This window comes from Vogesella mureinivorans, assembly GCF_007644035.1.
In the GTDB taxonomy this organism is placed as follows: domain Bacteria; phylum Pseudomonadota; class Gammaproteobacteria; order Burkholderiales; family Chromobacteriaceae; genus Vogesella; species Vogesella mureinivorans.
Genome location: NZ_VMTV02000909.1, coordinates 1 through 56921, shown reverse-complemented (window position 1 = coordinate 56921; position 56921 = coordinate 1). Strand labels below are relative to the sequence as shown.

Sequence of the window (56921 nt, the reverse complement as noted above, 5' to 3'; positions counted from 1 at the left end):
CACGCCGGAAATCGTTGCGTTGGCCGCACACAGCCAGCCGGACATCATCCTCACCGTCGACAACGGCATAGCCAGCGTGGCAGGCGTAGAAGCAGCCAAAACACTAGGCATAGAGGTGCTGATTACCGACCACCACTTGCCCGGCGACACCTTGCCCGACGCACTCATCGTGAATCCCAACCAGGCAGGCTGTGATTTCCCCTCCAAAAATCTGGCCGGTGTCGGGGTCATGTTTTACGTGCTGATGGCCCTGCGTGCCGAGCTGCGCCAGCGCGGCCACTTTGCGGCCAACCCTGAACCCAACCTGGGCGAGCTGCTCGACATCGTCGCCCTGGGCACGGTGGCCGACGTTGTCCGGCTGGATAGAAACAACCGTATCCTGGTCGATAACGGGCTGCGCAGAATGCGGGCAGGGCGCATGGCCCCCGGCATTGCCGCGCTGTTTCGCGTCGCCGGGCGCGCAGCGCACAAAGCCAACACCTTTGATTTGGGCTTCACGCTGGGCCCCAGGCTCAACGCGGCAGGGCGCCTGGACGATATGAGCCTGGGCATTGCCTGCCTGCTGGCCAGCAGCGAAGACGAAGCCATGCGCCTGGCGCAAGAGCTGGACCGCCTCAATCGCGAACGCCGCCAGATAGAGCACGGCATGCAAGACGAAGCCCTGGCAGCACTCACTGCCATCGATGCCGACAAACGTTACACACTGGCGCTCTATCGTGACGACTGGCATCAGGGCGTAGTGGGTATCGTAGCCTCCCGTCTGAAAGAAAAATACCACCGGCCAACCATTGTTTTTGCCCCGGGTGACGAGGGCGAAATCAAAGGGTCAGGGCGCTCCATACCCGGTTTCCACCTGCGTGACGCACTGGACCTGGTGTACAAACGCCATCCGGGCATGATCCTGAAATTTGGTGGCCACGCCATGGCAGCAGGGCTAACCATCGCCGAACAGGCGTTATCGACATTTCAGCAGGCATTCGAAGATGTAGCGCAAGGCTTGATGGATGAAAGCGCCTTGACACGCACCCTGGAAACCGATGGCAGCCTCAGCGCCAGGGAGCTGAACCTGCCAACGGCTGAAACGTTGGCCGCAGAAGTATGGGGCCAAGGCTTTGCGCCGCCCACATTCCAGGACAGGTTTCAGGTCATCAGCCAGCGCATGGTGGGCGACAAGCATCTGAAGCTGCGCCTGGCCAAAGACGGTGTGCAATGCGACGGCATGATTTTCAACCGCACCGACTGGCTGCCAGATGAAATCCATGCCGTCTACCAGCTAGCGGCCAACGAATGGCAAGGTCGCAAAGAACTGCAGATTTACCTGCAGCACGTTGCGCCATAGATTTGAGCGTGAGTGTGACGCTACGTGGTGGTGCAAGTGCCTCGCCACGTAGCCGTTGCGGTACGTTGGATTAACAAATGATAGGAAATCGATGTAGAGGAGTGGCGTGCAGTACCGTTTTTGCTCCTAAATTTGACATAATAAACATTTGTCATTTGCTCGCCAGCGACGGTGTAGGCCTGTGCCGTGCTAGGCGCTGCCATCGTCGTTGCCCCCAGTGCTGCCGCTATCGCTAGGCCGCTGAGGGTTTTTCGAAAATCCCGCCAAAATTCTTGTTTTTCCTCGCTTTTTGCCCTTTCTTCTTCGCATGCCGCCATGATTTTCATGGGGTCAATCCCTAGATATCGGCCAACCATGATGCATGCAAAGTTGTCCATACGGCTTACGCATTTTCTGTAGTTGCTTAGGGCTTGAGGCGTCATTTTTAGCCTTTCGGCCTTCTTCTTGTCCGTCTCGTCTCCCATTCGCTCTAGTGCTTCTTCTAGGTAGCTGATTGAAGTTCTCATAAATTCACCTTGAGTAATACAAGCGCTTGTAGTTAGGATTGCCGCTACAAGGTCTTGTAATCTGCATGACCAGATGATTCTAGCAGGGGCAACAGCATGGCACGCAAGCCTAATCAGCAAAAGCAAACACTGCCGCCTTTCGATGAGGTGCGCGGCGCTCGTGACCGTTCCGAGTTCTTCATGAACTTCAATGCCGTTGAACTTGCATCGCTCGTTGTTGACGGTGCGCCCCTTCCTGAGCAGCTCGAACTCGTCAAGCAGCGGTTTGCAAGGGCGCGTGACGCTTTCTTGGTAGCGGATGCTGCTTATGAAGACTGGTGGGTTTGCTATCGCTCCCTGTCTTTTCCGGTTTCTGAGGGCTCTTGATGCATATCGAACTCGCGGCAGTGGTTGGGCTTCTTGCCTTGTCGCCGCTTCTCGGTCGTGCTGTTGCCGTCTTTCTCCACCGTCTTTTTGCCGCCTGACGTCGGCTTTTTATTCGGAGTACATCACATGATCGTTATCGAAGTTGAAGACAAACCCGTCACAGAAAAGGCATGGCAACGTGATGGCCGTTCCGGTGTAAGCCGTAGCCAAACCGCCTATGCCGCCACCTACGATCAGGAAACCGGCAAGCTGAAACGCTACCCCGTTGAAACCCGCATCCGCCTTGCTGCCGATCAGGTGCCGTACGCGCCGGGTATGTATGTCCTTTCCCCGGTGTCTGTCTACGTTGGCGAGTATGACGCCATGACGCTTGCCCCTAAGCTGGTTTCGGTCGAAGAGTTCATGGCCACGATTGCCCCGGCCATGGCCGCTCTTAAAAAGGCGCCCTAATCATGTTCGCCCCGAACCTGCCCGAGCTCATCCCGTCACAATTCCCCGGCTATAAGCGCGTGGCGTTTGACGATTTGACCCTGTCGGAAAAGCACCACCTCCGCAAGCTCGGGGCGCAACACATGCCGGAATACACCGTCGAGCAGCTGTCTATCTACCGCTGCCCGGAAGGTATTACTTTCCTGTCGCCCCTGACTGCTGAAAAAGGTCTGGTGCGATGAACCCGCTACGCACCGTTACCCCATTGTTTGCGCCTGTTAAGGGTCGCCACGCTCCTGCGCTGGCTGATCAACAGTGGGCAATGCGCCGTATCAAGTCGGCTGACCTGTCCCCGGATATGTCGTCCGTCCTGCTTCGTGCATGGTCACGCAAACATGGTAGCGGTGCTGGCCGTTCTTGGATTGATGCCAATGACTGGCTTAAACGATTCGTCCATGGCGGAACTGTGGCCGGGCTGCCCCGTGATATTTGCACAGCAGCTAGAAAACGCCATGTGTACCTTGATCACGACGAAATCAGCGCGGCCGCAGAAAAACTTGCTGATGCTGTCATGCGTAGCAGCTGGCCCTATCACCCAGCGCCTGAGGTCGATGAGCTGGCAGCTGCCGCGCTACTTCCTTTGCCGCCCTCCGACATCTCAAGGGCAATCGACAAGGAAACCGGCGAGTGCGACCGGGACAAAATCGTTGCCATCAGAAAAGCCGCAAGGCTCCGCGGATGCGACCCGATCTATTGGAAGCGTCAGATTAGGGCGGTACACGGTAGCGCTTTCGAGCGTCTCGCTGTCAATGCCGGACTCGTCAGCCGCAATAGAGCTTTGTACGTCTCCGATAGAACCCATGCCGTAGTACAGGCGCGGCGCCGCCGTTCCGCTGACATTCTGGCCAACCTCGTTGCCACCAATGAACAGGGCGACCAATTCACCCTGCAGGAACTGGCCGACAAGTCCCCGGCCAACCCGGTGATAAAACGCGCTGAACTCATGGTTCGGGCGCGTGGCCTTGAAGAGTATGCAAAAGAACAGGGCTGCTCCGCTGTTTTCGTGACGCTCACAGCCCCCGGCCACATGCACCCACGCCTGAGCAAAGGCGGCGGGGAAAACCCAAATTACACGGGCGAGGATGGCCGCCAGGTTCATGAGTACCTGAACACCGTATGGCGTCGCACCCGTGCACAGTGGGCGCGTGATGGCGTCCAGTTCTTCGGCGTCCGCACTGTTGAGCCGCATCACGATGGTACGCCGCATTGGCACATGCTCTTGTTCGTCCAGCCCGGCCAGATAAAGACCGCGCTCCGCACCTTCCGCGCTTACTCCCTGCAGGACAGCCCGAACGAAAAGGGCGCTTGGCTGCGTCGCTTTACCTTCAAGCGCATTGACCCGGCTAAAGGCTCCGCTGTTGGCTACCTCGCAAAGTACATCAGTAAAAACATTGATGGCGGCTGCGCTGATGGCTCCAGTCTGACCGGCGTAGACCATGAGTCTGGCAAATCCTCACTGGTGGAATCTGCCGCCCGTGTTGGTTCGTGGGCTTCTACAAATCGCGCCCGGCAATTCCAGTTCTTCGGCACTGCCTCTGTCACTGTCTGGCGTGAGCTTCGCCGCCTGACTGCAGATCAGGTTCAAGAGGGCTTGCGGGATCTCTTTGCAGCTGCTGACGCCTCTGATTGGGCGCAATTCATGCGCCTGTCGCTTACCGCTGACGTGCTGCCATACCGCGAAGAACGCACAAACCGCTATGAAGAGCCGGTAAAGGTGGTACGCGGTATCACCTTCAATGGCGAAGCCATCATTACCCGTGTTCACCAGTGGCACATCGAGAGCGCAAATAGCGCGGGGCGTGCCGACAAGCGGCTTGCCGCTGGCGGCGCGTCCGCGCCTTGGACTCGTGTCAATAACTGTACGGCTCCGATTACTTACACCGGCAGGATGCCGGAAGTAATCCCCCCGGATACACCCATTACACCCATTCCCCCGTTAACTATACCTGCTGGTCGGATACATCCCGATTGGCACGCTTTCATAATGGGGAATGCATAAATGCCGCAATGCGTAGAGTTTAAAACGCCAACATATGGCGGTGATCCTATAGATCAGCCTGTTTTGGTTGCTTCATCTGCTGACCTGGCTAATTGCCCTGGCTATGTCCTGGTGACGCAACAAGAATATAGCAGCATGAATACTACGTTTTTCGTGCCGCTTTCTATTACTGACGGTGCATCTATTGCCCTAGGTATAGCTGCCCTTTGGGGCTTGGCCTTTGCATATCGCAATATTGGCCGTTTTATTTCTCCATCCACAAATGAGGATTAATCCCATGAAATCGAAACTTCAACTGCTGAAACGCGTCGCTCTGGCTTCCGTAATTGGTGCTGCTGCTGCATCCGCTCACGCTGCTGCGCCTACTATCGACATCACCCCCGTGACTGATGCAATTCAGGCGGGTGGTGTCGCCATTGCCGCTATCGGCGCTGCAATGCTGGGCTTCTTCGCCATCAAGAAAATGTGGCGCATGGTTCGCCCGTAACCCTGTCACACAAATAAGGGGGAAGGGGGCTTATTGCCCCCTTTTTGCATATGGAAGGCTATATTGTTCTGTTTGCCCTGGTCGGGGCGTTTTGGATTCTATTTAGGTGACGCCATGAAAGCTCTGCGGGTTATTTTCCTGTCTTTATTCATGCTCTGGCAGTTGATATTTCCTGTTAGGGCTTATGCCTTCGCGCCTCTTATCGGCTTGGCCATGGGGGCTGGTGCCCGTTTTACGCTTACTCAAGCTGGCCGTTACCTTGCACCCATCATCGGGCTCACTATTGCTGGCCTCATATACCCTAGGCTTGATGGCAATACACAAACCCCAGTACCTGACTGGCCCACAAAGCCTGATGCTGACGGCAAGCCTGTATCTGTTCCTCCTCCTGTATCGCCCTCCTCAGATCAACTTATCTGTGAGGGTGGCAGGCCATGCTTGGAAGTTATTTATGAAGACTGGCCTTTTGCGCGTCCTGAGCATGGTGGCCGCGTTGAGGGTGCTTGTGCTTGGAATGCTGCTGGTGCTTTTGGCGGGTGCAAGTCTGTTATTGAAACCAAAAAGACTTGTCCATCTGGTTATGCTCTGAATGGTGACTCTTGTGCTTTGGCAACGCCTGCGGATGTTCAAAAGCCTGCGGGTCTTGAATGTGAAATTGTTTTCCGTGGTGGTTCATTCTCTGCTGATCCGTCAAACCCTGCTTGCAATGGTGTTACCAGTTTCGATCGCGGGGGTTGTACTTTTTCCATCTCTGGTGGGTCTATGTCGGCATCTTGTCAGGGTGGTTCTGAGTCTATTTCCATAGGTGGTGGCAATGTTACCTATAAGACGCCTTCAGGCACGGTAACTGGCACGCTTGAATCAAAAGGTGATGGTCAACCTCCTGTAATTAGCCTTCCACCTGGCGCGCTTGGTGCTCCCTCATCTACTGGCGGCACTGGCACTGGTACTGGCACTGGTACTGGTACTGGTACTGGTACTGGTACTGGTACTGGTACTGGTACTGGTACTGGTACTGGCACTGGCTCCGAAGAAGTCCCGCCCTTAGATCTCTCGTCCATTACTACGGCTATTTCTAGTGCCGTATCAGCCATAAAAGCGACTATATCTAATGCCGTTACATCTGTGGTTAATGCCGTTCAGGCTTCAGCCACGGCCATTTCTAGTGCGGTAGCTTCTGCCGTTTCTCCTCTGACTGGTGCTGTTGCCTCTATCAAGGATTTCTTATTCTCTACTGATATGCCAGATGTGGAAAAAAAGGCCATCAAGACTGAGGATGTAAAATTGACCCTGGATGCTAAAAATAAATATTTCACATCCAATTCGTGCCCTGAGCCAAAAAAGCTGCCTATCAATATAATGGGCACTGATACAGAGCTGGTATTTACTTACAAGCCGTTTTGTGACCTGTCCATAATGATTAACCCGTTCTTTGTCTTGCTCGGTTATTTCATGGCTGCCAGGACTATATTTAGGGGTGCGCAATAATGTGGAAAATACTAGGCGGTTTATTGCTTTACCTGGTCGAACCGATTATTGCCAAAGTGGCAGGGGCGTTTACATTTGGCTTGGTTTCTTATACTGGTATAAAGATAGTTTTCGAACAGCTAGATAGTATGCTTGTCGGTATGGCTGGCTCTATCGGTCATGATATATATTCGATTCTTTCCCTTATGGGATTTGGTGACGTCCTGGCTATCAATATGGCAGCTTTACTTATCCGCTCTTATCTTGACGGCGTTAATAGTACTGGCTCAATGATTCGCTCTCGTTTTGGTTCTAAGGATTAATCCATGCTTAATCTGATTACTGCTGTGCCTGGTAGTGGCAAGACCCTTTATGTTATCGACACTGTTAGAAAAGAAGCCCAGGTAGAAATTGAAGGTATTGGAAAGCGCCAGGTCTATTATCACGGCATTCCATTAACTGAGCTTGGCAAGGCCAAATTAGACTGGATAGAGCTGGAAGACCCTAAGCAATGGCATGACTTGCCAAAGGGCTCAATCATTGTGATTGATGAGTGTCAAAAGCATTTTGGGGTGCGTAGGTCTGGTTCTGAGGTGCCTAAATATATTGGTGACTTTGCCGTCCATCGTCACAAGGGTTTCGATGTCTGGCTGATAACCCAGGGGCCAAAGCTGCTTGATTCGTTCATTCGTGAGCTCGTCAATAAGCATCATCATTTGCGCCGAATTATGGGCGCTCCTGCGGCTGACTTGCTCAAGTGGGATTGCTGCGAGATCAGCCCGAACAGCACGGGCGCGGCGTCCAGGTCGGCTGACAAGAGGGTGTTTGCCTACCCAAAGGATGTATACCCGCTTTATAAGTCGGCTGAGGTGCATACACACCGCTTTCAGCTGCCGAAGGGCGTCCGTAATATGCTGCTGATTTTCCTGGTGCTGCCTGTCCTGGCTTTTATCGGCTACAAAGCATTGTCACGATTGGGCGGAACTGCGCCAACTGGTGAGGTCGCCGGTCAGGTTGCGCCTAAGGGTTCGGCTATGGCTCCTGAGGCTAAAACGGTGGCGCTTAAGTCGGCGTCTGACGTGGTGGCCGCGTATACGCCAGCCGTACCGGATAGGCCGGAAACGGCTCCTAGGTATCAGGAAATAGCTAGGCCCGTCACGTTTCCGCGCCTCCAGGGCTGTGTTGCATCGCGTACCAGGTGCACGTGTTACACACAACAGGCCACTGTCTTAGAAGTCCCTGAGGATGTTTGCCAGGGCGTGGCAAGCAAAGGCCGGTTTGATGAGTTTGCACAGCCTTCCCAGGAAAGGCAGGCGGCTGATTCAAGCCAGCAAGGGCAGGGCGGTGCTGCCTCTCCTGGTGGCGCGTCGGTGGTCACTATGGGCGATGCTACGGGCGGCATGCGTATGCCTGGTGGATCTTCGTCATCTAGGTTCTTGAAATCGGATGGATAGGCTAATAGCATGCTCGCATGAGCATCTATCTTTTCATCACACTGGCCTTTCTGGTCATCCTTGTTTTTGCCATGTCTCTAGGTCACGACAGGCGAAGCCGCTGGTTTTCTCGCCTTGGTGCGCGGGACAGGAAGGCGTTTGACCGCCTCGTGGCTGCTTGCGGTGGCAATGAGCAGTTAGCCAGGAAAATGCTTGCACATGAGCGATTGCTTGATGAGCGAGCCACTGAGCATCAAGCGATTATGCGTGCGGTAGGAACTATAGAGAACTACAGGCGGCGTGGCATAAAGTAGGGCGTCTTTCGGGTGTGACTGAGCTGGAGTCCATCACGCCCGGGCTGTCACACTTGCCGTGATTCACCAGGGCTAAATCATCGCCATATTGTCACAGCCGCTCCTCGTGTTTGTTTCTGGTTGTGACTAGTCGGCCGTGACTCATTCTGGACAAGTCACACCAGGTCGGTCACACTTGTTCTGTGACTTACCAGGAGTGAATCATGACGTTACCGTCACAGCTTCTACTTTCATTGTTTCCGGGGATTGACTTGCTTGGTCGTGGTTTTGAGGCTGAGGGTTTTTCTGTTGTTCGTGGTCCAGACCTTATTTACGGCAGCGATATACGCGATTTTCACGTCCCGCCTGGTCGCTTTGATGGCGTAATCGGTGGTAGCCCGTGCCCTGATTTTTCAAAAGCAAGGCGTACAGCACCTACTGGAAATGGCCTTGAGATGCTTGATGAGTTTCAGCGTGTTGTGCTGGAAGCTCGTCCCACTTGGTGGCTACTCGAAAACGTTGCCCAGGTGCCAGATTTGGTCATTGATGGCTATAGCCATCAACGTATTGACATCAATGCTTCTGAGTGTGGCTTGCCACAAAACAGGCTTCGCCATTTCCAGTTTGGTCACAGAGATGGACACGTCATCTCTGTAAGTCGCCAGCCTCGTATCGTTGACGTTGAGCCCTGTTGCACAGCGTCCGAAGGTTCAGACCAGAATCGCCGTGACTATCGGCGTTTTTGCCAGCTTCAAGGCTTACCCGGCGCGCTTGATTTGCCTGCTTTTACGTTGTCTGCCAGGTATCGTGCAGTTGGTAATGGCGTCCCGGTTCCTATGGCACGCCTTCTTGCCTCTGCCATTCTTCATTCGGTCCCTGCTGATTCTGTTCGCTTGTGTTCTTGTGGTTGCGGCAGGCCTGTTTATGGCAGGGCTTCGTTTGCTGAGCCTTCTTGTCGTAAGAGAGTGCAGCGAAGGCGTGAGCGATTAGATGTGATTGACCAGGTGTGACTGAGCTGGAACCTGTCACACCTGGTCAATCACTGTGACACATCCATCGCTAACAGCTGCCGGCTGGTCACGATTGGGGGCTGACCGTAAACGGCGGGGTAGGGTGCTCCTGCCGGGTCAAGGCCAGCAAAGCTGCCCGTAGGGTTTAGCCTTGATGCGGCCAACCTGCAAATAAGCTCACGGCTGTTTCGGGGGTTTGCAAAGCACACCCCCGGAACTGCCAAGCGGCGAGCGTGCCTTTAGGCATTAGTCAGGGAATAGGGAATTCAGCACCATGCCAAAGCGGGCTTGTTTGTGGCATTGGGCTTTGAAGTAGTCGCGTTCTATCAGTAGCTGTTCAATCAGGTCTGTCTGCTTGCTGTAGAGGTGGTATAGCTGGCGGTAGCGTGGCAGGCGTTCCAGCTCGGCAAAGTCGATGGACAGGCTTACGCCGGGGTCGATCACAAGGCGTTCGCCGATTGCTTCTGTGCCGTTCCATGGGCTGTCTGCCTCTATTGTGTTCCGGCGTTTCCACCGTTGCAGATATTTAACATAAATGCCCGGTACGGCTTCCTTGCCGTTTTTCCAGCGTTGTATCTGTGCAATCGTTACGCCCAGCTCTGCGGCTAGCTCGTTTTCGTGCATGGAAAAGTAAAAGAGCCTGACAAGTTCGTCAGGCTCTGTGTGTTTGTATCTGGTGTGTATTGGGAAGTCTCTACGCATAGGTAAAGCGGGTAGTGTATCGAAACTGCAACAGGCGAGAGAGTAGGTAAAAGCGGCGTTTCTGGCGTCTAAATTTGACATAATAAACATTATACGACGTAAATACTAAACCCCTTGGGGGGCTTTCGAGCCTTCAACTGGGCTCATTAACGTCGTCAGAATCACCAGACCGGCCACGGCCAATGTGCCGATTTTGCTTCAAAATCGATGCTGGCACGCATGGATTTTGGCAGCGATCAGGCTGAAACTATTGTCCCGCTTAGGTTGGCCACATGATGTGTAGCGGCATCATTATTTGACTGATTTTGTGGCCAATGTAGCCCTGAATGACGTGCTTGCCCGTCTGAAATCTGTGCAAAACTACGTTTAAAAGTCAAGTTACACCGCAGCATTGCAGTGCATTTTGAAATTGTACAAATTCAATTTGGGATGGTAATGCTCGAAGGAGCTGCTGAGCCATTGCACATGAGACATAACCTGGCCGTCAAAGGCCGCTGTGAGGGCATGCGTGCTAGCTGCGGCGTACATGACAAAGCCGGCCTAGGGCCGGCTTTGTGTTGGGGTGAGTAAAACTAAAGGTTCGTCTGACTAAACACTACTTCAAACTACTTCATTCCAAACACCACAAACAGGTATCAAAACAGGTTGGAGCGTTGCCGGCGGGAGGCCGGGTGCTGCGTGCGCACGGCAATGCGTGCTCGCTTCTGGACTAACGCTTTACGGCTAAAGAACGCAACAAATCCAACTGCAACAACGAGTAAAACCAGCGATTCCAAGATTTGCTCCCTCCTTTCTGTTACCTGAATTTTTTATAGATGACAGGTAATGGCAGTGCAAGAATTATTCTGCGGTTTCTGCTTCATTTTCTGCCGGGGTGTCGGCCAGCAGGTGGCCTGGCAGGCTTTTGCTGCTTTTGGCACCCAGCTTGCGCAGCTTTTCGGCGCGGCCTATCAGGTTGCCGCTGCCGCTGCTGAGCTGGCGCATGGCTTGCTGGTGGCTGTCTTGTAGCTGGCTGATCTGGCGGCCAACCTTTTCCAGTGACTCGGCCAGGCTGGCCAGCTTGTCGTACATAGCGCCGCCTTGGCGGGCGATTTCTTGTGCGTTCTGGTTCTGGTATTCGTAGCGCCAGATGCTGGCCACGGTACGTAGCGTAGCCAGCAGTGTGCTGGGGCCGACGATCATGATGCGGCGCTCGAAGGCTTCGTTGAACAGGCTCATGTCCTGCTGTACGGCCAACAGGTAGGCAGGCTCAACCGGGATGAACATGAACACAAAGTCCAGCGTATTGAGCTTGTACAGGTCCTGGTAGCGCTTGTCCGACAGCGTGCGGATATGCTGGCACAGTGCGGCGATGTGGGCTTTGAGCTCGGCCTCTTGTGTGGCGCGGTCCTCGCTGGCGGTGTAACGCACGTAGGCGTTGAGCGACACTTTAGAGTCGATGACCAGCTGTTTGCCTTCCGGCAAGTCGATGACGACGTCTGGCTGGTAGCGCCGCTGGCTGCCGTCTTCCTGCTCGACACGGTCGGACACCTGTACGCGGTACTCGCGGTTGCGCGTGAGGCCGGAGCTTTCCAGCACTTTTTCCAGCACCATTTCACCCCAGTTGCCCTGGGCTTTGTTGTTGCTGCCGGTTAAGGCATTGGTCAGGGCGATGGCGTCCTGGTTGAGCTGGGTATTGAGCTGCTGCAGCTTGCGTAGCTCGTGCTCCAGCGTCAGGCGCTCTTTGCTGTCTTTGTCGTAGGTATCTTGCACCAGTTTGCCAAAGGCTTGCAGCCGCTCGCCCATGGGTGCCAGCAGCTGGTCGAGGTTTTGCCGGTTTTGCTCGGTAAAGCGCTGGCTTTTTTCTTCCAGGATGTCGTTGGCCAGTACCTTGAATTGCTGGCTCAGGCTTTCACGCGCGTTGGCTAGCATGGCCAGTTTTTCTGCGGCCTGCAGGCGCTCTTGCTCCAGTAGGGTTTGCAGTTGCTGCTTGTCTACTTGCAGCTGGGCGCCCTCTTGCTGCATGGCGGCCAGCTGGGCGTGTAGTTGGCCGCGCTCTTGCAGCAGGCGTTCCATTTGCCTGCCCTGCTCTTCGCTGGCAGCCAGGCGCGCGCCCTGCTCTGCGGCCAACTGCTGCTGGCTTTGCAGCTGCGCTTCGCGTGCTTGCAGCCGGGTTTCCAGCTCGGGGATACGTTGCAGATGGCTGGCGAGGCTGGCGAGCTTTTGCTGGCTTTCGGTGTATTGGGCGTGCAGGGTTTGCAGGGCGTCTTGTGCCTGCTGTTCGCGCTGCTGCAGCGCTTGCCATTGCTGGTTCATGCTGTGCCACTGGCCCTGCAGCTGCGCCAGTTCCAGCTGCACCTCTGCCCTGCCCTGTTGGTAGGCCGCATCGCTTTTGCCGCGCAACAAGAGCCATGCCAGTGCACCGCTGCTGCCTGCCGCCAGAATGGCTGTAATGAGGATGTCTAGCATGTGTCATGGCCTGTGATTTTTGCTTTTTTGATTATGTACATTTTCAGGCGCCAGCGCCAGCCCGCCAGATACAAAAACGCCGGCACAAGGCCGGCGTTGATCAGTTTGCGCTATCTATCAGGGCTTAGTCGCGGTCACCGGCAAATGCCATCAGCAGATGCAGCAGGCTGGTGAACAGGTTGTAGATGCTGATGTAGATACCCAGCGCAGCGGAGATGTAGCTGGTTTCGCCGCCATCTACCACGTTCTTGACTTCCCACAGGATCATCAGCGAGCTGAAGATCACAAAGGCTGCGGAGATGGCCAGGGCCATGGCAGGCAGCTGCAGGAAGATGTTGGCAACGATGGCTACCATCAGTACCACGGCGCCGACCGTCAGGAATTTACCCATGCCGGACAGGTCACGCTTGGTGGTGGTGGCAATGCCCGCCATTACCGCAAACACGGCTGCGGTACCGCCGCCGGCAACCATGATCAGCTGCGCGCCGTTGGACAGCTTCAGTGCGACTTGCAGCAAAGGCCCCAGCATCAGACCCATGGCAAAGGTGAAGACCAGCATCAGCGGTACACCCAGCGCATTGTTGCGGTTGGCCTGTACGGCAAACATCAGGCCGTAGATCACAGCCATCATGGCCAGTACGCTCATGATGGGGCTGGCTGCCATGAAGGCAAAGTTCATATTGGCACCGACGGCAGCGCCAATCACGGTAGGCACCATGGACAGGGCCAGCAGGCCATAGGTATTACGTAGAACCTTATGGCTTGCGCCGCTGTAGGCGGTGGTTTTGTAAGCAGTGTGAAGGTTCGGTTGCATGGCGACGATTCTCCTCGCGCGTGTTATTCGGGACGGCAATGTCATGGACAACATATTGTTACACAAGTTTCTGCCGATGCCTATTTTGATCAGGATGCTTGCCAAAAAAAGCTGATTGGTCTATTATCCGTCTCCTCAAAGCAGTACTGATGTCGTGGCGAGAGTGGCGGAATTGGTAGACGCACTGGATTTAGGTTCCAGCGCCTCGCGGCGTGAGAGTTCGAGTCTCTCCTTTCGCACCACACAGCAGTACAGCATGCATAAGCGCCTGCACCGTAATGGTCTGGCGCTTTTTGCATTGGTATTGCCCTAGATGGTGGCAACGCCGCCCGTTTCAAGCGCAGCCATGGCAAACATGAGCGCCCTGCCTGCTGCCGATGGCTCATAAAAAAACGCCCCGACTCGTCGGGGCGTTTTGCTGTCAGCTTGCGGCCAACCTTAGCCGATCCAGCGGCGTGCGCTGGCAAACATGCGGAACCAGCCGCCGTTTTCGCCCCAGCTTTCCGGGTGCCAGCTGTTCTGCAGGGTACGGAACACGCGCTCCGGGTGCGGCATCATGATGGTGAAGCGGCCATCCGGCGTGGTGACACCGGTGATACCTGCCGGCGAACCGTTCGGGTTCATCGGGTAGGTTTCGGTGGCCTGGCCGTGGTAGTCCACATAACGCAGTGCGGTCAGCACCTGCGCTTGTGCGCCCGGGGCAAACACCGCGCGGCCTTCGCCGTGCGATACCACTACCGGCAGCTTGGAGCCGATCATGTCTTGCAGGAAGATGGATGGCGATTCGGTCACTTCCACCATCGCGAAGCGGGCTTCAAACTGCTCGGACGCGTTGCGCTTCAGCTTGGGCCAGTGCTGCGCGCCAGGGATGATGTCCGACAGGTTGGACATCATCTGGCAGCCGTTACACACGCCCAGGGCGAAGGTGTCGCTGCGGCCAAAGAAGGCTTCAAACTGCTCGCGCGCCTGGCCATTGAACAGAATGCTCTTCGCCCAGCCTTCGCCTGCACCCAGCACGTCGCCGTAGCTAAAGCCACCGCACGCTGCCAGGCCTTTGAAGTCGGCCAGCTGTACACGGCCGGCAATCACGTCGGACATGTGTACGTCCACCGCCTCGAAGCCAGCACGGGTAAAGGCTGCACCCATTTCGATCTGGCCGTTCACGCCCTGCTCGCGCAGGATGGCGATGCGCGGACGCGCGCCGGTGGCGATAAACGGAGCTGCCGGGTTGTCTTCGGTATTGAAGGTCAGCTCGGCAAACAGGCCACGCGAGGCGTCATCGGCAATCTGCGCGTACTCGCTGTCGGCACCTGCCGGGTTGTCACGCAGGCGCTGCAGGCGGTAGCTGGTTTCCGACCAGGCCTGCTGCAGGGCCACGCGGCTCTGGGCAAACAGCTCGTCTTCGCCATGCACCAGGCGCAGCACGCCATCGGTAGCCGGCATGCCGATCACCGATACGTTGGCCGCCAGGCCCATGATCTCGAAGCGCTTCAGCACGTTGTCGATTTCATCGGCGGCTACTTGCAGCACCGCACCCAGCTCTTCGTTGAACAGGACGGCGTTCACGTTGGCCGCATCGCCACCGGTCAGCATGGACAGCTCGACTTGCGCGCCCAGATGGCCGGCAAAGCACATCTCGGCCAGCGTGGCGAACAGGCCGCCGTCGGAGCGGTCGTGGTAGGCCAGCAGCTTGCCGTCTTCTACCAGCGATTGCAGCACGGTAAAGGCGGAAGCCAGCTTGTCGGCGCCGTCTACGTCCGGCGCCTGGCCGTTCATGTCGTTCCACACCTGGCCGAAGATGGAGCCGCCCAGGCGGTTTTTGCCTTCGCCCAGATCCAGCAGCAGCAAGGCGCTATCGGCAGCGCGCAGCTGCGGGGTTACGGTCTTGCGTACGTCGGCTACCGGGGCAAACGCCGAGATGATCAGCGACAGCGGTGCGGTCACGGCTTTTTTGTCGCCGCCCTCTTCCCAGACGGTTTTCATCGACAGCGAGTCTTTACCCACCGGGATGCTCACGTCGATGGCTACGCACAGGTCGGAGATGGCTTTGACGGTGGCGTACAGTTTGGCGTCTTCGCCCGGGTGGCCGGCAGCGGCCATCCAGTTGGCAGACAGCTTCACATTGCCCAGCTCGCCTACGTTGGCCGCAGCCAGGTTCAGCAGCGATTCGCCTACCGACACACGGCCGGCGGCCGGGGCGTCGAACAGTGCCGCCGGGGTGCGCTCGCCCATGGACATGGCTTCGCCCAGGGTGGTGTTGAAGCCCATGGCAGTGACTGCCACGTCGGCTACCGGCACCTGCCACGGGCCAACCATCTGGTCGCGCGCGGTCATGCCGCCTACGGTACGGTCGCCAATGGTAATCAGGAAGCTCTTGTCGGCCACGGTCGGGTTGCGCAGCACGCGGTAGGCCGACTCTTTCAGGTCGTACTGGGCGGCGTTCAGCGCAGCGGTGCTAACCGGCACGGTTTTCACGTCGCGGGTCATGCGTGGCGGTTTGCCCAGCAGCACTTCCAGCGGCATGTCTACCGGGCTGTTGTCGAAGTAGTCGTCGCGCACTTGCAGGTGGCCGTCGTCGGTGGCGACACCCATTACCGCAAACGGGCAACGCTCGCGCTCGCAGATCTCGGTAAAGGTGGCCAGGTCTTCCGGCATCACGGCCATCACGTAACGCTCTTGCGATTCGTTGGACCAGATCTGCATCGGGGTCATGCCTTTTTCTTCCAGATGCACTTTGCGCAGGTGGAAGATGGCACCACGGCCGGCGTCGTTGACCAGCTCGGGGAAGGCGTTGGACAAGCCGCCGGCGCCCACGTCGTGAATGGACACGATAGGGTTGGCCGCACCGCGCTGCCAGCAGCGGTCGATGACTTCCTGACAGCGGCGCTCGATTTCCGGGTTGCCGCGCTGTACCGAATCAAAGTCCAGGTTTTCGCTGTTGGCGCCGGTATCCATGGAGGATGCCGCGCCGCCGCCCAGGCCGATCAGCAAGCTTGGGCCGCCCAGCTGGATCAGCAAGGCGCCTTCAGGAATCTCGTTCTTGAAGATTTGCTGTTCCTGGATGTTGCCCAGGCCGCCGGCGATCATGATGGGCTTGTGGTAGCCACGGCGCTCGCCCTGGAAGGTGTCTTCGAAGGTGCGGAAGTAGCCTGCCAGGTTCGGGCGGCCGAATTCGTTGTTGAACGCGGCGCCGCCGATCGGGCCCTCGATCATGATGTCCAGCGCGGAGGCGATGCGGCCTGGCTTGCCGTACTGCTGCGCTTCCCACGGCTGCTGGAAGCCAGGGATGTTCAGGTTGGATACGGTAAAGCCGGACAGACCGGCTTTCGGGCGCGAGCCACGGCCGGTAGCGCCTTCGTCGCGGATTTCGCCGCCGTTACCGGTAGACGCGCCGGGGAACGGGGAAATCGCGGTGGGGTGGTTGTGGGTTTCCACCTTCATCAGGATGTGGGTCGGCTCTTCGCTGTAGGCATAGGTGTGGCTGCCTGGCTGCGGGTAGAAGCGCTCGATGGTGGCACCATCGATCACCGACGCGTTGTCCTTGTAGGCCACGCGGGTGCCCTGCGGATGGGCGTCGTGCGTGTCGCGAATCATGCGGAACAGCGACTTACCCTGCTCTACGCCGTCAATCACGAACTGCGCGTTGAAAATCTTGTGGCGGCAGTGCTCGGAGTTGGCCTGGGCAAACATCATCAGCTCCACATCGCTAGGATTGCGCTGCAGCTTGATGAAGTTTTCTACCAGGTAGTCCACCTCGTCCGGCGACAGGGCCAGGCCCATGTCGGCGTTGGCCGCATCCAGCGCAGCCTTGCCACCGCCCAGGATGTCCACGGTGGACAGCGGCTGAGGGTCGACATGCACGAACAGGCGGTCCGCGTCGGCCAGGCTGGCCAGCACGGTTTCCGTCATGCGATCGTGCAAGAGGCCCGCCAAACGCTGGCGAGCCTCTTCGGTAAACGGTGTGGTGGTCTGGATGTGATACGCAATGCCGCGCTCGATGCGCAGGACATTTTCCAGGCCACAGTGGCGCGCGATGTCAGTCGCTTTGGACGCCCACGGTGACAAGGTGCCCAAACGGGGCGTAACCAGGAAAAACTCACCTGTTGGTTCCTGTGCCAGCGGCGGTTCGCCATAGGTCAGCAGTTTTTCCAGCACGGCAACTTGTGCCTCGGATAGCGGCGACTCGCTTTCGGCGAAGTGCCAGTATTCGGCGGCGACAGTCAGGTCTGGTAGACCCGCTTCGCGCGCATTGGCCAAGAGTTTATCAAGTCGGAACTGGGACAGGGCGACGCCGCCCCGCAGCTTAAGAATGTGCGACATTGTATACCCGCAACAATGGAGACAAGGATCAGGAAAGCGCGTAATAATACACGTAATCCCCCGCTTTTATAAGGCCGCAGGTGGAATATTGCCAGACAATCATGCTGCCAACAGCCCGCTTTGCCCTATCTATACAAGGAGTTGCGATCCATGAAAAAAGTCGAAGCAGTCATCAAACCGTTCAAGCTGGATGAAGTGCGCGAGGCTTTATCTGACATTGGCATCAACGGCCTGACCGTTACCGAGGTAAAAGGCTTCGGCCGCCAGAAGGGCCACACCGAGCTGTACCGTGGTGCCGAGTACGTGGTGGACTTCCTGCCCAAGGTGAAAATCGAAGTGGTTATCGCCGACGATCTGGTAGACCGCGCTATCGAAGCCATCATCCAGACCGCGCGCACTGGCAAGATCGGCGATGGCAAGATCTTTGTCTACCCGGTAGAGCAAGTGGTGCGTATCCGCACCGGCGAAACCGGCGAAGACGCAGTGTAAGCACACACCGTCTGCCCGCCCTGCCCCAAAAAAAGACCGTCTGTGCGACGGTCTTTTTTTGCTTGTGCGGTAAAGCGCCAGGCTGCAGATGCAATGGCTTGCGTGGTGCCACCCAGCCTTGCCACATCCATTACAAGCTTGATCTGTGCTGCTTTGGCAGCCTGAAAGACCGTTTGTACAACGGTCTTTTTTCTTTCCGGCTTAGCCCCAGAACTTCCACCAGGGTTGGCCGCGGTATTCCCACGGCTGTGTCAGGTAGGCGCTTTGCGGGAAATTCAGCGCCAGAATGCGGCGGGTATCCGCCTGCAGCGTGCCCATGCCCAGCTTGCCGTAAGCCTGCACCATGATGGCCAGCGCTTCTTCGTTGTGGCCGGTATTGGCGTATGCCTGCATCACGGTCTGGGCGCGGTTGGCCGCAGCCAGCCAGGCTTCGCGTTTCATGTAGTAACGGGCCACGTGCATTTCGTGCCCACCCAGCGCGGCGGCCAGATGCTGCATTTTTTGCGTAGCGTCTTCGGCGTAGCGGCTGGCCGGGTAGCGGGTAATCAGCTCGCGAAAATCGTTAAACGACTCACGGGCGGCTTTCGGGTCGCGTTCGCTAATGTCCTGGCCGGTAGCGCGCGCCAGGAAACTGGTGTCGTCGTTAAAGTGCACCAGGCCTTTCAGGTAGTACATGTAGTCGGCACTGGCGTGCGCCGGGTACAGGCGCAGAAAGCGGTTGGCCGCAGCAATGGCCAGCTCCGGCTCGCTATCCTTGTAATGCGTATAGGCTTGGTCCATCAGCGCTTGCTGCGCGTGGCGGCCATAGGGAAAGCGCGCCTGCAAGGTTTCATAAAGCTTGAGGGCGCGGGTGTAGTTGCCGCCATTCAGCTCGTCGCGGGCTTCGCTGTAGATCTGGTCTACCGTCCAGCCACGGGTTTCGTCCTGCGGCTCCACCGAGGCACAACCTGCCATCAGTACGACGGCCAGCAAGGCTACAAAGCTTTTTTTCATGAGGTGTCCTTGTTTGACTGCGCACGATTATAACCAAAACTGCTGTTTGCGCACGCCCGGCGGCGGTTTCTTGCTGCCATCTGCGCCGTTGCCATGAAAAAACCGCCTGCCGGGCGGGCCGACAGGCGGTGTGGCTAGCCCAGGCCGGGCTTAGGTACCGATACGGCCACCGTCGTTCTTGGTGATCATCACCGTAGCCGAGCGGGGGCGCTTGCCGGCGCCGTAGCCGCTATTGGACGGCCACTGGCTGACATACTTGCTCGGGTCGCCCAGGTCGCTGACCGCCGTGCCTTCGCCCGGGTGCTGGATGTTGACGAACATCACCTTGCCATCCGGTGTTTCTGCCACGCCGGTTACCTCGCAGCCTTTCGGGCCGACCAGGAAGCGCTTCAGCGTATCGGTGGTGGGCTTCTTGCCGACATAGGTATCCACCAGCACGCTACCGTTGGCTACCGACACCTTGCCGCCGTCCCCTACGCGGCCTGGCAGTGCGGCCAGCATCTGGTCGTTGGTCATGTCGGTGTAGTTGCCATCGTCGGTCTGGATCCAGCAAATGCCGGTGCTTTCGGCAAACTGCAGGCCATCCGGGCTGGAGAAGTCGTTTGCGTCGATCAGGCCGGACAGGTTGATGCTGGCAATAGCACCGGCTTCGGAGCCAAACAGATAGACGTCCCACTTGAAGGTAGTGGCATTGGCATCGCCCTGCTCGGCCAGGCGCAGGATATGGCCGTTCACGTTGCCGCGCTGGGTGGTGGTGCCATTTTTGATATCGGTGTAGCTGCGCGGGTTGGCCGCATCCACCACTTTGCTGGCGTCGCTACCGCTGGTCACGCGGCCGCTGTTATTGGTCAGCGTAAAGTAGATGTCGCCGGTAGTCGGGTGGGTGGAGCTCCACTCCGGGCGGTCCATCTTGGTGGCGCCGGCGGCATCGGCCGCTACGCGGGCGTTCACCAGAATATCGGCCTGGTCGGCAAAGGTGTAGGCCGCGTAGCCGGCGATCCGCGGGTTGGCCATGGACAGCTCCAGCCAGGTGCCGCTGCCGTCGGCGTTGAACTTGGCCACGTACAGCTTGCCGTTATCCAGGTATTTGTCGCCGGTGGCCATCGGGTCAGCCGGTTTGGCATCGGCCGGGTCCCACACGGCGTCCGATACATACTTATAGATATATTCGAACTGCGAGTCGTCACCCATGTAGATCGCCAGCGGCTTGCCGGTTTTCAGCAGCGAGAAAGCGGCACCTTCGTGGGCAAAGCGGCCGGTGGATGTGCGCTTTTTCACCACGCTATTGCGGTCGTAGGGGTTGATTTCAGTCATATACCCCTGGCCGTTGATCTCGTTGCGGTAGTCGGCGGCGGCGGTGCTGGCCGCATTGGCGGTGATATCCCAGCGCACATAGCGGTCGTCGCTACCGGCGGTTTCCCAGCCGTAGCGGCTATTGGTACCCGCCGCGCGGCCATAGCGTGTCAGCGCGGCGATTTCTTTGGCGCTGCGGGCGGCGGCATCGCTACCGCGCTTGAAGTAGCCGGACCAGTTTTCTTCGCCGGTCAGCAGCGTGCCCCACGGGGTTTTGCCGGTGCCGCAGTTATTCAGCGTGCCGCGGGTGCGGGTGCCATCGGTCGAAAACTTGGTCACCATCAGGCTGCTGCCGCGTGCCGGGCCGGCCAGCTCGATGGTGGTGTCGGCGGTAACGCGGCGGTTAAACGGGCTGGCTTGCACGGTGGCAAAGCGGCCGTTACTGCCTTTGGCAACCTCCACTACCGATACGCCATGGCAGGCGATCTCGATATCTGCCTCGGCGGCCGGGCGTGGCAGCGCGGTGGGGCCGGCGGCAAACAAGGTGGTCTGATCGATGTACTCGTGGTTCATGGCCAGCAGGCCGCGGCTGGCGCCTGCCTGGTCAGCTTTGCCGGCGGCGTTCAGGCCAAAATACTGCATGCCGTCGTGGTGGTCGCCGGCCCGCTGGTCGTAGCCGGTGTCGGTGCCATCGTTCTTGAATGCGGCTACGCCGGCAAACAGCGGGTCACCTTTGGCGTAGATCACGCTGGCGGTATAGCCCTCTGGCACGATAAAGGCATCGGCCAGGCTCTTGGCTACCGGCTTGAAGCCCAGCAAGGTTTCGCTGGCGGCGGCCGGTGCGCTGCTGCCAGAGCCACCCAGGCCCAGACAGCCGGTGAGCCCCATGCTGCCAAACACGGCAGCACCGGCCGAGCCCAGCATAAAGCTGCGGCGGCCCATGCGCGCGGCCAGGATGTCCTGCATGGTGGGGTTGTTCGAGGTGTTGTTACCGATATCGTCCGGGTCGGCGCCGTTGGCCAGCGGGGTGAAGTTATTTTTGCTCATGGCACTTTTTAATAGGTAGTTGATTGGTTTGAAACAGCCGTTTAATGGTATTGGCTAATGATTACCCCACCATGAAGCGCCAGTTTCATACCAGTTACCTGTCATCTAGCCGCCACGCCAACAGGACAAGCAGGCCAGACTGCTTTAAAATCGCCCGATTTACCTCACGCCACAAAGCCATGAACGAACAAGACATTCTCGCCGACGAACTGCTGGACGACGATATTGCGGACAGCGAAGGGGAAAGCGGCGCCGGCGGCGAGGCGCAGCAACTTTCCGTACCTTACGAATTTTCCGGCGATCGCCTGGATGCGGCGCTCACCAAACTGCTGCCCGACTACTCGCGCAGCCGCATGACCCAATGGATCAAAGACGGCAAAGTGCTGCTGGACGGCAAGCACATGCCCGGCAAGACCAAGCTTTTGGGCGGCGAAGTCATCACCGTAGAGGTGATCCCGCAGCCCGAGGCGCTGGCCTACACTGCCGAGCCAGTAGATTTCCCCGTGGTGTACGAAGACGAACACATCATGGTGGTGAACAAGCCCGCCGGCATGGTGGTACACCCTGCCTCCGGCAACTGGACCGGCACCCTGCTGAACGGCCTGCTGCACCGCAACCCCGAGCTCACCCACATTCCGCGCGCCGGTATCGTGCACCGCCTGGACAAAGACACCTCCGGCCTGATGGTGGTGGCCAAGACCCTGCTGGCACAAACCGACCTGGTACAGCAGCTGCAGGCACGTACCGTCAAGCGCATCTACCGCTGCGTGGCCACCGGCGTGGTGCCCTACGATGGCAAGATCGAAACCCTGATCGGCCGCGACCCGCACAACCGCCTGAAAATGGCCGTGCTGCGCTTTGGCGGCAAACCCGCCATTACCCACCTGCGCGTGCTGGAACGCTACGAAGACTTCAGCTACGTAGAGTGCAAGCTGGAAACCGGCCGTACCCACCAGATTCGCGTACACATGCGCGAAGCCAAGCACCCGCTGGCCGGCGACGCCACCTACGGCAACCCGCGCCACCACGGTAGCGAAGCGGCCGACGCCGCCGTCAAGGCCCTGGCGCGCCAGGCGCTGCACGCCTACTCGCTGGCGCTGGTACACCCGGCCACCGGCAAGGAAATGGGCTGGAAAGCCCCGCTGCCGGACGACATGAAACAGCTGCTGGCCCTGCTGCGCGCCGAACGCGACGAGAAATTTGCCGCCGCCAACGCCAAAGCCGCGGCCAAGGCCGAAGCGCTGGACGAAGAAGACGAGGATGACTGGGACGACGACAACTACGACGTCGAAGTGCACTATGTTCGCTAAGCCCGTGCACACGCCCGCAGCAGACACCGGCTGGTTCACGCCAGACTGGCCCGCTGCGGCCAACGTGGGCAGCCTGGTCACCACCCGGCACGGTGGCGTCAGCCCCGCGCCCTACGCCAGCCTGAACCTGGGCGACCACGTGGGCGACGACGCGGCCAACGTCGCGGCCAACCGCGCCCTGCTGCGCGCCGCACTGCCTGCCGAGCCCGCCTGGCTGCAGCAGGTACACGGCATTGCCGTAGTGGACGCCGCCACGGTAGCGCCGGGTAGCGTACCGGTAGCCGACGCCAGCTTTAGCCGCACCCCCGGCGCCGTGTGCGCCGTGATGACCGCAGACTGCCTGCCCGTGCTGCTGGCCGACCGTGCCGGTACCGTGGTGGGCGCCGCCCACGCCGGCTGGCGCGGCCTGTGCGGTGGCGTGATCGAGGCTACCATCGCCGCCATGGGCGAGCCTGCGGCCAACCTCATCGCCTACCTGGGGCCGGCCATTGGCCCCGAGGCCTTCGAGGTCGGCGCCGAGGTACGCGCCGCCTTCATGGCGCACGACAGCCATGCCGCTGCCGCATTCGAGCCCATTGCCGATGGCAAATATCTGGCCGATATCTACCTGCTGGCGCGGCAAAGGTTGGCCGCAGCCGGCGTGACCGCCATTTACGGCGGCGACGCCTGCACGGTGATCGAGCGCGAGCGCTTCTTTTCCTACCGGCGCGACCAGGTAACCGGCCGCATGGCCAGCCTGATCTGGCTTAGCTAAACACAAGATATAGTGTTGCAGGGCGGTGAAAACCGCCCTTTTTGCTTTTTGGGCGTCGCAGCAGCGCAACAGCCGTCATAAAACCGCCGCTGTGGCAAAACTGCCGCAGCCGCAAACCCTTGTTGTAGCTAGCCCCGCCGCACGGCCCCGGCAGGCCGCAAAAATAAGTTTGCCGCGCAAAGCCAATACTGGCGCGGCTTTCAGCTTTTTGCCGTAGCTGTCAAGACTTGTCCCGCACACACTTCACCACTAGAATTTGCGTCACTTTCCGGTCAAAACAGCATATATTGTGTTTGTGCACAGCTGGCGCACAGCTTTTCAACAGAGTTGTCCACAGCCCGCCTGCCACCACCGCTGCGCGACCCCTTCCGCCCGCGTGCCGCATGCCAAAAACACATGCCCGCCGCCGCCGGAAGCATCGAATAACCTACCCATCACGAGGGCAATGACAATGCCACTGACCACTACCGACGCCAACACCGCCGCCGAACTGGGCCGCGCAGCCGCGCCACAAGCCGACTACAGCCAGTACAAGACCATTCGCCGCAATGGCGCCGTGGTGGCATTCGAGCCGGTAAAAATCTCTATCGCCATGACCAAAACCTTCCTGGCGGTAATGGGCTCGCAAAGCGTGAACTCCGCCAGCATCCGCGACAAAGTGGCACACCTTACCGAGTCGGTGGTCAGCGCCCTGATGCGTCGCAAACCGGAAGGCGGCGCCATCCACATCGAAGACATCCAGGACCAGGTAGAGCTGTCGCTGATGCGCGCCGGCGAGCACGACGTGGCCCGCGCCTACGTGTTGTACCGTGACCAGCGCTCGCAAGAACGCGCCGCCCGTGGCGAAGCCCTGCACCAGATCCAGATCAACGTGATCCGCAAAGATGGCCGCAAGCTGCCGCTGGATATCGCCCGCCTGCGCGCCACCATCGAATCCGCCTGCCAGGGCTTGGCCGCCACCGACGTGGACGCCATCCTGTCCGAAACGCTGAAGAACATCTACGACGGCGTACCGGAAGAAGAAGTCAACAAATCGTCCATCCTGGCTGCCCGCGCCCTGATCGAACAAGACCCGGCCTACGACTACGTGACCGCACGCCTGCTGCTGGGCAATATCCGCCTGGAAATCCTGGGCGAAGCCATCAGCCAGGAAGAAATGGGCCAGCACTACCCGCTGTACTTCCCTAGCTACGTGAAAAAAGGCATTGCCGCCGAGCTGCTGGACGAAAAGCTGGGCGAGTACGACCTGAAAAAACTGGGCGCCGCGCTGAAACCGGAACGCGACCTGCAGTTTGGCTACCTGGGCCTGCAAACCCTGTACGACCGCTACTTCCTGCACATCGAAGACACCCGCATCGAAATGCCGCAGGCTTTCTACATGCGTGTAGCCATGGGCCTGGCACTGAACGAAGTGAACCGCGAAGAAAGCGCCATCGCCTTCTACAACGTGCTGTCCAGCTTCGACTTCATGTCGTCCACCCCTACCCTGTTCAACGCCGGCACCCGTCGTAGCCAGCTGTCCAGCTGCTACCTCACCACCATCGCCGACGACCTGGACGGCATCTACGAAGGCATCAAGGAAAACGCCCTGCTGTCCAAGTTTGCCGGTGGCCTGGGTAACGACTGGACCCCAGTACGCGCCATGGGCAGCCACATCAAAGGCACCAACGGCAAATCGCAAGGCGTGGTGCCGTTCCTGAAAGTAGTCAACGACACCGCCGTGGCCGTGAACCAGGGTGGCAAGCGCAAAGGCGCCGTGTGTGCCTACCTGGAAACCTGGCACGCCGACATCGAAGAATTCCTGGAGCTGCGCAAGAACACCGGCGACGACCGCCGCCGCACCCACGACATGAACACCGCCAACTGGATCCCGGACCTGTTCATGAAGCGCGTGATGGAAGGTGGCGAGTGGAGCCTGTTCTCGCCTAGCGAAACGCCAGACCTGCACGACATCTACGGCCAGGCCTTCGAAAAAGCCTACACCGCCTACGAGCAAAAAGGCCGCAACGGCGAGCTGCGCGTATTCAAGCAGATCCCGGCCCTGAGCCTGTGGCGCAAAATGCTGACCATGCTGTTCGAAACCGGCCACCCATGGGTTACCTTCAAAGACCCGTGCAACATCCGTAGCCCGCAGCAACACATGGGCGTGGTACACAGCAGCAACCTGTGCACCGAAATCACCCTGAACACCAACGACGACGAAATCGCCGTGTGCAACCTGGGCTCTGTGAACCTGGCACGCCACCTGAAACAAGGCGCCAACGGCCCCGAGCTGGACACCGAGAAGCTGCAACGCACCGTACGCGTCGCCCTGCGCATGCTGGACAACGTGATCGACATCAACTTCTACCCGGTGAAAAAAGCACGCAACTCCAACCTGAAGCACCGCCCGGTAGGCATGGGCATCATGGGCTTCCAGGACTGCCTGCACCAGATGCGCGTACCGTACGCCAGCGACACCGCCGTCGAGTTTGCCGACATCTCCATGGAAGCCGTGGCCTACTACGCCTACCTGGCCAGCACCGAGCTGGCTGAAGAGCGCGGCCGCTACCCATCGTACAAAGGCAGCCTGTGGGACCGTGGCATCCTGCCGCACGACAGCATCAACCTGCTGGCAGCCGAGCGCGGCGGCTACCTGGAAATGGACCGCAGCGAACGCATGGACTGGAGCAGCCTGCGCAAGCGCATCGCCGAACACGGCATGCGTAACTCCAACGTGCTGGCCATTGCCCCTACCGCCACCATCGCCAACATCATTGGTGTGTCTGCCTCCATCGAGCCGACCTACCAGAACCTGTTCGTGAAATCCAACCTGTCCGGCGAATTCACCGTCACCAACGAATACCTGGTGCGCGACCTGAAAAAACTGGGCCTGTGGGACGAAGTGATGGTTGCCGACCTGAAATACTTCGACGGCAGCCTGGGCCGCATCGACCGCGTACCGGCCGAGCTGAAAGCCATCTACGCCACCGCGTTCGAAGTAGACCCAAGCTGGCTGGTAGAAGCCGCCAGCCGCCGCCAGAAATGGATCGACCAGGCACAATCGCTGAACCTGTACATGGCCGGCGCATCGGGCAAGAAACTGGACGAGCTGTACAAGCTGGCCTGGGTAAAAGGCCTGAAAACCACCTACTACCTGCGCACCCTGGGCGCCAGCTCCGCCGAGAAATCCACCGGCCGTGGCGGCGAACTGAACGCCGTACCGGTAGCAGGCGGCGCAGCCGCAGCACCCGCCCCGGCAGCCGTGGTAGACACCACCCCGGCCACCGATGCCAAGTTCTGCAGCATCGACAACCCGGACTGCGAAAGCTGCCAGTAATAACCCGCGGAGGCGAACATGCCGTCAAAAGCAGATCGCCTCGTGAGATTTATCTGGGTTACTACTCTTGCTACGCTTCTGATTTTTGGATTTGTCACTGGCAGTGTTTTGTTGATCACTAACCATTTTGACAAAAGCCGATTTGATGATTTTAGTGCTGAGCTTTCTACCTCGACTCAGGATGGGGTGAAGCTCAAATTGGCAGCAAAAGACAACCAGATAAAACGGTAAGTTACGAGGCATGGCGGGGTATGCCCCCGCCACTCTTCCCCAAGTTGCCCACCATACTTTGGAAAGAGTGCCAAGACTGTAGCCCGGATAAGGCGCCAGCCGCATCCGGGGAATCAGATAAAAAACAAGCCCACAGGTTGGCCGCATGCGGCCAACCCATCCTCAAGCCGGTTGCCCCCAGCCGGTTTCGGGATGCCACGCGGCCCTGCCGCCAGCCACACCGGAGACGCCATGAAACGCCTGCTTATCGCCTGCGCCGCCGCCCTGCTCACAGGCTGCGCTACGCTGGCCGACCAGCTGCAAGGCAGCCTGCAGCCAGCGCCAGACAGCGGCCACGCCATCCTGGCCATGACCGTGCGTACCTACGCCCCGGAAAACGCCACTGCCATGGTGTACTGGCACGGGCTGGACAACGGGCTAAAAGGCGTACTGCGTGCCAACTTTGGCCTGGACAGCATCTTTGGCCCCGCCGGTAGCGACCCCGTTATTGGCCGCCTGCAGCTGCTGGCCCTGCCACCAGGCCGCTACATGCTGGACAAAGCCACCGCGCGCTGGGCAGACGACGCCGCCGGCGACAACTTGGCCATCAACACCCAGCGCAGCGCCAGCTTTGCCCTGGGCCAAAGCTTTACCGTTACCGCCGGGCACAGCGTGTACCTGGGCGATATCCGCTTTAATCTGGACTACCGCCCGGACCTGAGCTACCTGGACTCGCACCCGCGCGACTACGCCCACATGCAGCGCGTGTGGCATATAAACGATAGCGACAGCGTGCAGCTACAGCTGCTGCCAGGCACACAGTAACAACAAGCCGTACAGCAAACAGGTTGGCCGCATGCGGCCAACCCATCCTCAAGCCGGTTGCCCCCAGCCGGTTTCGGGATGACGCGGCGCCCTCCCACCGGACGGCGCGCCAGAAACACGAACAAACCCATACAGAATCCGGAGCAAGAATAATGAGCCTGTCCTTCGACGACACCCCCGCTACCGCCACCCCAGCCGCCACCGCCGCCGGCCGTGTAAACGCCCTGGACAAACGCGTAATCAACGGCAAAACCGACGTGAACCAGCTGGTACCGTTCAAACACAAATGGGCATGGGAAAAATACCTGGCCCAGTGCGCCAACCACTGGATGCCGCAAGAAGTAAACATGCAGCGCGACATCGAACAGTGGAAAACCGGCCAGCTGTCCGAAGACGAAATGCGCATCGTCAAACGCAACCTGGGCTTCTTTGTTACCGCCGACAGCCTGGCCGCCAACAACATCGTCCTGGGCACCTACCGCCAGATCACCAGCCCGGAATGCCGCCAGTTCCTGCTGCGCCAGGCCTTTGACGAAGCCATCCATACCCACGCCTACCAGTACATCGTAGAAAGCCTGGGCCTGGACGAAGGCGAAGTGTTCAACGCCTACAACGAAATCAAATCCATCCGCGACAAAGACGAATTCCTGCTGCCGTTCATCAACGTGCTGTGCAACCCCGAATTCAAGACCGGCACCCTGGAAACCGACCAGACCCTGCTGAAATCGCTGATCGTGTTTGCCTGCATCATGGAAGGCCTGTTCTTCTACGTAGGCTTCGTGCAGATCCTGGCGCTGGGCCGCCAGAACAAGATGACCGGCGCCGCCGAGCAGTACCAGTACATCCTGCGCGACGAGTCCATGCACTGCAACTTCGGCATCGACCTGATCAACACCATCAAGCTGGAACAGCCGGAAATCTGGACCGACAGCTTCAAGGCCGACATCACCGAGCTGTTCAAACACGCCGTAGAGCTGGAATACGCCTACGCCGAAGACACCATGCCACGCGGCGTACTGGGCCTGAACGCCAGCATGTTCAAGGAATACCTGCGCTTCATCGCCAACCGCCGCATGCAGCAAATCGGCCTGGACCAGCTGTTCCCCGGCGTAAACAACCCGTTCCCGTGGATGAGCGAGATGATCGACCTGAAGAAAGAGAAAAACTTCTTCGAGACCCGCGTGACCGAGTACCAGACTGGCGGCGCGTTGAGCTGGGATTAAAACAAAAGGGTGCTACGCACCCTTTTGTTTTTTCGAAACCTTACTGGCGTCATATTGGCTATGAGAAAAAACAACGAAACAATTTCCAAGCTTTTCCTTGCAAGACAAGAATTTATTTTAGTTGGATTGACGGGGCGAACTGGATCGGGCTGCACAACCGCCGCAAATATTCTTGAGTCCGACGCTAGTTTTCCTGACGTTTCGTCCGTTCGAACTGAGGGTGAGCCTTTTTACAAGGGAAATGACGCGAGGCGTTATTCCATACTAAAAAAATATGCACAGCAAAATTTCAAAAAATTTTATTCAATAAAAGTTAGCGATCTTATATCGGCATACTTTCTCTCCCGCGACCCGCCGGAGGTGGCAAAATTTATTGCCCAGTCACATCCTGGTGGCATAAATGAAAACATGATTCTGCAGTCACTATTGGGCGGCTCATTTTCCAAAATGAAGAAGGCTCCAAACTTTCAATCCGTCCTCGGAAAGATATTGAATCACGACGCACCAATAGCACTAACCGAGAGCGAGAAGAAAAAATTTCTTCAATTTCTTGGAATGGCCAGATCGTTTACTCAAAAATTCAAAAATGAACTAAACACCATTGATTCTGATCTTTATATTTACACCTACCAAGCAGCTGGAAACTCAATCCGCAGGCGCGGGTATATTGATGTAAATTACAAAGAGAGGGAATTCATCCCAGACAACATTTATCACTTACCCGAAACAATAAATAGAATAATAAAATTACTACGGAAAATAAAAGGTGATGTTTTTATAGTAATCGATGCCATCAGAAACCCCTACGAGGCCAGGTTTTTTAAGGATAGATATGCTGCATTCTATTTGATATCAGTCAACGCCCCAAACGATGACCGAAAAACATACCTGCAAAATGTTCACAAGTTTTCGGTAGAAAAATTTGACGAAATCGAGAAGAGAGAGTCTGGAAAAACAAAAATAAGCAATGCCGATTTTGTAAGTCAGAACGTAAAAAAATGTATTGAAATGGCTGATATTCACTTGTTTAATCCAAGAAACGAACTGGAGAACAACAACGTACTAAAAGCTCAGCTTGCATGGTATTTTGCGTTAATGCTCCATCCAGGGTTGGTGTCGCCACGAACAATAGAAAGGGTGATGCAGGTCGCTTATACAGCCAAATCCAATTCTGGCTGCATTTCCCGTCAAGTTGGCGCAGTGGTCACTGATGAGAATAACTCGATCAAAGCAATCGGATGGAATGATGTTGCAAAAGGTCAAGTGCCCTGCTCGTTAAGATCCCTCAAGGGTCTTCTAAACGACTTTGATGAAATCGCCTATAGCCGATACGAACGAAACTCCGAAGAATTTCGGACAAGAGCCAAAGATCAATATATTGCCATCACAACAGCAGACAAAAGCAGCGGAAGAAATCATGCATACTGCTTTAAGGATATAAAAAATAACATTGACTCCAAGGGAAATCAGGTACATACCCGTGCCCTTCATGCAGAAGAAAATGCATTCCTTCAGTTGACAAAGCATGGCGGCATGGGGGTAATTGGCGGCAAGCTGTACACAACTGCAAGTCCCTGCGAGCTTTGCGCTAAAAAAGCCTATCAACTCGGGATAAAAGAAATAGTTTATATTGACCCCTATCCAGGAATTGCCACAGATCACATCATATCTATTGGGGAAAATCCTCCTGGCTTAATTCAATTTATGGGAGCTGTCGGAAAAGGGTATCATCAACTGTACGAGCCAATACTTCCATACAAAGATGAGTTAGATTACTTGCTGAGTAACGACTAGTAATTAGCACGTAGATTGGGTTGCGCGTAGCGAAGCCCAACGTTCACCGCGAAGCCTTCAAAGGTTGGCTGCATCACCCTTACCCGGTATGCAGCCAACCTTTTGCCTCTACCCTCGCCCACTACTTGCTTGCCGCTGGTACACCCTTCCCCGGATGCGCCGTTGGCTTATCTGGGCTACCTGTGACACACCACAAAGGTTGGCCGCACACCCCCTACCCGACAGGCTCCAGCTCGTAGCCCGGATAAGGCGCAGCCGCATCCGGGGAACTACGCCACCGCTTCACCACAAAAGGTTGGCCGCATCACTCCTTACCCGGCATGCGGCCAACCTTTTTGCATCCACTCTCTCCAGCTGCCTGTTTACTGGCGCTACGCCCTTCCCCGGATGCGCCGTTGGCTTATCCGGGCTACCTGTTATGCACTGCAACCATTACCCATCCCACGTTTGGCCTGATTGACGTTTTTAATGCTATGCCCTGTTGCGGGATGCTGCTGGCAGCTCGTAGCTCGTAGCCCGGATAAGGCGCAGCCGCATCCGGGGAACGACGCCACCGCTTCACCACAAAAGGTTGGCCGCATCACCCCTTACCCAGTATGCGGCCAACCTTTTCGCATCCACCCTCGCCCGCTGCCTGTTTACTGGCGCTACGCCATTCCCCGGATGCGCCGTTGGCTTATCCGGGCTACCTGTTACGCACCGCAACCATTACCCACCCCACGTTTGGCCTGATTGCCGTTTTTAATGCCATGCCATGTTGCGGGATGCTGCTGGCAGGAGGTGTGCGATGGTGCAATATCGGCGAAACCGCGTGGCGGGTGGCAGCTACTTTTTTACCGTAACCCTGCAAGACAGGCGGCAGTGTTATCTGGTGGAGCATGTGGCGTGGCTGCGGGAGGCGTTTCGGGTGACGATGCGACGGCGGCCGTTTGTCATCGACGCCATTGTGGTGCTACCGGATCACTTGCACTGCATCTGGACGCTGCCATCAGGGGATGATGATTACCCGGCACGTTGGCAGGCCATCAAGGCGCACTTCGTCAAACGGCTGCACCGGCTGGGCATACGCGGCAAGGCCGGGCCGGATGGGGCGGCGGGCATCTGGCAGCGCCGCTATTGGGAGCACACATTGCGCGACGAAGCCGATTTTGCCCACCACGTAGCGTACATCCACGGCAATCCGGTGAAACACGGGCTGACCGCTACCGCACAAGACTGGCCGTTTTCCAGTATCCATAGCCGTCGCTGGCGGGAACAAAACCGTAGCCCGGATAAGGCGTAGCCGCATCCGGGGAATAACGCCCTGGCCGAGCCATAAAAAGGTTGGCCGCATCACGCTTTACCCGGCATGCGGCCAACCTTTTTGCATTCACCCTCGCCTACTACCTGTTTACTGGCGCTACGCCATGCCCCGGATGCGCCGTTGGCTTATCCGGGCTACGGATTACACACCGTAGCCGTGGGCTGATGCCGCCCGCCACCCCGCCAGCAGTTGACACGCCCCCGCCTAGCTGCCACCCTTCCACCCTCATTTTTTTCTGCCCCCTACCTGCCATGAACATTACAAAAGACACCGCCGTTACCCTGCGCATGAAAGTTACCGACAGCCAGGGCAATATCTACGACGACGGCAAGAAGCCGGTTTCTTACCTGCACGGCGATTACGACAACCTGTTTGCCAAGCTGGAAGAAGCGCTGGAAGGCCAGGAAGCCGGCTACCAGACCACGCTGGAGCTGAGCCCTGCCGACGCGTTTGGCGAGCGTGATGAAGCGCTGGTCACTACCATGGCCAAGGTGGATTTCCCGCCCGGCGTGAAGGTAGGCGGCCAGATTCAGCGCACCGGCCCGGACGGCGAGCCGCGCTACTATTTTGTGACCAAGATCAAAGGCCCTACCGTGCTGCTGGATGGTAACCACCCGCTGTGCGGCAAAACCCTGCGCTTTGCCATCAAGGTGGTAGACGTGCGCGCGGCCACCGCCGAAGAGATTGCCCACCAGCACGTACACGGCGAACACGGCCACCAGCACTGATCGCCCGCTGGCCGGTACGCACACAGCCCTCCCATGGCGGATGGCTGCGTGGATGACAAGCCCTGCTTGCCCGGCAAGCAGGGCTTGTTTTATTAACAGCACGGCCCAGGCCGCTACGTTGCCAGCAGCCAGGGGGCTCTGCTTTCCCTGCGCTACCGGGCTGGCGCCACGCCCGCTGCGCTGCCGCACAGGGCGCGGGGGCGGAAAGGTTGGCCGCATGATGCTTCCCTGCCCGGCTGCAGCGGCCTATCATCCACCCCCCGCTCTTGTTGCGAGTTGCCATGCCTTATTTATTGATTGTTACCGCCCTGTGGGCGTTTTCTTTTAGCCTGATCGGCCAGTACCTGGCCGGGCAGGTGGACAGTGATTTTGCCGTGCTGCTGCGCGTGCTGATTGCCGCCGCGCTGTTTTTGCCGTTTACCGTGTGGCGCGGCCTGCCTGCGCGGCTGATAGGCGGCTTCTGGCTGGCCGGGGCGCTGCAGTTTGGCGTGACTTACCTGTGCCTGTACCGCAGCTTTCACGTGCTGACCGTGCCGGAGGTGCTGCTGTTTACCGTGCTGACGCCGCTGTATGTCACACTGTTTGACGATGCGCTGGCGCGCCGCTTTAACCCGTGGGCGCTGCTGGCCGCCGCCGTGGCGGTGGGTGGCGGGGTGATCATCCGCTTTCAGCCACTGACTGGCGACTACCTGACCGGCTTCCTGCTGCTACAGCTGGCCAACTTTACCTTTGCCGCCGGCCAGGTGCTGTGCCGCCGCTTGCTGCAGCAGTACCCGGTAAGCCAGCCACTGCACCGCTACTTTGGCCATTTCTTTCTGGGCGCGCTGCTGCTGGCGCTGCCGTCTTTCCTGCTGTTTGGCGATATGCAGCGCCTGCCGCACACGGCCCTGCAGTGGGGCGTGCTGGCGTATATGGGGGTGTTTGCCACGGCGCTGGGCATGTACTGGTGGGTAAAAGGCAGCACGCAGGTCAGCGCCGGCACACTGGCCATCATGAACGAGCTGCACGTGCCGGCCGGCCTGCTGGTGAACGTGCTGATCTGGAACCGTGACGCCGACCTGCCCCGCCTGGCGCTGGGCGGCGCGGTGATCATGGCGTCGCTGTGGATCAACCGCTGGGGCCGCGCGCGGCTGGCCACGCAGGCTTAGGCAGGCTTGCGGCCAACCCTGTAGCCCGGCGCCCTGCCGGGCTTTTTGCTGCCTGGCAGGGCAGCGGTGCGTAGCAATATTAAATTCATCTAGACGTCTAGATATTGACACGCCACTGTCTTGCACCATGCTTAGCATGCTGCGTTCCACCACCAAAGGAACCACCATGCAAAACACCCTGAAAGGGCTGGCCGGCACGGCGCTGTGCCTGGCGCTAGCCAGCGCCCACGCCGCGCCCAAGGCCCTGCTGATCGGCATAGACGGCGCACAGCTGGAAAAAGTGCAGGCGCTGAACCTGCCCAACTTCAAGCGCCTGAACATGGCCAAAGGCTATACCGGCGGCGTGGCCGGCAGCGCCAGCGAGCAGGAAACCTACAGCGGCCCAAGCTGGGCCACCATCCTGACCGGCGTATGGCGTAACAAACACCAGATCAGCAGCAATAGCGACGGCCTGGCCAACCCGGCCTTCCCCAGCCTGTTCAAGCGCCTGCGCGATGCCTACCCGCAGGCCTACCTGGCCAGCGTCACGAACTGGGGCAATATCAACAAACAGTTCTTTGCCAATGATATCCGCCGCAATAACTACAACGCCGAAGGGCTCAGCGACGAGGCCGTGGTAGCCAAAACGGTAGAGCTGATCAACACCACGCCGGCCGATTTCATCTTTGTGCACCTGGACGACCCGGACCACGTGGGCCACGACAGCGGCTTTGGCGCGGCGTACGACAAGGCACTGCGCCAGGCCGATGCCCACCTGGGCCGGCTGCTGGACGCGGTCGCCACGCGCCAGGGCGCCAGCGGGGATAACTGGCTGGTACTGGCCACCACCGACCACGGCCGCGACCCGGTAAAAGGCCAAAACCACGGCGCGCAGACCCGTAGCGAAAAAACCGTGTTCATCGCCAGCAACCAGCCGATGAATGCCGAGTTCACCAGCCCGGCAAGCACCGTGGCCAACCCGGCCTTTGACGGCCTGTACGGCCACATCGCCCAGACCTGGATCGCCCCGACCGTGCTGCGCCACATGGGTATCGAGCCGCAGCGCAGCTGGCTGCTGGACGGCGCACCGCTACAGGGCAGCGTAGGCGTGCGCAAGCTGCTGCCTGCCAGCGGCGCGGCCAATGGCTTTAGCTGGGCCGCCAGCAGCGGGCAGGTAGAGATTTACCGCAACCAGCAGCTGCTGGCCACGGTGCCGGCCAGCCAGCAAAGCTATGTAGATACCAGCAGCCCGGCCGGGCTGCAGGACTACACCCTGCTGCTGGGTAGCGTGCCGGTCAGCCTGCGCATGGGCCGCCCCGGCCTGCGTACCGCGCTGGACTGGAGCGCCAGCCGCAGCTATTTCTTTCTGGATGACGGCAGCTATGTCCGTTACAACCAGACGGATGACAAGGCAGATAGTGGCTACCCCAAGCGCACCAATAACAGCAGCTGGCCCGGGCTGGGCAGCTACGCCGGCCAGCTAGCCGCCAGCTTTAGCAAAGACGCCAATACAGCCTATTTCTTTCTGGGCAATGGCCAGTACGTGCAGTACGACAAGGTGGCAGACAAAGCCCTGCCCGGCTACCCACAGCCGGTAAGCGAGCAAAGCTGGCCGGGGCTGGCGGCCTACGCCACCCAGATCAAGGCCACGCTGCGCCTGCCGGGTAACAAGGTGGCGTTCTTTCTGAAAGATGGCCGCTTTATCCGCTACGACCTGGCGGCCAACCGTGCCGATGGCGGCCCGCAAGCCATGGACAATGCCAGCTGGCCACAGCTGGGGGTGGACGCGCGCCGCATCACGGCGGCCTTGAAATGGGACGACAGCCGCGCCTATTTCTTTCTGGATGATGGCCGCTATATCCGCTACAACCTCACGCAAAACCGCGCCGAGGCCAACTTTCCCAAACCCATAAACAGCCAGACCTGGCCAGGCCTGCTGCCCTAAGCCGCCCCAGGGTGCAGGCTGCGTGAGCCTGCCATTCGCCGCCAGCCTGGCGGCCACCAGACACCCCCCGTTTGTGCTGCACACGGGGGGTATTTCATTGCTGCCCGGTTGGCGCAGGGCTGTGGCTTGGCTGCCGGGTGGTGTGCGGCCAAGCTGGCTTAGCCACGGCCCCAGCGCTGGCGCAGCAGGGCATCCATGGCAACCAGATGGGCCGGCGTATGCTGCAGTTTTCGGCGCGGCGCGGGCAGCGCGGCCTGGCTTTCATGCAGCCATTTGTAAAACGTGCCCCGCGAAATGCCGTGCTTGCTGCACAGCACCGACACATTTCGCACGGTTTTGTAGTCGTTCAGTACGTCCAGACGCTTTTTATCCGGGTAACACATCAAGCCTCCTCGGGCGGTGGGGGCGCTGGCGGGCAGTGACAAGCTGCGGTGCCAGCGTGCAGTGTTGCCACATGGTTTAAAGTGATGTTTGAACAGCTTATTCATCAAGCCATTTCAAAGCACAGGCTTTAATAAAAACCAATTGCTTTTCAAGCGCATGCATTGTAATAACGCCATTTTTTGGCCGGCTTGATGCAGGTCAAATGACAAGATCCTGCTTGCCCGGTGGTGCCGCCTGCCGAATGCCGGGCGCCTTACCGCCAGCGGTGCAATTGCCCACCCGGCCACCCCGGCCTTGCTGTACCCTGTGCGCCGTTGCCAACCCTGCGGCCAACGTGTCGCCGCCATACCGAAGCACCCATGCGTATTCAGGACTTACACCAGATGCTGGCCGCCATTGGCGCCCGCCCCTGCCACATTGGCCGTATCAACCGTGCCTGGCTAAAAGGCCTGCCGCTGGATAGCGGCACACGCCACCAGAAAAGCGAGCATTACTTCCCCCTGCCGGTGCGCGAGGGCCTGCCTGCCATTACCGCGCAGGTGGAGGCACTGGCGCGTATCCAGTCACAACACCCTGGCGCCGATGGCTCGCTGCGCTTGCTGGTGGCGCTGGCGGATGAACAAAGCGTGGAAAGCGTGCTATTGCCGCGTGACGGGCTGTGTGTGTCTAGCCAGGTAGGCTGTGCGGTGGGCTGTACCTTTTGCATGACCGGTAAAAGCGGCCTGCTACGCCAGCTGGGCAGCGCCGAAATCGTGGCGCAGGTGGTGCTGGCGCGGCGGCTGCGCCCGGTCAAAAAGGTGGTATTCATGGGCATGGGCGAGCCCGCGCACAACCTGGACAATGTGCTGGAGGCGATCCACTGGCTGGGTACCGACGGCAATATCGGCCACAAGAACCTGGTGCTGTCTACCGTGGGCGACCCGCGGGTGTTCGAGCGCCTGCCGCAGATGCAGGTCAAGCCCGCGCTGGCGCTGTCGCTACACACAAGCGATAGCGCCCTGCGCGCACGCCTGCTGCCGCGTGCCCCGCGCTACGACCCCGCCGAGCTGGTGGCGCTGGGCGACGCCTACGCCCGCCAGGTGGGCTACCCTATCCAGTACCAGTGGACACTGCTGGCTGGCATAAACGATAGCCAGCAGGAAATGGACGGCATTATCCGCCTGCTGAAAGGCCGCTTTGGCCTGCTGAACCTGATTCCGTACAACAGCGTAGAAGGCGACCACTACCAGCGCCCGCCCGCCGAGGCGGTGGCCGATATGCGCCGCTACCTGCACAGCCACGGTGTGCTGACCAAGGTGCGCGACTCCGCCGGGCAAGACGTGGATGGCGGCTGCGGCCAACTACGCGCCAGGGCGGCGGATATCATCGACCACAGCCGGCTGCTACGCCGCGCAGGCGCACCCAAGCAGGATTGATCCGGCAGACGGCGCTTCAAAAAAACCGACACAGCCCATCAGCTTTCTTCGCCATGCGGCGGGCGGCAATGCGTGACAATACGCCCCTGACCAAGGAGGCATCATGCTGATCAAACGCCCCGCCGCCGAGCGCGGCCATGCACACCACGGCTGGCTGGAAAGCCACCACAGCTTTTCTTTTGCCGGCTATCACGACCCGGCGCATATGGGCTGGGGCAATCTGCGCGTGCTCAATGACGACCGCGTGGCTGCCGGTGAAGGCTTTGGCCGCCACCCGCACCGCGATATGGAAATCATCAGCTACGTGCTGGCCGGCGCACTGGCGCACGAAGACAGCCTGGGCAACCGCAGCACCATCCTGCCTGGCGAAGTGCAGCGCATGAGCGCTGGCACCGGCGTGCTGCATAGCGAGTTCAACCACGACAGCCACGCCACCACGCACTTTTTGCAGATCTGGCTGTACCCGCACACAAGCGGCATGGCGCCCGGCTACGAGCAAAAGGCTATCCCGCCGGCCAGCAAACGCGGCCAACTCTGCCTGATCGCCAGCCCGCAGGGTGACGGGCACGCCGTGCAGCTACACGCGGATGCGCGGCTGTACGCCGGCCTGTTTGACGGGCAGGAGCAGGCCACGCTCACGCTAGACCCGCAGCGCAAAGCGTATGTGCACCTGATAAGCGGCACGCTGCAGGTCAATGGCGAAGCGCTGCACGGTGGCGATGCATTGAAAGTGGCGGGGGAAAGCCAGCTGCATTTCAGCCAGGGTCAGGCCGCCGAAGTGCTGGTGTTCGACCTGGGCAACTAGCCAGTGTGGTAAATATTGCTGCACATAAACAGCTTGTAGCCAGGTGCATTGACACCCCTGCTACAGGCTGGCCTGGTTTTGGTGGGCGGGCATGGTGTGGCGTGAAATACGCCTTGAAAATTTAAAACAAACGATTTATTGGCAATAATTTGTTTTAAATGGCAATTAATATCATGCCAGCCATGCCGTATGACTTGCCCTGAGCAAGCGCCCCGCGCCTGGCTGCCCCCTTGCCTGGCCGTATTGCCAGCCTGCCCCGCCTGGGTATATGCCTATTGATGCAGCCCATTGGAATATATAGCCATTCTACATTTCTATAGATTAGCGTTGCAAAGCCGTGGGCGCATATAATACAGCCGTGCCTGCCCGGCAAACGCCACGACCACCCCGAGCAGGCAGCTATTTCCCCGTGCTTCTATCGCAGTACGCCTGCGTGCGCAGCGTACGAAGCCGTTCTTAGCCAGGACATCATTTCTTTGCACAGCCCCACTCTCGTTGCCATCGCGGCCATTCTGACGGTGCTCATGACATTCATGCTGCTGGCAGCCTGGCGCTTGAACCCGCACATTCCGGGCCTGAAAGGCTGGACGCTGGCATATGGCTGCAGTCTGCTGGTCTGCCTTAACCTGCTGCTGCGTAATAGCGGCCATGAATGGCTGATGGTGATCATGACCCAGATGTCATCATTCTTGCTGGCCTGGTTTAACCTGGCTGCGGCACGGCGCTACCTTGGGCGGCGGTCGCTACCAGTGCTGGCAGGCGTGGCCTGCGCCGTGATCGTGCTGGCCTGTGCCTTGTACTTCACCCTGCTGCAGGTAAACCAGGGTGCCCGTTTCCTGCTGCAAAGCTATACCGCCGGCGTGCTGTTCGTGATGGCAGCCGGCCAGATGGCCACCGGTGGCGTGCGCGAGTACCCGGCCCGCTACCTGTTTGCCGCTATCAGCGGCAGCCATGGCCTGTTCTTGCTGCTACGCCCCTGGCTGTTCAGGCTGGGGGAGCACGGCATGTTTGATCGCCACGGCACGCTGGTGGTTTCCCACCTGGCGGTAGTGGAATCCATCATTGCCGTCGTAATGCTGGGGTTTAGCGTGGTGATGCTGGCCAACGAGCAGGTAACGCAGGCACTGAAACACATGGCCGACCGCGACTCGCTGACTGGTGCCTACAACCGCCGCGCTTTTATGGCCATGCTGGAAAAAGCCACGCTCTACGCACCCCGGCTGGGTTTCCCGGTATCGGTACTGCTGATCGACCTGGACCACTTCAAACGCATCAACGACACCTGGGGCCACCAGCGCGGCGATGATGCCCTGCGGCACGTGGTAGGCGTGGCGCAAGACTGCCTGCGCGAGGGCGATATTCTGGGCCGCCTGGGGGGCGAAGAGTTCGCCATTGCCCTGCCCAATGCCAACCAGCACGAAGCCGAGCAAATCGCCAGCCGGCTGCGCCAAGCCATTGCCGCCCAGCCGCTGCAATACACGGGCACCATCCTGCCGCTTACCACCAGCATTGGCGTGGCCGCCTGGCGGCCGCCAGAAAGCCCTGATGGCCTGCTGCACCGCGCTGACGAAGCCATGTATCAGGCCAAGCGCCAGGGGCGTAACTGCGTGGTGCTAGCCCCGCAGGCAGACTAGCGCTGCCGCTGCACAGTGTGTTCTGCCCTGTTTCGCCTGGCCGGGCTTTAATACAGCCCGGCACGCCCCATCTAAGAGCTATGCCGTGCGCACGCGGCCAACCTTACGCTGCCCCGCGCAGCCAGATACGGAGCGTTTCATGAGCGATACCACCCCGCAGTACACCCCGCCACGCATCTGGGAATGGAAGCAGGCCAATGGCGGCCAGTTTGCCAATATCAACCGCCCTATTGCCGGCGCTACGCATGATCAGCCCCTGCCGCGCGGCGAACACCCGCTGCAGCTGTATTCGCTGGCCACGCCCAACGGCGTGAAAGTCACCATCCTGCTGGAAGAGCTGCTGGCACTGGGTCACGCTGGTGCCGAGTACGATGCCTGGCTGATCCGCATCCAGGAAGGCGACCAGTTTGGCAGCGGCTTTGTGGGTGTGAACCCTAATAGCAAGATTCCGGCGCTGCTGGACTACAGCGGCGAGCAGCCGGTGCGCGTGTTCGAGTCCGGTTCCATCCTGTTGTACCTGGCCGAAAAGTTTGGCGCGCTGCTGCCGCAAGACACCGCAGGCCGCACCGAAACGCTGAACTGGCTGTTCTGGCAGATGGGCAGCGCACCCTATCTGGGCGGTGGCTTCGGTCATTTTTACCAGTACGCGCCGGTAAAAATCGAATACGCCATCGACCGCTTCAGCATGGAAGCCAAGCGCCAGCTGGACGTACTGAACCGCCGCCTGGCAGACAGCCCTTATCTGGGCGGCAGCAGCTACAGCATTGCCGACATCGCCGTGTGGCCGTGGTACGGCGCGCTGGTACTGGGCCAGCTGTACGGGGCGGCCGAGTTCTTGCAGGTAGACGACTACCCGCATGTACAACGCTGGGCACGCGAGATAGCCGAGCGCCCTGCCGTGCAGCGCGGCCGACGCGTTAACCGCACCTGGGGTGACGAGGCCGAGCAGCTGGCCGAGCGCCATAGCGCCGCCGACCTGGACCGCTAAGCGCCAAAAGGCCAAGGCCGCTGCAGATGCAGCGGCCTTGGCCTTTTTACACCGGCAACAACACGCTTAGTCGCGGAAGTTGTTGAACTGCAGCGGGAAGCCGTTTTCCATATCGCCGGCAATTTCCTTGCGCATCAGCGCAATCACGTCTTGCAGCATGTCGCGCTTGGCACCCGATACGCGTACCGCCTCGCCCTGGATGCTGGCCTGTACTTTCAGCTTGCTGTCCTTGATGAGCTTGACGATTTTTTTCGCCAGCTCGGTTTCCAGGCCCTCTTTCACGGTAATGGTTTTCTTGACCTTGTTACCGCTAACCTTCTCCAGCTTGCCGTATTCCATGCAGCGCACGTCTACGCCGCGCTTGGCCAGCTTGGCCACCAGAATGTCGTTTACCTGGTCCAGCTGAAACTCGCTGTCGGCAAACAGGGTCAGCGTCTTGTCGCCGGTTTCGATACGGGCATCGCTACCCTTGAAGTCATAGCGGGTGGACACTTCCTTGTTGGATTGGTCTACCGCGTTGCGTACTTCGATTTTGTCCACTTCGGACACAATGTCAAACGATGGCATATCGCCCTTCCTTTCGTGTTATGGCGCGTATTCTAGCCCAAGTTGGCCGCAGTCAGCAGACCATGGCTGGCCAGCCAGGCCAGGCCGGCCACATTCAACGCCACACTTAGCCAGTAGTAGCGACGAAACGCTGGTTTGGTGGATTTATGGTTAAACACATACTGCGCCAGTGCCGCCCCCGGCCAGCCACCCAGCAGCGCCAATGCGTGCAGCGTGCTTTCCGGCGTGCGCCACTGCTGGCGCTGGGCGGCGTGTTTGTCGCGGCCATAGGCCAGAAACAGCAGCACGCTCAGCAGGCCATACGCCAGCAGCACCCACATCGCCACCTGCCCCGCCAGCCACAGTGCGGCCAACATCAGCACCATCACCAGTGCGGGCCACGGCCGTGGGCGGCGATCCGGCTTGAGGCTGGCCAGCACGTGCAGGCCGGACAGTGCGGCGTAGTTGGCCCACACAGCCACCGGCTTGCCCTGCTCGTTATGGCCTGCCTTGTAATACACCTCGTCGCCGGCTGCCGGCCGCCTGGGCGATACCGGAAACGCCGACACGTGCACAAACAGCGACTGGCCGTCTGCTGTGCCGATAAACCCGAAGCCACGGCTATCGTCCCAGCGCAGCAGCGTGCCTTTATGGCGGGTGCTGGCGGCCTGCCTGGCGGTGGCTACCTGCGCCCATACCGCCTGCGGCCGGCCATCGCGCCCTGGCCCTGCGCGGTAGCGCACCGGGTCGCCCGCTGCCGGCAGCACGCCATCGGCAAACACGCTGGCGTGGGCAAACAGCCGGCTGCCGTCGGCCTGGCGGATAAAGCCGAAGCCGCGCGCCGCGTCCCAGCTGGCCAGCGCGCCTTCACTTGTGTTTTGCGGCGTGCTCATTTCAGCAGCATGAACTCCACCAGCACGTTCTTGAACACAAAGCCCACCACGCCGAAGCCCAGTACGACAAACAGCGCAATCATGCCGGTTTTGCCGGCATTGGATTTCTTGCCCAGGTCGTAAATGATGAAGCCCATGAAAATGATCAGGCCGGTCAGCAGGATACCCATGGACCAGTTGGTAAATTGTTCTTCGCTCATGATGTCTTTGCGCTAAAAGGTTGGCCGCCATTATAGAAGCGACAACAAAAAACCGCACCCCGTGGGGCGCGGTCTGGCTGTATCACTTCGTTGCAACAGCTTACTTGTTCATGCGGCCGGCAATGCGCATGCGCAGTGCGTTCAGCTTGATGAAGCCGCCAGCGTCGGCCTGGTTGTAAGCACCGCCGTCGTCGTCGAAGGTGGCGATGTTCATGTCGAACAGCGAGTTGGTTTTGGAGTCGCGGCTCACCACGATCACATTGCCCTTGTACAGCTTCAGGCGTACCCAGCCGTTCACGGTTTGCTGGGTGTAGTCGATCAGGGTTTGCAGCGCTTTGCGCTCCGGTGCCCACCAGTAGCCGTTGTAGATCAGGCTGGCGTAGCGTGGCATCAGGTCATCTTTCAGGTGGGCGACTTCGCGGTCCAGGGTAATGGACTCGATCGCGCGGTGCGCCTTCAGGATGATGGTGCCGCCCGGGGTTTCGTAGCAGCCGCGGGACTTCATGCCCACGTAACGGTTTTCCACCAGATCCAGGCGGCCAATACCGTGCTTGCCACCCAGCTCGTTCAGCTTGGCCAGCACGTCGTGGGCTGCCAGGCGTACGCCGTTCAGCGCGACGATGTCGCCTTTTTCGAACTCTACGTCCAGGTATTCTGCTTCATCCGGTGCCGCTTCTGGCGACACGGTCCAGCGCCACATGGCTTCTTCGGCCTCGGCGGACGGGTTTTCCAGATGGCGGCCTTCGAAGGAAATGTGCAGCAGGTTGGCGTCCATGGAGTATGGCGCGCCACCGTTCTTGTGCTTCATGTCCACCGGAATGCCGTTTTTCTCGGCGTAGGCCAGCAGTTTTTCGCGGGACAGCAGGTCCCACTCACGCCACGGGGCAATCACTTTTACATCCGGCTTCAGGCCGTAGTAGCCCAGCTCGAAGCGCACCTGGTCGTTACCCTTGCCGGTCGCGCCGTGCGATACCGCGTCGGCACCGGTCAGGTTAGCGATTTCGATCTGGCGTTTGGCGATCAGCGGGCGGGCAATGGAGGTGCCCAGCAGGTATTCGCCTTCGTAAATGGTGTTGGCGCGGAACATCGGGAACACGAAGTCGCGTACAAACTCTTCGCGCAGGTCATCAATGAAGATGTTTTCCTGCTTGATGCCGAACTGCAGCGCCTTCTGGCGTGCCGGCTCCAGCTCTTCGCCCTGGCCCAGGTCGGCGGTGAAGGTCACCACTTCGCATTGATAGGTGTCTTGCAACCACTTCAGGATCACCGAAGTATCCAGGCCACCGGAATAGGCCAATACCACTTTATTGATGTCTGCCATCGTCTTCTCTCTCAGTCTACAAGCCGGGTCAGTCGTGTACACGACCCAGCATCAGGTATTCAATCAGGGCTTTCTGGGCGTGCATGCGGTTTTCTGCTTCGTCCCATACTACGCTTTGCGGGCCGTCTATCACCTCGGCAGCCACTTCTTCGCCACGGTGGGCAGGCAGGCAGTGCATGAACAGCGCGTCCGGCTTGGCTTGCTTCATCAGCGCTTCGCTCACCATATAGCCTTCAAACGCGTCACGGCGTGCTTCTGCTTCGCCTTCGAAGCCCATGCTGGTAAACACGTCGGTGGTCACCAGGTCGGCGCCGGCCACGGCAGAGGCCGGGTTGTGGAAGGCTTCGAAACAGTCGCTATCGTAGTGTTGGCCGTCCAGTACCTGCAGCTCGTAGCCCACTGGCGTAGCGACTTTCAGCTTGAAGCCCAGCAGCTTGGCGGCCTGCAGCCAGGTGCGGGCCATATTGTTGCCATCGCCAATCCAGGCCACGGTCTTGCCCGCTATGCTGCCACGGTGCTCGATATAGGTCAGGATGTCGGCCAGAATCTGGCACGGGTGGTATTCGTTGGTCAGGCCGTTAATCACCGGCACGCGGGAAAACGCGGCCAACCTTTCCACCATGTTTTGCTCGAACGTGCGGATCATGATGATGTCCGCCATGCGCGACAACACGCGGGCGGTATCTTCTACCGGCTCGCCGCGGCCGATCTGTGAGCTCTTGCCGTCCAGGAACATGGCGTGGCCACCCAGCTGCGACATGCCGGCTTCAAACGATACGCGGGTACGCGTGGAGTTCTTTTCGAAGATCATGGTCATCACCCGGCCTACCAGGGGGCGGTACAGCTCGCCGGACACCTGTCGTCGCTTCAGTACCTGTGCTCGCTCGAAGATGTGCTGGTACTCCGCGGCGGAAAGGTCTGTGAACTGGAGAAAGTGTTTGGGCTGCTTCATATCGGGTTCCGAAAAAAATTAATGCCACGGCGCTGTGAAAACGTGGCGTTTTCATGCGCGGCGGCACATTACTACACGCAAACCATCTGTCATCGGGTTGATAAACGCAATTTTGTTCATGATGTATTCATGATTTACAAAATTGCGACATGGTTATATGTATACGAAATCCACATTGGTGACAAGCCCAAGCCGGTTTCAAGCCGCCACCATCCGGCAATAAAAACGCCGATACACTGCAAGATCAATCACTTGCGGCGTACCGGCATTTTTTCAGGCTTTTAGCGAAGCGGCACAGCTGTTTAACAAAACACTAAGCGCTGGCCATAAGGTCAGTTGAACCAGGCGCGGCTGGGCAAGCCTGCCAGCTCGTCAGCCCGCAGCACCCGCACGCAGAACTCGCCGCCCTCCTCGGCCAGGCCGTGCATTTCTATGCTCTTTTGCGTTTTCAGCAGCCGCGCCATATAGGCCACGATATTGGCCTCAATCACCTGCCCCGGCACCAGCACCGGTATACCCGGCGGGTACGGCACGATCTGGTCGCAACACACGCGGCCGGTCAGCGCGGCGTTGGGCAGGCCATCGTCGTCCAGCAGCGGCAGGCGCTCGCCCGCCTCGTAAAACGCGTCACGCGGCAGGCAGGCCAGGCGCGAGAAGCCGGGGATTTCCGGCATTTTGCCCAGCGCACGCGGCGGGCGCTGTTCTTTGGCCAAGCGCAGCAGCGCGTCAAACAGGCGCGACATCTTGCTGCGCGTGGTACCCACAGTCAGCAGCAGGGTGATGGTATTGAAGGTGGATTTTTCGATCTGGATATTGAAGCGCTCGAACAAGGCGCGCTGCAGCTCGTCGGCGGAGTAGCCGCTTTGCGAAATATCCACCGTCAGCTTGGTGGGGTCCAGCTGCACGCCGTCGTCGCGTACCGACTCCGGCAGCAGGTCGTCCAGCTCCAGCACGCGGAAGGCGCCGGTGGAGTTGATCTTCTGCCGCAGCTCCTGCGCCAGCTTCAGCGCACGGTCCAGCAGGCGGAAGCCTTCTGTCACCGCCTGTTTGCGCGCCACATCCAGGCTGGCAATCAGGTTGTATTGCGGGCTGGTGGAGGTGTGCATATTGAAGTTTTCGCGGAACAGGTGCTCGTCGAACGTGGGGTCGTTCACGTGGATCATGCTGGCTTGCGAAAAGGCCGACAGGATCTTGTGCGTGCTCTGGGTCACGTAATCCGCGCCGGATTCCAGCGCGGTGGGACGGAAGGCGTGGTGGAAGCGTGCGTGGCCGTACCAGGCCTCGTCCACAATCACCTTGATACCGGCGGCGTGCGCCGCCTCGATGATGGGCTTCAGGTCGTAGCGCAGGCCGTCGTAAGTGCAGCTGGTCAGAATCAGTACGCGGGCATCAGGGTTGGCCGCAATGGCGTCGAAGATGACCTGCTTGGGCACCGGGCCGAAAATACCGTACTGGCGATTCACCGACGAATCCAGGTACACCGGCTGCGCACCGGACAGAATCACGCCGTGGTGCACGGATTTATGGCAGTTGCGGTCCAGCAGCAGCTTGTCGCCCGGCGCCAGCAGGGTCTGGAAGATCACCTTGTTCGAGGTGGAGGTGCCGTTGGTGGCAAAGTAGGTTTTACGCGCGCCAAACGCTTTGGCGGCCAACGTTTGCGCCTCGGCAATCACGCCGGTGGGGTGCAGCAGCGAATCCAGCATCGGTACCGATACCGACAGGTCGGCGCGCAGCATTTCTTCGCCGACAAAATCGTAAAAATCGCCCACCCACGGGCTGCCTTTCAGCGAGTCGCCACCAGCGTGGCCAGGCGTATGCCACGAATCCTTGGCCATGCGTACGTATTGCTTGAGCTTGTCGTAAAACGGCGTGGCGGCTTTTTCGCCCATTTCGGCCGCCAGGATACGGAACCAGCCGTTGAAATCGCGCTCGTCACGGTAGAAGTAGCCGTCAATGGCGTGGCTGGCCAGCTCCTCCATCAGCACTTTTTCGTCGTCATCCTGCAGCAGGATGTACAAGGACAGCTCGGGGCGCAGCCGGTTGATCTGGTTGGCCAGCTGTACCGCCGGCTGGGTAGCGCCCTTCTCTTTCAGGCCCTTGTCTACCAGCACGATCTGCACTTCGCCGTCGCTGCCGGCACGCGCCAGCGCGTCGCTGCTGCGGCCAACCCCTTCAAAACACAGGCCAAACGGGTTGGCCATCTTGGCCGCTACGGCAGCCAGCTCGGCCAGTACATTAGCCTGCCAGGCGGCATCATCGCTTACCACCAATACTCTGCTCACCGGATTCATCGGTGCTCTCCTCTGGATACAGCGTGTTTTTATAATGTCTGTCGTACTGTTATGGCCGCGGCACGGTGCGGCTTTGTTTGACGCTATCGTAAGCACAGCTTGGCCACAATGTCATGCTGCAGGCGCAAAACTGCATGGTCGATGTCGCCTTGGCAGCAGGGGGGGCGCCAATCCGTTACAATGCCGCCCATGCTGACCGACATCGAAAAAAACCTGCTGCGCGACCACTATCGTGCCATTTCCGAAAACCTGCCCGGCTTCCGCCCGCGCGCGGCGCAGCGCCGCATGCTGGCCGAAATCGCCAACGCCTTTGGCCGCTGCAGCATGCCGCCCACAGACAGCGAGCAGGAGCCGGAAGACAATAGCGGTGACAGCATTGTGGTCGTCGAGGGCCCTACCGGTGTCGGCAAAAGCCTGGCCTATCTGCTGGCGGGGGGCGTAATGGCCAAATCGCGTGGCAAAAAACTGGTGGTGACCAGTGCCACCATTGCCCTGCAAGAACAGCTGGTCAACCGTGACCTGCCCTTTGTCATAGAAAAAAGCGGCCTGCCGCTGACCTTTGCGCTAGCCAAAGGCCGTGGCCGCTACCTGTGCCCTTACCGCCTGTACCAACTGACAGCCGACACCGCCCAGGGCGAGCTACTTGCCATGGACCCGAGCATGGCGCTGTGGGAACGCAAGCCCGAGCAAGCCGAGATCGACGCCCTGCGTGAGCTGGCCGACGCGTTTTACTACCGCCGCTGGAACGGCGACCGCGACACCTGGGCCGAAAACATCCAGGACGACCTGTGGCGCCGCGTCACCAACGACCGCCACGGCTGCCTGAAAGCCGGCTGCCCCAACCGCGCCGAATGCCCGTTCTACCTGGCGCGCGACACGCTGGAAAACGTCGACGTGGTGGTGGCCAACCACGACCTGATGCTGGCCGATGTGTCCATGGGCGGCGGCGTGATTCTGCCCGCACCGGAACAAAGCCTGTACTGCATCGACGAGGCGCACCACCTGGCCAAAAAAGCAGTCAACCAGTTTGCCGCCGAGCACAGCCTGGCACAGGCCATGGCCTGGCTGGAAAAAGTGCCGGCGCTGGCCACCCGCGTGCAAACACTGATCGACAAGCCCGAGCTGTGCGCCAACGCCATGGACGCCGCCGGCGCCTGCATGGAAAGCCTCACCGAATGGCTGTGGCTGCTGCAAGGCGTCACCGAGCTGGAAGCCAATAGCGACAACCTGGAGCCTAGCTGGCTGGTAGAAGACGGCGTGCTGCCGGAGCACATGAAGATCCCTGCGGCCAACATGGCGCTATCGGCCCGCGCACTGTACAAAAACCTTACCGGCATGGCCGACGCCATCGGCGCGCTGCGCAAGGACAAACAGCAAGACGCCGTGCTGCTGGACAAGCTGAACTCGGATGCCGGTTTCTTTGTGGGCAAGGTCGAGCCGCTGGTGGCCCTGTGGGACCTGTACGAGCGCGAGCCGGACGACAACGCCCCGCCCATCGCCAAATGGGTCACCCGCCGCGCCGACGGCAAGGGCGACTATATTTTCTCGGCCTCGCCGGTGAGCGCAGCCGGCAGCCTGGCGGCCAACCTGTGGCGGCGCGCCTCGGGTGCGCTGCTCACCTCGGCCACGCTGCGCTCGCTGGGCAATTTTGATTTGCTGCTGTCGCAAACCGGCCTGAAATGGCTGCCGGATGTGCAATGCGTGGCGCTGGACTCGCCGTTCAATTTTAGTGAACAAGGCGAGCTCTACCTGCCGCCGCTGCACGCCACACCCAAAGACCCGGCCGCCCACACCCGCGAAATCATCGAATGGCTGCCGCGCCTGATCGACCTGACCCAGCCGCTGGGCACGCTGGTGCTGTTTACCTCGCGCCGCCAGATGCAGGAAGTCGCCGAGGGCATCCCTGCCGAGCTGCGCCAGTGCGTGCAAATGCAAGGCGAGCTGCCCAAGGCCGTGCTACTGGCCAACCACTACGCCGCGCTAAAAGAACAGCGCCCCAGCGTGCTGTTTGGCCTGGACTCGTTCTCCGAAGGGCTGGATTTGCCGGGCGAAGCCTGCGTGCACGTGATTATTGCCAAGCTGCCGTTTGCCATGCCGGACGACCCGGTTGGCCGCACCCTGTCACGCTGGATAGAAAAGCGTGGTGGCAACCCGTTCATCGAGCTGACCGTGCCCGAGGCGTCCATCAAGCTGGTGCAGGCAGTAGGCCGGCTGATTCGCACCGAAAGCGACTACGGGCGGGTGACGATTCTGGACAACCGCATTGTGCGCCAGCAGTACGGCAAACGCCTGCTAGCGTCACTGCCAGCATTTCGCCGCCTGTAACATTAGGGAAAACCGCTTGCGCAATGATGTGGCTAAAACGTGATGCACAAGCGATTTTAGGCTAGAATTAGGGTCAACCCGAATGACCTGCTGAGCAATAGAATGCTCATTTGATAAAACAGGCTACGGGCTGAGACCACACCCACAAGAACAAGCGCCCGGTTAAAGCCATGATCTGCAACCCGTATGAAATCGTAATACAAGGCCTCACCTCTGAAGGCCGTACCTTCCGCCCCAGCGACTGGGCCGAGCGCCTGGCCGGCATTCTGGCGTCGTTCGGCGACGATCAAAAGCTGGCCTACCACCAGTTTGTGCGCCCCATGATGCTGGACAATGTCCGCTGCGTGGCGGTGGACAAAAAGCTGGAAAAAATCCAGCCGCCGGTTTACCGCTTCCTGATGGACTTTGCCAAAGACAACGATCTGCGCATCGTAGACTGCCGCACCCTGATCGACGAAGTTTACCCCAACCAGTTTCTGGCCTGATTTATCAGATTGGCTAAGGGCTAATCTGATAAATCACTGCCATGTGCGACGCATGCGAAGCGCTGGCTAGCCAACACACCGCCAGGACCCCTGCCGGCATAAACGGGCCGCAAGCTTTGCCTTGCTGCCCGTTTGTTCTGGATTTGCTACCATAGCAACTTAACCGATCAAGCGACCCCACCCAGCAATGTCCATTGTTATCAAAAACCAGCAAGACATCGAAAAAATGCGCATCGCCGGCCGCCTGGCTGCCGAAGTGCTGGACTACATCACCCCGTTCGTCAAACCGGGCGTGACCACCGAAGAGCTGGACAAGCTCTGCCATGACTACATGGTAAACGTGCAAGGCACCATCCCTGCCCCGCTGAATTACGCGCCGGATGGCACCAACCCGTACCCGAAATCCATCTGCACCTCGATCAACCACGTGATCTGCCATGGTATTCCCGATAACAAACCGCTGAAAAAAGGCGATATCGTGAACCTGGACATCACCGTGATCAAAGACGGTTATCACGGCGACAACAGCCGCATGTACTACGTAGGCGAAGTCAGCGAGTTTGCCCGCCGCCTGTGCAAGGTAACCTACGAGTGCATGTGGAAAGGCATTGAAAAAGTCAAACCGGGCGCCCGCCTGGGCGATATCGGCTACGCCATCCAGCGCCACGCCGAAGCCGCCGGCTACAGCGTGGTACAAGAGTTCTGCGGCCACGGCATTGGTACCAAGTTCCACGAAGAGCCACAGATACTGCACTACGGCCAACCCGGCACCGGGCTGGAAATCAAGGAAGGCATGATTTTCACCATCGAACCGATGATCAACCAGGGCAAGCGCCACCTGCGCCTGCTGGCCGACGGCTGGACCGTGGTCACAAAAGACCGCAGCCTGTCCGCGCAGTGGGAACACACCATTCTGGTGACGGCAACCGGCTACGAGATCCTGACCACCTCGGACGGCACGCCACCCAAGCCAGTGTGGAAGCAATAACATCCCGCCCTGCCATGAAAAACCCCGCTACAGGTAGCGGGGTTTTGTTTTGCGGCCAAGCTTGGCAGTAGCTTAGAAGTCGTCGTCGGCAAAATCGTCGTCATTCATCGGGTCGCCCATGCCGGCAGCCACCAGGTCTTCGCGTGTCAGCAAGAACACAAAGCCATCGCCACTCTGGGTTTCCATCCACATGAACGCCAGGCTGGGGTAGGCCGCTTCCAGCACATCGCGGTTATGGCCGATTTCTACCAGCAGCACGCCACCCGGGGTCAGCAAGCGCGCAGCGTTCTGCAGAATCACGTGGGTAGCATCCAGGCCATCTTCGCCCGAACCCAGCGCCAGCTCCGGCTCGTGCAGGTATTCCTGCGGCAGCGCTTCTACCGACGGCGCATCCACATACGGCGGGTTGGAGATGATCAGGTCGTACGGCTCTTCCAGGCCTTCTACCAGGTCGCTGTGAATCAGCTGGATACGCTCTTCCAGGCCGTAGTTCTGGATATTGATGCTGGCCACTTCCAGTGCGTCCAGCGAGATATCCACCGCATCGATCTCGGCATCCGGATAGTGGTGCGCCAGCTGGATCGCCAGGCAGCCGGAACCGGTGCACAGGTCCAGTGCGCGGTGGACGAGTTCGGGGTGCTCGATCCACGGCGCCAGTGGCTCGCCCATCAGCTCGTAGATGAAGCTGCGCGGCACAATCACGCGCTCGTCCACGTAGAAATTGAATTCGCCCTGCCAGGCTTCGTTGGTCAGGTAGGCTACCGGCACGCGCTCTTCGGCACGGCGCTGGATGCGGCCAACCACGTCTTGCACTTCCGATGGCAGCAAGCGTGCATCCAGATACGGCTCCAGCTGCTGGATAGGCAGCTTCAGCGTAGACAGGATCAGGTAGGCGGCTTCGTCGTAGGCATTGCTGGTGCCATGGCCGTAGGTCAGCTCGGCTTCGTTGAAACGCGACACGGCAAAGCGCAGCAGGTCGCGTACGGTATGGAAAGCACTGGCGGCTTCAGCGTACATCGGGTGTCCTTTCTGTTCGGCAGCGCGCTATGGGCGCTGCCCATGATAAAAGGTTGGCCGCAGCCAACCTTTTGGTCTTTCATGCATGCCCGGGGGCAATCGCGGCTAGGCCGCGATTATCGCCTAGAACGGCAGCGTTGCGCTGGTTTCCTGCGCCAGAACGCGGCGGAAATCGTTCTGGATGCGCGCCAGCGCGGCTTCGTTATCGGCCTCGAAACGCAGCACGATCACCGGCGTGGTGTTGGAGGCACGCATCAGGCCAAAGCCATCGGCGTATTCCACCCGCAGGCCATCGATGGTGATGATGTCCTGCGCGCCGTCAAACTGCGCGGTTTCCTGCAGCTTGGCGATCAGGCTGTGGTTTTCGCCCTCGGCCGTTTTCAGGTTCAGCTCGGGGGTGGACAGCGCGTTAGGCAGCGCATTCAGCACGGCGGACGGGTCGGCCACCTTGGACAAGATCTCCAGCAGACGCGCGCCGGTGTACAGGCCATCGTCAAAACCGTACCAGCGCTCTTTAAAGAACACGTGGCCAGACATTTCGCCTGCCATGCCGGCGTCCGGGTTGGCCTTGAGCGCGGCTTTCATGAAGCTGTGGCCGGTGCGGTTGATCATGGGCACGCCACCGGCGGCCTCGATAGCTGGCGCCAGCAAGCGGGTGCATTTCACGTCGTAGATGATCTTGGCGCCGGGCTGGCGGCTGAGTACGTCCTGGGCAAACAGCATCAGCTGGCGGTCTGGCCAGATGATGTTGCCGTCTTTGGTGACCACGCCCAGGCGGTCGCCGTCGCCATCAAACGCCAGGCCGATTTCCGCATCGGTTTCCTGCAGGGCGCGAATCACGTCTTGCAGGTTTTCCGGCTTGGCCGGGTCCGGGTGATGGTTGGGGAAGTGACCGTCTACCTCGCAGAACAGCTCATGCACCTCGCAACCCAGATCTTTAAACAGGCGCGGGGCAAAGTCGCCCGGCACGCCGTTGCCGCAATCCACAATCACCTTCATCGGGCGCGCCAGTTTGATGTCGCCAATGATGCGCTGATGGTAAGCCTCGGCGATATCGTGCGTACGGTAGGCGCCCTCGCCTTCGGCAAAATCGTTATTCACGATGCGCTGATAGAGGGTCTGGATCCAGTCGCCGGCCAGGGTATCGCCGTCCAGCATCATCTTGAAGCCGTTGTAGTCCGGCGGGTTGTGGCTACCGGTGACCATCACGCCAGAGAAGGTTTCCAGCTGGTACGCCGCGAAATACAGCATGGGCGTGGCCACGCGGCCCACGTCGATCACATCAACACCCGCGGCACGGATACCGTCGGACAGGCGGCCGGACAGCTCCGGGCCGGACAGGCGGCCATCGCGGCCAATGCAGATGGCGGACACATTGCGCAGGCGTGCTTCACTGCCAATGGCGCGGCCAATCAGGAAAGCAGCGTCGGCGGTGAGGGTGTCACCGACCACGCCACGAATGTCGTAAGCCTTGAAAATGGATTGGGCAATAGTCATGAAAGTAATGGCATCTATAGGGCAAGGTTGGCCGCAAGCACTGTGCTAGGGCTTGCGGATGGCATTAATCGATATTTTGACTCAGCTTCACCAGCGCGTCGAGCTTGGCACGCGCTGCGCCGTTATCAATCGCCGCCGCCGCAGCCTGCACGCCATCGGCCAGTGAGCCGGCCACACCCGCGGTATAGATGGCGGCGCCGGCATTCAGCAGCACGATATCGCGTGCGGGGCCGGGCTCGCCTGCCAGCACATCCAGCAAGAAGCCGCGGGAGGCATCGGCGGTTTCGGCGCGAATGGCCGACAGCGGCGCCGTCGACAGGCCAAAGTCTGCGGGGTTCAGCGTGTAGTCCATGATCACGCCGTCCTTCAGCTCGGCTACACGGGTGTCGCCAGACAGGGTGATCTCGTCCAGGCCATCGCAGCCATGCACAATCATCACGTGCTCGCTACCCAGCTCGCGCAGTACGCGCGCCTGGATGCCCACCAGGTCGGGGTGGAACACGCCCATGACCTGATTGGGCGCACCGGCCGGGTTAGTCAGCGGGCCCAGGATATTGAAGATGGTGCGCACCCCCAGCTCTTTGCGCACCGGCGCCACGTACTTCATGGCGGTGTGATGGTTGGGGGCGAACATGAAGCCCACGCCGATGTCGTCGATACAGCGCGCCACCTGCCCTGCATTCAGGTTCAGGTTCACACCCAGCGCCTCCAGCACGTCGGCACTGCCTGAGCTGGACGACACGGAGCGCCCGCCATGCTTGGCCACCCGCGCACCGGCAGCGGCACTGACAAAAGCCGCGGTGGTAGAAATATTGAAGGTGTGGCTCTTGTCGCCGCCGGTACCGCAGGTATCCACCAGGTGCTCGCACTGGCTTACGGGTACGCGGGTAGCAAACTCGCGCATCACCTGCGCAGCCGCGGCAATTTCCGACACGCTTTCCGTCTTGACGCGCAGGCCGATCAGGATGGCAGCGATCAGCGGCGCGGGCACTTCGCCGCGCATGATCTGGCGCATCAGGTCCAGCATTTCGTCGTGGAACAGCTCGTTCTGGTCGATCAGGCGATTCAGGGCGGCCTGCGGTGTAATCATGCCTTTATCTCCGGCAAAAGGGTCATTAACGACTCAGGCAAATTCTTTCAGGAAGTTTTGCAGCATCTGGTGGCCGTGCTCGGTCAGGATCGACTCGGGGTGGAACTGCACACCCTCGATCGGCAGCGTCTTGTGGCGCACGCCCATGATCTCGCCGTCTTCAGTCCATGCAGTGATTTCCAGGCAATCCGGCAGTGTCTCGCGCTCGATCACCAGCGAATGGTAACGGGTGCAGGTTACCGGATTAGGCAAATCACGGAACATGCCTACATTATGGTGCGACACCGGCGACACCTTGCCGTGCATTAGCTGCTTGGCGTGAATGATCTTGCCGCCAAAGGCCTGGCCAATACTCTGGTGCCCCAGGCACACACCCATGATGGGCAGCTTGCCGGCAAAGTGGTGGATGGCCGGCACCGAAATACCTGCCTCGTTCGGCGTGCACGGCCCGGGTGACAGCACCAGATACTGCGGATTCAGTGCCTCGATTTCTGCCAGCGTAATTTCGTCATTACGAAACACCTTTACCTCTTGCCCCAGCTCGCCAAAGTACTGCACCAGGTTGTAAGTAAAGGAATCGTAGTTATCAATCATGAGTAACATAATATAGCCCAAAGCCTTGATTTTATTAGGTTGCAGTCTGCGGAAGTTATGATGTTACTCACAATCTTACTCACGCCGCGTTTTGCAGGCATTTTGCGCGCCATGCATCGAAGTCTTCTTTTGGCCATCGAGAGGCCACGCCGATCTTAACCGGCTTAGGAAATTCGTCGCGCGCAATCATGCGATAAATGGTTGAGAAATGATAACCCGTCAGCTTGCAGATGTCTTTCAGTGTGTAGAGCTGTCCATCCATGATCTTCATCCCACAAAAAAGGCCACCATCAGGCGGCCAACTTCATTTCATTCTTCAGCCTGGCTTGGGCCAGACCCTCTTCAACTACCTGCGCAGCTTCATGCAGCACGGTCACCAGTTCGCCCCGCGTAAGAACCGGTATCACTGCGGCCAACATATCCAGCGCGTCGCTGATGTTCCTGTACTGGCCTGCCGTTCCCACAAAGCGACCGGTCTTGCCCTGGTGTATCCCGACTTCTTCCAGACTCTGCACGGCCAGCTTTCCCGTCATGCGGTAGGTGCCGCCCAGCTCTTGCGTGCCAGGCGAGGCCCCGCGCTCGATGAGCAGCTTGCCGGCCATATACGCCGCGACAGCGATCTCCGACAGCCGGACAAAACCGTTTACACACAGCTTGCCGGCCAATAACGCCGCGTAGTCCTCGCGAGGCTGGTCAAGCAGGTCTACGTCATCGGTGGGCGTCAACAGCGCCATGCCCAGGGCAAGCTTGATGCTGCCGAATTCGCGGCGATGCCGGTGCGGGTTGTACTTCTTTTGTCGTTTAGCGTTCGCCATGGTCGGCTCTATGAGAAAGGCCAGCGCTGGGCTGGCCTTGGGGTTCGCTCTCTTCATGGCCAAGGCAATAGCCCTTGGCGTCGTAGTTGTCGCAGCCGGCGCTGGGTATCACCTCCATACCCTTGGCCTTCATCACCGCCAGGCTGGCGCGGATTTCGTGCGCATTGCCGCTGAACAGGCGCTCCAGCTGCTTGTCGGTCTGCTGCTCGGCTGCGGCGATGGTCATGTGAATGTGGCGGGTGGTCACGCTGCACCGCCTTTCTGCGCGGCGGCGAGTCGTGCGCGGCGTTGCTCGATGAACTCAGCGCCAGCCTTCCAAGCTATCTGCTCCCACACATGCGGCGCGGCGCTGCGGGTCAGCTCACCCGTAGCGCGTTCCAGCAGGTGCCAAAGCTCCAGCTCCTCCAGCTGTGTTGCAGCTGCCGGCCCGTGCGCTTGATAGAAGCCACGATTGAACGCCAGCTGCATGTGCCGCAGGAACCAGTCGGCCAGCTCATCAGCGATGTGGGTGTGGTAGTTCATGCGCTCCAGCGCCTTCACGATGTCGCTGCGCTTGTACCAGGTCGGCGCTTTCGGCACGGCCACGGCTGGCGGCTGGGCGACGGCGGGCTGCGACGACATATTTGCCAGCAGGCACGATGCCTTTAG

The 56921-nt window shown here is 59.4% G+C and carries 53 protein-coding genes, 1 tRNA gene and 1 pseudogene (1 of these 55 running past the window's edge); 32 read left to right on the top strand and 23 right to left on the bottom strand.

Annotation, left to right across the window (positions count from 1 at the left end; all coding sequences use genetic code 11):
- Positions 1-1339, top strand: partial view of a single-stranded-DNA-specific exonuclease RecJ gene (gene recJ / locus FLQ44_RS20480; protein ID WP_147695835.1) — the 3' portion only. Its footprint begins 347 nt before the window's first position; 1339 of the gene's 1686 nt are visible here — the last part of the coding sequence; its start codon lies off the left edge, out of view; the stop codon is at positions 1337-1339.
- Between the two features lie 20 nt (positions 1340-1359).
- On the opposite strand, the gene FLQ44_RS20475 is transcribed toward recJ, so the two are convergent.
- On the bottom strand, positions 1360-1845 hold the full coding sequence (locus FLQ44_RS20475) for a DUF3693 domain-containing protein (protein ID WP_147695834.1): 486 nt from the start codon (positions 1843-1845) through the stop codon (positions 1360-1362).
- Positions 1846-1941: 96 nt separating this feature from the next.
- Between FLQ44_RS20475 and FLQ44_RS20470 the strand changes: the two genes are divergently transcribed.
- The 11 genes from FLQ44_RS20470 (at position 1942) to FLQ44_RS20420 (ending at position 9389) form a co-directional block, all read left to right on the top strand.
- Positions 1942-2211 (top strand): hypothetical protein, encoded by a 270-nt coding sequence (locus FLQ44_RS20470; protein ID WP_147695833.1) that lies wholly within the window; start codon positions 1942-1944, stop codon positions 2209-2211.
- A gap of 126 nt (positions 2212-2337) precedes the next feature.
- Positions 2338-2661: a single-stranded DNA-binding protein gene (locus tag FLQ44_RS20465; RefSeq protein ID WP_147695832.1), complete on the top strand. Its 324-nt coding sequence runs from the start codon at positions 2338-2340 to the stop codon at positions 2659-2661.
- Between the two features lie 2 nt (positions 2662-2663).
- Positions 2664-2882, top strand: a complete 219-nt coding sequence (locus FLQ44_RS20460) for a hypothetical protein (protein WP_147695831.1) — start codon at positions 2664-2666, stop codon at positions 2880-2882.
- Positions 2883-2998: 116 nt separating this feature from the next.
- Positions 2999-4699, top strand: coding sequence for a replication endonuclease (locus FLQ44_RS20455; protein WP_170253048.1), 1701 nt, complete (start codon positions 2999-3001; stop codon positions 4697-4699).
- Complete coding sequence (locus FLQ44_RS20450) at positions 4700-4972, top strand: hypothetical protein (RefSeq protein WP_147695829.1); 273 nt, start codon at positions 4700-4702, stop codon at positions 4970-4972.
- A 4-nt stretch (positions 4973-4976) separates the two neighbouring features.
- Positions 4977-5186 (top strand): major capsid protein, encoded by a 210-nt coding sequence (locus FLQ44_RS20445; RefSeq protein WP_147695828.1) that lies wholly within the window; start codon positions 4977-4979, stop codon positions 5184-5186.
- Between the two features lie 114 nt (positions 5187-5300).
- On the top strand, positions 5301-6674 hold the full coding sequence (locus FLQ44_RS20440; protein WP_147695827.1) for a virulence factor TspB C-terminal domain-related protein: 1374 nt from the start codon (positions 5301-5303) through the stop codon (positions 6672-6674).
- On the top strand, positions 6674-6976 hold the full coding sequence (locus tag FLQ44_RS20435; protein WP_147695826.1) for a DUF2523 family protein: 303 nt from the start codon (positions 6674-6676) through the stop codon (positions 6974-6976). The genes FLQ44_RS20440 and FLQ44_RS20435 overlap by 1 nt, the downstream gene beginning before the upstream one ends.
- Before the next feature lie 3 nt (positions 6977-6979).
- Positions 6980-8107 carry a zonular occludens toxin domain-containing protein gene (locus FLQ44_RS20430; protein ID WP_147695825.1) on the top strand — a complete coding sequence of 376 codons (1128 nt, stop codon included), beginning with the start codon at positions 6980-6982 and terminating at the stop codon, positions 8105-8107.
- Positions 8108-8124: 17 nt separating this feature from the next.
- Entirely contained in the window at positions 8125-8400 is a 276-nt protein-coding gene (locus tag FLQ44_RS20425) for a hypothetical protein (protein WP_147695824.1), read from the top strand.
- 203 nt (positions 8401-8603) lie between these two features.
- A complete protein-coding gene (locus FLQ44_RS20420) occupies positions 8604-9389 on the top strand; it encodes a DNA cytosine methyltransferase (protein ID WP_147695823.1) in 786 nt (261 codons plus the stop codon).
- A 246-nt stretch (positions 9390-9635) separates the two neighbouring features.
- On the opposite strand, the gene FLQ44_RS20415 is transcribed toward FLQ44_RS20420, so the two are convergent.
- The 4 genes from FLQ44_RS20415 to FLQ44_RS20405 all read right to left on the bottom strand — a co-directional run bounded on the left by FLQ44_RS20415 (position 9636) and on the right by FLQ44_RS20405 (position 13353).
- Positions 9636-9833, bottom strand: a complete 198-nt coding sequence (locus FLQ44_RS20415) for a hypothetical protein (RefSeq protein WP_147695822.1) — start codon at positions 9831-9833, stop codon at positions 9636-9638.
- An 893-nt stretch (positions 9834-10726) separates the two neighbouring features.
- Positions 10727-10867 carry a hypothetical protein gene (locus tag FLQ44_RS24190; RefSeq protein ID WP_206209029.1) on the bottom strand — a complete coding sequence of 47 codons (141 nt, stop codon included), beginning with the start codon at positions 10865-10867 and terminating at the stop codon, positions 10727-10729.
- A gap of 64 nt (positions 10868-10931) precedes the next feature.
- Positions 10932-12539, bottom strand: a complete 1608-nt coding sequence (locus FLQ44_RS20410) for a DNA recombination protein RmuC (RefSeq protein ID WP_147695821.1) — start codon at positions 12537-12539, stop codon at positions 10932-10934.
- 124 nt (positions 12540-12663) lie between these two features.
- On the bottom strand, positions 12664-13353 hold the full coding sequence (locus tag FLQ44_RS20405) for a Bax inhibitor-1/YccA family protein (protein WP_147695820.1): 690 nt from the start codon (positions 13351-13353) through the stop codon (positions 12664-12666).
- 157 nt (positions 13354-13510) lie between these two features.
- Between FLQ44_RS20405 and FLQ44_RS20400 the strand changes: the two genes are divergently transcribed.
- Positions 13511-13595 (top strand) — tRNA-Leu (locus FLQ44_RS20400).
- A gap of 196 nt (positions 13596-13791) precedes the next feature.
- On the opposite strand, the gene purL is transcribed toward FLQ44_RS20400, so the two are convergent.
- On the bottom strand, positions 13792-17673 hold the full coding sequence (gene purL / locus FLQ44_RS20395) for a phosphoribosylformylglycinamidine synthase (RefSeq protein WP_147695819.1): 3882 nt from the start codon (positions 17671-17673) through the stop codon (positions 13792-13794).
- A gap of 150 nt (positions 17674-17823) precedes the next feature.
- Between purL and FLQ44_RS20390 the strand changes: the two genes are divergently transcribed.
- Positions 17824-18162: a P-II family nitrogen regulator gene (locus tag FLQ44_RS20390; protein WP_017509599.1), complete on the top strand. Its 339-nt coding sequence runs from the start codon at positions 17824-17826 to the stop codon at positions 18160-18162.
- A gap of 201 nt (positions 18163-18363) precedes the next feature.
- Here the strand turns inward: FLQ44_RS20390 and FLQ44_RS20385 are convergent, their stop codons facing one another.
- Together FLQ44_RS20385 and FLQ44_RS20380 are read right to left on the bottom strand one after the other, a co-directional pair.
- Positions 18364-19155 carry an outer membrane protein assembly factor BamD gene (locus FLQ44_RS20385; RefSeq protein WP_147695818.1) on the bottom strand — a complete coding sequence of 264 codons (792 nt, stop codon included), beginning with the start codon at positions 19153-19155 and terminating at the stop codon, positions 18364-18366.
- Positions 19156-19305: 150 nt separating this feature from the next.
- Positions 19306-21495: a PhoX family protein gene (locus FLQ44_RS20380; RefSeq protein ID WP_147695817.1), complete on the bottom strand. Its 2190-nt coding sequence runs from the start codon at positions 21493-21495 to the stop codon at positions 19306-19308.
- Between the two features lie 179 nt (positions 21496-21674).
- Between FLQ44_RS20380 and rluD the strand changes: the two genes are divergently transcribed.
- The 11 genes from rluD (at position 21675) to FLQ44_RS20325 (ending at position 36033) form a co-directional block, all read left to right on the top strand.
- Positions 21675-22805, top strand: a complete 1131-nt coding sequence (gene rluD / locus FLQ44_RS20375) for a 23S rRNA pseudouridine(1911/1915/1917) synthase RluD (RefSeq protein ID WP_147695816.1) — start codon at positions 21675-21677, stop codon at positions 22803-22805.
- Positions 22795-23559, top strand: coding sequence for a peptidoglycan editing factor PgeF (pgeF, locus tag FLQ44_RS20370; RefSeq protein ID WP_147695815.1), 765 nt, complete (start codon positions 22795-22797; stop codon positions 23557-23559). The genes rluD and pgeF overlap by 11 nt, the downstream gene beginning before the upstream one ends.
- Positions 23560-24010: 451 nt before the next feature.
- A complete protein-coding gene (locus tag FLQ44_RS20365; protein WP_147695814.1) occupies positions 24011-26878 on the top strand; it encodes a ribonucleoside-diphosphate reductase subunit alpha in 2868 nt (955 codons plus the stop codon).
- Positions 26879-26896: 18 nt separating this feature from the next.
- Positions 26897-27109 carry a hypothetical protein gene (locus FLQ44_RS20360; protein ID WP_147695813.1) on the top strand — a complete coding sequence of 71 codons (213 nt, stop codon included), beginning with the start codon at positions 26897-26899 and terminating at the stop codon, positions 27107-27109.
- A gap of 231 nt (positions 27110-27340) precedes the next feature.
- Positions 27341-27913: a hypothetical protein gene (locus FLQ44_RS20355; protein ID WP_147695812.1), complete on the top strand. Its 573-nt coding sequence runs from the start codon at positions 27341-27343 to the stop codon at positions 27911-27913.
- A gap of 23 nt (positions 27914-27936) precedes the next feature.
- Positions 27937-29136, top strand: coding sequence for a ribonucleotide-diphosphate reductase subunit beta (locus FLQ44_RS20350; protein ID WP_276607897.1), 1200 nt, complete (start codon positions 27937-27939; stop codon positions 29134-29136).
- Between the two features lie 60 nt (positions 29137-29196).
- On the top strand, positions 29197-30930 hold the full coding sequence (locus FLQ44_RS20345) for an anti-phage dCTP deaminase (RefSeq protein WP_147695810.1): 1734 nt from the start codon (positions 29197-29199) through the stop codon (positions 30928-30930).
- Between the two features lie 787 nt (positions 30931-31717).
- On the top strand, positions 31718-32212 hold the full coding sequence (locus tag FLQ44_RS20340; RefSeq protein ID WP_170253047.1) for an REP-associated tyrosine transposase: 495 nt from the start codon (positions 31718-31720) through the stop codon (positions 32210-32212).
- Between the two features lie 272 nt (positions 32213-32484).
- Entirely contained in the window at positions 32485-32961 is a 477-nt protein-coding gene (locus FLQ44_RS20335; RefSeq protein ID WP_017509809.1) for an FKBP-type peptidyl-prolyl cis-trans isomerase, read from the top strand.
- Positions 32962-33242: 281 nt separating this feature from the next.
- The gene (locus tag FLQ44_RS20330; protein ID WP_147695808.1) at positions 33243-34109 is read left to right on the top strand and encodes a carboxylate/amino acid/amine transporter; all 867 of its coding nucleotides are present in this window, start codon (positions 33243-33245) and stop codon (positions 34107-34109) included.
- 166 nt (positions 34110-34275) lie between these two features.
- Entirely contained in the window at positions 34276-36033 is a 1758-nt protein-coding gene (locus FLQ44_RS20325) for an alkaline phosphatase family protein (protein WP_170253046.1), read from the top strand.
- Between the two features lie 158 nt (positions 36034-36191).
- Here FLQ44_RS20325 and FLQ44_RS20320 read toward each other — a convergent pair whose 3' ends face one another.
- Entirely contained in the window at positions 36192-36416 is a 225-nt protein-coding gene (locus tag FLQ44_RS20320; protein ID WP_170253045.1) for a helix-turn-helix domain-containing protein, read from the bottom strand.
- A 360-nt stretch (positions 36417-36776) separates the two neighbouring features.
- Between FLQ44_RS20320 and FLQ44_RS20315 the strand changes: the two genes are divergently transcribed.
- From FLQ44_RS20315 to yghU, 4 genes are all read left to right on the top strand, one after another.
- Complete coding sequence (locus tag FLQ44_RS20315) at positions 36777-37832, top strand: RNA methyltransferase (RefSeq protein ID WP_147695805.1); 1056 nt, start codon at positions 36777-36779, stop codon at positions 37830-37832.
- A 103-nt stretch (positions 37833-37935) separates the two neighbouring features.
- Positions 37936-38637: a pirin family protein gene (locus FLQ44_RS20310; protein WP_147695804.1), complete on the top strand. Its 702-nt coding sequence runs from the start codon at positions 37936-37938 to the stop codon at positions 38635-38637.
- 524 nt (positions 38638-39161) lie between these two features.
- Positions 39162-40271 (top strand): GGDEF domain-containing protein, encoded by a 1110-nt coding sequence (locus tag FLQ44_RS20305; RefSeq protein WP_147695803.1) that lies wholly within the window; start codon positions 39162-39164, stop codon positions 40269-40271.
- A gap of 139 nt (positions 40272-40410) precedes the next feature.
- A complete protein-coding gene (yghU, locus tag FLQ44_RS20300; protein ID WP_147695802.1) occupies positions 40411-41259 on the top strand; it encodes a glutathione-dependent disulfide-bond oxidoreductase in 849 nt (282 codons plus the stop codon).
- A gap of 66 nt (positions 41260-41325) precedes the next feature.
- Here yghU and FLQ44_RS20295 read toward each other — a convergent pair whose 3' ends face one another.
- The 6 genes from FLQ44_RS20295 to FLQ44_RS20270 all read right to left on the bottom strand — a co-directional run bounded on the left by FLQ44_RS20295 (position 41326) and on the right by FLQ44_RS20270 (position 47462).
- Positions 41326-41826 carry a YajQ family cyclic di-GMP-binding protein gene (locus tag FLQ44_RS20295; protein ID WP_147695801.1) on the bottom strand — a complete coding sequence of 167 codons (501 nt, stop codon included), beginning with the start codon at positions 41824-41826 and terminating at the stop codon, positions 41326-41328.
- Positions 41827-41858: 32 nt separating this feature from the next.
- The gene (locus FLQ44_RS20290; RefSeq protein ID WP_147695800.1) at positions 41859-42698 is read right to left on the bottom strand and encodes a DUF1294 domain-containing protein; all 840 of its coding nucleotides are present in this window, start codon (positions 42696-42698) and stop codon (positions 41859-41861) included.
- Complete coding sequence (locus tag FLQ44_RS20285) at positions 42695-42898, bottom strand: DUF2788 domain-containing protein (protein WP_147695799.1); 204 nt, start codon at positions 42896-42898, stop codon at positions 42695-42697. Before FLQ44_RS20285 ends, FLQ44_RS20290 begins: the two co-directional genes overlap by 4 nt.
- A 100-nt stretch (positions 42899-42998) precedes the next feature.
- Positions 42999-44219, bottom strand: a complete 1221-nt coding sequence (locus tag FLQ44_RS20280; protein ID WP_147695798.1) for an argininosuccinate synthase — start codon at positions 44217-44219, stop codon at positions 42999-43001.
- 28 nt (positions 44220-44247) lie between these two features.
- Complete coding sequence (gene argF / locus FLQ44_RS20275) at positions 44248-45171, bottom strand: ornithine carbamoyltransferase (RefSeq protein WP_147695797.1); 924 nt, start codon at positions 45169-45171, stop codon at positions 44248-44250.
- A gap of 332 nt (positions 45172-45503) precedes the next feature.
- Positions 45504-47462, bottom strand: a complete 1959-nt coding sequence (locus tag FLQ44_RS20270) for an aminotransferase class I/II-fold pyridoxal phosphate-dependent enzyme (protein WP_147695796.1) — start codon at positions 47460-47462, stop codon at positions 45504-45506.
- A 189-nt stretch (positions 47463-47651) separates the two neighbouring features.
- On the opposite strand from FLQ44_RS20270, the gene dinG reads away from it, so the two are divergent.
- From dinG to map, 3 genes and pseudogenes are all read left to right on the top strand, one after another.
- Positions 47652-49787, top strand: a complete 2136-nt coding sequence (gene dinG / locus FLQ44_RS20265) for an ATP-dependent DNA helicase DinG (RefSeq protein ID WP_147695795.1) — start codon at positions 47652-47654, stop codon at positions 49785-49787.
- Positions 49788-49957: 170 nt separating this feature from the next.
- Positions 49958-50245: pseudogene (locus tag FLQ44_RS20260) on the top strand (DUF3579 domain-containing protein); the annotation flags it as partial.
- Between the two features lie 214 nt (positions 50246-50459).
- Positions 50460-51260 (top strand): type I methionyl aminopeptidase, encoded by an 801-nt coding sequence (gene map, locus FLQ44_RS20255; protein WP_147688835.1) that lies wholly within the window; start codon positions 50460-50462, stop codon positions 51258-51260.
- Between the two features lie 72 nt (positions 51261-51332).
- Here the strand turns inward: map and prmB are convergent, their stop codons facing one another.
- From prmB to FLQ44_RS20215, 8 genes are all read right to left on the bottom strand, one after another.
- Positions 51333-52277, bottom strand: a complete 945-nt coding sequence (prmB, locus tag FLQ44_RS20250; protein WP_147695794.1) for a 50S ribosomal protein L3 N(5)-glutamine methyltransferase — start codon at positions 52275-52277, stop codon at positions 51333-51335.
- Positions 52278-52400: 123 nt separating this feature from the next.
- Positions 52401-53774: a phosphomannomutase/phosphoglucomutase gene (locus tag FLQ44_RS20245; protein WP_147695793.1), complete on the bottom strand. Its 1374-nt coding sequence runs from the start codon at positions 53772-53774 to the stop codon at positions 52401-52403.
- Between the two features lie 64 nt (positions 53775-53838).
- Positions 53839-54864 (bottom strand): anthranilate phosphoribosyltransferase, encoded by a 1026-nt coding sequence (gene trpD, locus FLQ44_RS20240; protein ID WP_147695792.1) that lies wholly within the window; start codon positions 54862-54864, stop codon positions 53839-53841.
- A 33-nt stretch (positions 54865-54897) separates the two neighbouring features.
- A complete protein-coding gene (gene pabA / locus FLQ44_RS20235; RefSeq protein WP_147695791.1) occupies positions 54898-55467 on the bottom strand; it encodes an aminodeoxychorismate/anthranilate synthase component II in 570 nt (189 codons plus the stop codon).
- A gap of 70 nt (positions 55468-55537) precedes the next feature.
- Positions 55538-55720 carry a helix-turn-helix transcriptional regulator gene (locus FLQ44_RS20230; protein WP_147688828.1) on the bottom strand — a complete coding sequence of 61 codons (183 nt, stop codon included), beginning with the start codon at positions 55718-55720 and terminating at the stop codon, positions 55538-55540.
- Positions 55721-55748: 28 nt separating this feature from the next.
- Positions 55749-56273: a hypothetical protein gene (locus tag FLQ44_RS20225; RefSeq protein WP_147695790.1), complete on the bottom strand. Its 525-nt coding sequence runs from the start codon at positions 56271-56273 to the stop codon at positions 55749-55751.
- Entirely contained in the window at positions 56260-56520 is a 261-nt protein-coding gene (locus FLQ44_RS20220; RefSeq protein WP_147695789.1) for a hypothetical protein, read from the bottom strand. Before FLQ44_RS20220 ends, FLQ44_RS20225 begins: the two co-directional genes overlap by 14 nt.
- Positions 56517-56921 (bottom strand): hypothetical protein (locus FLQ44_RS20215; RefSeq protein ID WP_206209028.1); only part of this gene is annotated, 405 nt, incomplete at its 5' end. The genes FLQ44_RS20220 and FLQ44_RS20215, both read right to left, overlap by 4 nt.

Excerpts from the sequence above, each read along its gene's own strand:
- FLQ44_RS20475 (WP_147695834.1), bottom strand. The coding sequence starts at position 1,845 with ATGAGAACTTCAATCAGCTACCTAGAAGAAGCACTAGAGCGAATGGGA.
- FLQ44_RS20470 (WP_147695833.1), top strand. The coding sequence starts at position 1,942 with ATGGCACGCAAGCCTAATCAGCAAAAGCAAACACTGCCGCCTTTCGAT.
- FLQ44_RS20465 (WP_147695832.1), top strand. The coding sequence starts at position 2,338 with ATGATCGTTATCGAAGTTGAAGACAAACCCGTCACAGAAAAGGCATGG.
- FLQ44_RS20460 (WP_147695831.1), top strand. The coding sequence starts at position 2,664 with ATGTTCGCCCCGAACCTGCCCGAGCTCATCCCGTCACAATTCCCCGGC.
- FLQ44_RS20455 (WP_170253048.1), top strand. The coding sequence starts at position 2,999 with ATGTCGTCCGTCCTGCTTCGTGCATGGTCACGCAAACATGGTAGCGGT.
- FLQ44_RS20450 (WP_147695829.1), top strand. The coding sequence starts at position 4,700 with ATGCCGCAATGCGTAGAGTTTAAAACGCCAACATATGGCGGTGATCCT.
- FLQ44_RS20445 (WP_147695828.1), top strand. The coding sequence starts at position 4,977 with ATGAAATCGAAACTTCAACTGCTGAAACGCGTCGCTCTGGCTTCCGTA.
- FLQ44_RS20440 (WP_147695827.1), top strand. The coding sequence starts at position 5,301 with ATGAAAGCTCTGCGGGTTATTTTCCTGTCTTTATTCATGCTCTGGCAG.
- FLQ44_RS20435 (WP_147695826.1), top strand. The coding sequence starts at position 6,674 with ATGTGGAAAATACTAGGCGGTTTATTGCTTTACCTGGTCGAACCGATT.
- FLQ44_RS20430 (WP_147695825.1), top strand. The coding sequence starts at position 6,980 with ATGCTTAATCTGATTACTGCTGTGCCTGGTAGTGGCAAGACCCTTTAT.
- FLQ44_RS20425 (WP_147695824.1), top strand. The coding sequence starts at position 8,125 with ATGAGCATCTATCTTTTCATCACACTGGCCTTTCTGGTCATCCTTGTT.
- FLQ44_RS20420 (WP_147695823.1), top strand. The coding sequence starts at position 8,604 with ATGACGTTACCGTCACAGCTTCTACTTTCATTGTTTCCGGGGATTGAC.
- FLQ44_RS20410 (WP_147695821.1), bottom strand. The coding sequence starts at position 12,539 with ATGCTAGACATCCTCATTACAGCCATTCTGGCGGCAGGCAGCAGCGGT.
- FLQ44_RS20405 (WP_147695820.1), bottom strand. The coding sequence starts at position 13,353 with ATGCAACCGAACCTTCACACTGCTTACAAAACCACCGCCTACAGCGGC.
- purL (WP_147695819.1), bottom strand. The coding sequence starts at position 17,673 with ATGTCGCACATTCTTAAGCTGCGGGGCGGCGTCGCCCTGTCCCAGTTC.
- FLQ44_RS20390 (WP_017509599.1), top strand. The coding sequence starts at position 17,824 with ATGAAAAAAGTCGAAGCAGTCATCAAACCGTTCAAGCTGGATGAAGTG.
- FLQ44_RS20385 (WP_147695818.1), bottom strand. The coding sequence starts at position 19,155 with ATGAAAAAAAGCTTTGTAGCCTTGCTGGCCGTCGTACTGATGGCAGGT.
- FLQ44_RS20380 (WP_147695817.1), bottom strand. The coding sequence starts at position 21,495 with ATGAGCAAAAATAACTTCACCCCGCTGGCCAACGGCGCCGACCCGGAC.
- rluD (WP_147695816.1), top strand. The coding sequence starts at position 21,675 with ATGAACGAACAAGACATTCTCGCCGACGAACTGCTGGACGACGATATT.
- pgeF (WP_147695815.1), top strand. The coding sequence starts at position 22,795 with ATGTTCGCTAAGCCCGTGCACACGCCCGCAGCAGACACCGGCTGGTTC.
- FLQ44_RS20365 (WP_147695814.1), top strand. The coding sequence starts at position 24,011 with ATGCCACTGACCACTACCGACGCCAACACCGCCGCCGAACTGGGCCGC.
- FLQ44_RS20360 (WP_147695813.1), top strand. The coding sequence starts at position 26,897 with ATGCCGTCAAAAGCAGATCGCCTCGTGAGATTTATCTGGGTTACTACT.
- FLQ44_RS20355 (WP_147695812.1), top strand. The coding sequence starts at position 27,341 with ATGAAACGCCTGCTTATCGCCTGCGCCGCCGCCCTGCTCACAGGCTGC.
- FLQ44_RS20345 (WP_147695810.1), top strand. The coding sequence starts at position 29,197 with ATGAGAAAAAACAACGAAACAATTTCCAAGCTTTTCCTTGCAAGACAA.
- FLQ44_RS20340 (WP_170253047.1), top strand. The coding sequence starts at position 31,718 with ATGGTGCAATATCGGCGAAACCGCGTGGCGGGTGGCAGCTACTTTTTT.
- FLQ44_RS20335 (WP_017509809.1), top strand. The coding sequence starts at position 32,485 with ATGAACATTACAAAAGACACCGCCGTTACCCTGCGCATGAAAGTTACC.
- FLQ44_RS20330 (WP_147695808.1), top strand. The coding sequence starts at position 33,243 with ATGCCTTATTTATTGATTGTTACCGCCCTGTGGGCGTTTTCTTTTAGC.
- FLQ44_RS20325 (WP_170253046.1), top strand. The coding sequence starts at position 34,276 with ATGCAAAACACCCTGAAAGGGCTGGCCGGCACGGCGCTGTGCCTGGCG.
- FLQ44_RS20320 (WP_170253045.1), bottom strand. The coding sequence starts at position 36,416 with ATGTGTTACCCGGATAAAAAGCGTCTGGACGTACTGAACGACTACAAA.
- FLQ44_RS20315 (WP_147695805.1), top strand. The coding sequence starts at position 36,777 with ATGCGTATTCAGGACTTACACCAGATGCTGGCCGCCATTGGCGCCCGC.
- FLQ44_RS20310 (WP_147695804.1), top strand. The coding sequence starts at position 37,936 with ATGCTGATCAAACGCCCCGCCGCCGAGCGCGGCCATGCACACCACGGC.
- FLQ44_RS20305 (WP_147695803.1), top strand. The coding sequence starts at position 39,162 with ATGACATTCATGCTGCTGGCAGCCTGGCGCTTGAACCCGCACATTCCG.
- yghU (WP_147695802.1), top strand. The coding sequence starts at position 40,411 with ATGAGCGATACCACCCCGCAGTACACCCCGCCACGCATCTGGGAATGG.
- FLQ44_RS20295 (WP_147695801.1), bottom strand. The coding sequence starts at position 41,826 with ATGCCATCGTTTGACATTGTGTCCGAAGTGGACAAAATCGAAGTACGC.
- FLQ44_RS20290 (WP_147695800.1), bottom strand. The coding sequence starts at position 42,698 with ATGAGCACGCCGCAAAACACAAGTGAAGGCGCGCTGGCCAGCTGGGAC.
- FLQ44_RS20285 (WP_147695799.1), bottom strand. The coding sequence starts at position 42,898 with ATGAGCGAAGAACAATTTACCAACTGGTCCATGGGTATCCTGCTGACC.
- FLQ44_RS20280 (WP_147695798.1), bottom strand. The coding sequence starts at position 44,219 with ATGGCAGACATCAATAAAGTGGTATTGGCCTATTCCGGTGGCCTGGAT.
- argF (WP_147695797.1), bottom strand. The coding sequence starts at position 45,171 with ATGAAGCAGCCCAAACACTTTCTCCAGTTCACAGACCTTTCCGCCGCG.
- FLQ44_RS20270 (WP_147695796.1), bottom strand. The coding sequence starts at position 47,462 with ATGAATCCGGTGAGCAGAGTATTGGTGGTAAGCGATGATGCCGCCTGG.
- dinG (WP_147695795.1), top strand. The coding sequence starts at position 47,652 with ATGCTGACCGACATCGAAAAAAACCTGCTGCGCGACCACTATCGTGCC.
- map (WP_147688835.1), top strand. The coding sequence starts at position 50,460 with ATGTCCATTGTTATCAAAAACCAGCAAGACATCGAAAAAATGCGCATC.
- prmB (WP_147695794.1), bottom strand. The coding sequence starts at position 52,277 with ATGTACGCTGAAGCCGCCAGTGCTTTCCATACCGTACGCGACCTGCTG.
- FLQ44_RS20245 (WP_147695793.1), bottom strand. The coding sequence starts at position 53,774 with ATGACTATTGCCCAATCCATTTTCAAGGCTTACGACATTCGTGGCGTG.
- trpD (WP_147695792.1), bottom strand. The coding sequence starts at position 54,864 with ATGATTACACCGCAGGCCGCCCTGAATCGCCTGATCGACCAGAACGAG.
- pabA (WP_147695791.1), bottom strand. The coding sequence starts at position 55,467 with ATGTTACTCATGATTGATAACTACGATTCCTTTACTTACAACCTGGTG.
- FLQ44_RS20230 (WP_147688828.1), bottom strand. The coding sequence starts at position 55,720 with ATGGATGGACAGCTCTACACACTGAAAGACATCTGCAAGCTGACGGGT.
- FLQ44_RS20225 (WP_147695790.1), bottom strand. The coding sequence starts at position 56,273 with ATGGCGAACGCTAAACGACAAAAGAAGTACAACCCGCACCGGCATCGC.